The sequence below is a fragment of the Aeromonas sp. R4-1 genome, assembly GCF_040908325.1.
Taxonomy (GTDB): Bacteria; Pseudomonadota; Gammaproteobacteria; order Enterobacterales; family Aeromonadaceae; genus Aeromonas; species Aeromonas veronii.
On record NZ_JBFODM010000008.1, the window covers coordinates 1 to 56736 of the forward strand.

51 protein-coding genes and 2 pseudogenes are annotated in these 56736 nt (G+C 59.4%); 29 read left to right on the top strand and 24 right to left on the bottom strand.

What is annotated here, in order from left to right; translation table 11 throughout:
- Positions 1–338: 338 nt before the first annotated feature.
- Positions 339–1018, top strand: a pseudogene (locus tag AB5Y90_RS00680) (IS5 family transposase); the annotation flags it as partial.
- Between the two features lie 247 nt (positions 1019–1265).
- On the opposite strand, the pseudogene AB5Y90_RS00685 reads toward AB5Y90_RS00680, so the two are convergent.
- Positions 1266–2821 (bottom strand): annotated as a pseudogene (locus tag AB5Y90_RS00685) (methyl-accepting chemotaxis protein).
- Between the two features lie 203 nt (positions 2822–3024).
- Here AB5Y90_RS00685 and AB5Y90_RS00690 point away from each other — a divergent pair.
- Positions 3025–3735 carry an HAD family hydrolase gene (locus AB5Y90_RS00690; RefSeq protein ID WP_368166414.1) on the top strand — a complete coding sequence of 237 codons (711 nt, stop codon included), beginning with the start codon at positions 3025–3027 and terminating at the stop codon, positions 3733–3735.
- Between the two features lie 127 nt (positions 3736–3862).
- Here AB5Y90_RS00690 and AB5Y90_RS00695 read toward each other — a convergent pair whose 3' ends face one another.
- The gene (locus AB5Y90_RS00695; protein WP_279461985.1) at positions 3863–4933 is read right to left on the bottom strand and encodes a permease; all 1071 of its coding nucleotides are present in this window, start codon (positions 4931–4933) and stop codon (positions 3863–3865) included.
- A 106-nt stretch (positions 4934–5039) separates the two neighbouring features.
- Here AB5Y90_RS00695 and AB5Y90_RS00700 point away from each other — a divergent pair, with 106 nt between their 5' ends.
- The gene (locus tag AB5Y90_RS00700; protein ID WP_005344826.1) at positions 5040–5366 is read left to right on the top strand and encodes a helix-turn-helix transcriptional regulator; all 327 of its coding nucleotides are present in this window, start codon (positions 5040–5042) and stop codon (positions 5364–5366) included.
- A 100-nt stretch (positions 5367–5466) separates the two neighbouring features.
- On the opposite strand, the gene AB5Y90_RS00705 is transcribed toward AB5Y90_RS00700, so the two are convergent.
- Positions 5467–6849, bottom strand: a complete 1383-nt coding sequence (locus tag AB5Y90_RS00705; protein ID WP_182963649.1) for an amino acid permease — start codon at positions 6847–6849, stop codon at positions 5467–5469.
- Between the two features lie 347 nt (positions 6850–7196).
- Between AB5Y90_RS00705 and AB5Y90_RS00710 the strand changes: the two genes are divergently transcribed.
- The gene (locus tag AB5Y90_RS00710) at positions 7197–7532 is read left to right on the top strand and encodes a hypothetical protein (protein ID WP_368166420.1); all 336 of its coding nucleotides are present in this window, start codon (positions 7197–7199) and stop codon (positions 7530–7532) included.
- Between the two features lie 238 nt (positions 7533–7770).
- Here the strand turns inward: AB5Y90_RS00710 and AB5Y90_RS00715 are convergent, their stop codons facing one another.
- Entirely contained in the window at positions 7771–8583 is an 813-nt protein-coding gene (locus tag AB5Y90_RS00715) for a pyruvate, water dikinase regulatory protein (RefSeq protein ID WP_021230888.1), read from the bottom strand.
- Between the two features lie 347 nt (positions 8584–8930).
- On the opposite strand from AB5Y90_RS00715, the gene ppsA reads away from it, so the two are divergent.
- Entirely contained in the window at positions 8931–11315 is a 2385-nt protein-coding gene (gene ppsA / locus AB5Y90_RS00720) for a phosphoenolpyruvate synthase (RefSeq protein WP_368166415.1), read from the top strand.
- Between the two features lie 67 nt (positions 11316–11382).
- Here the strand turns inward: ppsA and AB5Y90_RS00725 are convergent, their stop codons facing one another.
- Positions 11383–11841 (bottom strand): hypothetical protein, encoded by a 459-nt coding sequence (locus AB5Y90_RS00725; protein ID WP_127007549.1) that lies wholly within the window; start codon positions 11839–11841, stop codon positions 11383–11385.
- 18 nt (positions 11842–11859) lie between these two features.
- The gene (locus AB5Y90_RS00730) at positions 11860–13734 is read right to left on the bottom strand and encodes a S8 family serine peptidase (protein WP_368166416.1); all 1875 of its coding nucleotides are present in this window, start codon (positions 13732–13734) and stop codon (positions 11860–11862) included.
- A gap of 603 nt (positions 13735–14337) precedes the next feature.
- On the opposite strand from AB5Y90_RS00730, the gene AB5Y90_RS00735 reads away from it, so the two are divergent.
- Positions 14338–15123: a MetQ/NlpA family ABC transporter substrate-binding protein gene (locus AB5Y90_RS00735; RefSeq protein ID WP_368166421.1), complete on the top strand. Its 786-nt coding sequence runs from the start codon at positions 14338–14340 to the stop codon at positions 15121–15123.
- Between the two features lie 85 nt (positions 15124–15208).
- Here AB5Y90_RS00735 and AB5Y90_RS00740 read toward each other — a convergent pair whose 3' ends face one another.
- Both AB5Y90_RS00740 and AB5Y90_RS00745 read right to left on the bottom strand, forming a co-directional pair.
- A complete protein-coding gene (locus tag AB5Y90_RS00740; protein WP_279461996.1) occupies positions 15209–17059 on the bottom strand; it encodes a DUF3413 domain-containing protein in 1851 nt (616 codons plus the stop codon).
- 47 nt (positions 17060–17106) lie between these two features.
- Complete coding sequence (locus AB5Y90_RS00745; RefSeq protein ID WP_005333874.1) at positions 17107–17334, bottom strand: YejL family protein; 228 nt, start codon at positions 17332–17334, stop codon at positions 17107–17109.
- A gap of 73 nt (positions 17335–17407) precedes the next feature.
- Between AB5Y90_RS00745 and yejK the strand changes: the two genes are divergently transcribed.
- From yejK to AB5Y90_RS00770, 5 genes are all read left to right on the top strand, one after another.
- The gene (yejK, locus tag AB5Y90_RS00750; RefSeq protein WP_042082346.1) at positions 17408–18457 is read left to right on the top strand and encodes a nucleoid-associated protein YejK; all 1050 of its coding nucleotides are present in this window, start codon (positions 17408–17410) and stop codon (positions 18455–18457) included.
- A gap of 408 nt (positions 18458–18865) precedes the next feature.
- Positions 18866–20047 (top strand): maltose/maltodextrin ABC transporter substrate-binding protein MalE, encoded by a 1182-nt coding sequence (malE, locus tag AB5Y90_RS00755; RefSeq protein WP_005333871.1) that lies wholly within the window; start codon positions 18866–18868, stop codon positions 20045–20047.
- Between the two features lie 75 nt (positions 20048–20122).
- Positions 20123–21775: a maltose ABC transporter permease MalF gene (malF, locus tag AB5Y90_RS00760; RefSeq protein WP_279461997.1), complete on the top strand. Its 1653-nt coding sequence runs from the start codon at positions 20123–20125 to the stop codon at positions 21773–21775.
- Between the two features lie 12 nt (positions 21776–21787).
- Complete coding sequence (gene malG, locus AB5Y90_RS00765) at positions 21788–22678, top strand: maltose ABC transporter permease MalG (RefSeq protein ID WP_005333868.1); 891 nt, start codon at positions 21788–21790, stop codon at positions 22676–22678.
- Positions 22679–22746: 68 nt separating this feature from the next.
- The gene (locus AB5Y90_RS00770) at positions 22747–23883 is read left to right on the top strand and encodes a sn-glycerol-3-phosphate ABC transporter ATP-binding protein UgpC (protein ID WP_279461998.1); all 1137 of its coding nucleotides are present in this window, start codon (positions 22747–22749) and stop codon (positions 23881–23883) included.
- 111 nt (positions 23884–23994) lie between these two features.
- Here AB5Y90_RS00770 and ppk2 read toward each other — a convergent pair whose 3' ends face one another.
- On the bottom strand, positions 23995–24810 hold the full coding sequence (gene ppk2, locus AB5Y90_RS00775; protein ID WP_279461999.1) for a polyphosphate kinase 2: 816 nt from the start codon (positions 24808–24810) through the stop codon (positions 23995–23997).
- Between the two features lie 128 nt (positions 24811–24938).
- Here ppk2 and AB5Y90_RS00780 point away from each other — a divergent pair, with 128 nt between their 5' ends.
- The gene (locus AB5Y90_RS00780) at positions 24939–25739 is read left to right on the top strand and encodes an alpha/beta fold hydrolase (RefSeq protein WP_279462000.1); all 801 of its coding nucleotides are present in this window, start codon (positions 24939–24941) and stop codon (positions 25737–25739) included.
- 114 nt (positions 25740–25853) lie between these two features.
- Here AB5Y90_RS00780 and AB5Y90_RS00785 read toward each other — a convergent pair whose 3' ends face one another.
- From AB5Y90_RS00785 to AB5Y90_RS00795, 3 genes are read right to left on the bottom strand one after another with little or no spacing between them, the layout of a single operon-like run.
- The gene (locus tag AB5Y90_RS00785; protein WP_279462001.1) at positions 25854–26660 is read right to left on the bottom strand and encodes a MipA/OmpV family protein; all 807 of its coding nucleotides are present in this window, start codon (positions 26658–26660) and stop codon (positions 25854–25856) included.
- A gap of 35 nt (positions 26661–26695) precedes the next feature.
- On the bottom strand, positions 26696–27766 hold the full coding sequence (locus AB5Y90_RS00790) for an AI-2E family transporter (RefSeq protein WP_005352935.1): 1071 nt from the start codon (positions 27764–27766) through the stop codon (positions 26696–26698).
- Positions 27767–27791: 25 nt separating this feature from the next.
- The gene (locus AB5Y90_RS00795; RefSeq protein WP_100654019.1) at positions 27792–28025 is read right to left on the bottom strand and encodes a sulfurtransferase TusA family protein; all 234 of its coding nucleotides are present in this window, start codon (positions 28023–28025) and stop codon (positions 27792–27794) included.
- A 121-nt stretch (positions 28026–28146) separates the two neighbouring features.
- Here AB5Y90_RS00795 and AB5Y90_RS00800 point away from each other — a divergent pair, with 121 nt between their 5' ends.
- On the top strand, positions 28147–29601 hold the full coding sequence (locus tag AB5Y90_RS00800; RefSeq protein WP_368166417.1) for a M48 family metalloprotease: 1455 nt from the start codon (positions 28147–28149) through the stop codon (positions 29599–29601).
- Positions 29602–29702: 101 nt separating this feature from the next.
- Here the strand turns inward: AB5Y90_RS00800 and AB5Y90_RS00805 are convergent, their stop codons facing one another.
- Positions 29703–30185, bottom strand: a complete 483-nt coding sequence (locus tag AB5Y90_RS00805) for a TlpA disulfide reductase family protein (RefSeq protein WP_279462003.1) — start codon at positions 30183–30185, stop codon at positions 29703–29705.
- A gap of 60 nt (positions 30186–30245) precedes the next feature.
- Here AB5Y90_RS00805 and arsC point away from each other — a divergent pair, with 60 nt between their 5' ends.
- Both arsC and AB5Y90_RS00815 read left to right on the top strand, forming a co-directional pair.
- Complete coding sequence (gene arsC / locus AB5Y90_RS00810; protein ID WP_279462004.1) at positions 30246–30596, top strand: arsenate reductase (glutaredoxin); 351 nt, start codon at positions 30246–30248, stop codon at positions 30594–30596.
- On the top strand, positions 30593–30976 hold the full coding sequence (locus tag AB5Y90_RS00815; RefSeq protein WP_005333836.1) for a DUF2069 domain-containing protein: 384 nt from the start codon (positions 30593–30595) through the stop codon (positions 30974–30976). Before arsC ends, AB5Y90_RS00815 begins: the two co-directional genes overlap by 4 nt.
- A 43-nt stretch (positions 30977–31019) precedes the next feature.
- On the opposite strand, the gene AB5Y90_RS00820 is transcribed toward AB5Y90_RS00815, so the two are convergent.
- A complete protein-coding gene (locus tag AB5Y90_RS00820) occupies positions 31020–31640 on the bottom strand; it encodes an ACP phosphodiesterase (protein WP_307896600.1) in 621 nt (206 codons plus the stop codon).
- Between the two features lie 389 nt (positions 31641–32029).
- Between AB5Y90_RS00820 and AB5Y90_RS00825 the strand changes: the two genes are divergently transcribed.
- Together AB5Y90_RS00825 and iadA are read left to right on the top strand one after the other, a co-directional pair.
- Entirely contained in the window at positions 32030–32809 is a 780-nt protein-coding gene (locus tag AB5Y90_RS00825; RefSeq protein WP_042053117.1) for an ABC transporter substrate-binding protein, read from the top strand.
- A gap of 66 nt (positions 32810–32875) precedes the next feature.
- Positions 32876–34006 carry a beta-aspartyl-peptidase gene (iadA, locus tag AB5Y90_RS00830; RefSeq protein ID WP_368166418.1) on the top strand — a complete coding sequence of 377 codons (1131 nt, stop codon included), beginning with the start codon at positions 32876–32878 and terminating at the stop codon, positions 34004–34006.
- Positions 34007–34109: 103 nt separating this feature from the next.
- On the opposite strand, the gene AB5Y90_RS00835 is transcribed toward iadA, so the two are convergent.
- Positions 34110–35012 carry a lysine exporter LysO family protein gene (locus AB5Y90_RS00835; protein ID WP_236381050.1) on the bottom strand — a complete coding sequence of 301 codons (903 nt, stop codon included), beginning with the start codon at positions 35010–35012 and terminating at the stop codon, positions 34110–34112.
- A 533-nt stretch (positions 35013–35545) separates the two neighbouring features.
- Here AB5Y90_RS00835 and AB5Y90_RS00840 point away from each other — a divergent pair.
- The 10 genes from AB5Y90_RS00840 (at position 35546) to maiA (ending at position 44577) form a co-directional block, all read left to right on the top strand.
- Positions 35546–36316, top strand: a complete 771-nt coding sequence (locus tag AB5Y90_RS00840) for an ABC transporter ATP-binding protein (protein WP_005337310.1) — start codon at positions 35546–35548, stop codon at positions 36314–36316.
- 49 nt (positions 36317–36365) lie between these two features.
- Entirely contained in the window at positions 36366–37139 is a 774-nt protein-coding gene (locus AB5Y90_RS00845; RefSeq protein ID WP_005337307.1) for an ABC transporter substrate-binding protein, read from the top strand.
- A gap of 185 nt (positions 37140–37324) precedes the next feature.
- Positions 37325–38065 carry an ABC transporter permease gene (locus AB5Y90_RS00850; RefSeq protein ID WP_307896601.1) on the top strand — a complete coding sequence of 247 codons (741 nt, stop codon included), beginning with the start codon at positions 37325–37327 and terminating at the stop codon, positions 38063–38065.
- A 3-nt stretch (positions 38066–38068) separates the two neighbouring features.
- Positions 38069–38761, top strand: a complete 693-nt coding sequence (locus tag AB5Y90_RS00855) for an ABC transporter permease (RefSeq protein WP_005337302.1) — start codon at positions 38069–38071, stop codon at positions 38759–38761.
- Positions 38762–38937: 176 nt separating this feature from the next.
- Positions 38938–39603: a TIGR01621 family pseudouridine synthase gene (locus AB5Y90_RS00860; RefSeq protein WP_307896602.1), complete on the top strand. Its 666-nt coding sequence runs from the start codon at positions 38938–38940 to the stop codon at positions 39601–39603.
- 4 nt (positions 39604–39607) lie between these two features.
- The gene (locus AB5Y90_RS00865; protein ID WP_307896843.1) at positions 39608–40291 is read left to right on the top strand and encodes an HAD family hydrolase; all 684 of its coding nucleotides are present in this window, start codon (positions 39608–39610) and stop codon (positions 40289–40291) included.
- Positions 40292–40515: 224 nt separating this feature from the next.
- Positions 40516–41652, top strand: a complete 1137-nt coding sequence (gene hppD, locus AB5Y90_RS00870; protein WP_005352890.1) for a 4-hydroxyphenylpyruvate dioxygenase — start codon at positions 40516–40518, stop codon at positions 41650–41652.
- Positions 41645–42796, top strand: coding sequence for a homogentisate 1,2-dioxygenase (locus AB5Y90_RS00875; protein ID WP_307896603.1), 1152 nt, complete (start codon positions 41645–41647; stop codon positions 42794–42796). The genes hppD and AB5Y90_RS00875 overlap by 8 nt, the downstream gene beginning before the upstream one ends.
- Positions 42797–42806: 10 nt before the next feature.
- Positions 42807–43802, top strand: coding sequence for a fumarylacetoacetate hydrolase family protein (locus AB5Y90_RS00880; protein ID WP_307896604.1), 996 nt, complete (start codon positions 42807–42809; stop codon positions 43800–43802).
- 139 nt (positions 43803–43941) lie between these two features.
- Positions 43942–44577, top strand: coding sequence for a maleylacetoacetate isomerase (gene maiA, locus AB5Y90_RS00885; RefSeq protein ID WP_005361400.1), 636 nt, complete (start codon positions 43942–43944; stop codon positions 44575–44577).
- Positions 44578–44702: 125 nt separating this feature from the next.
- Here maiA and AB5Y90_RS00890 read toward each other — a convergent pair whose 3' ends face one another.
- From AB5Y90_RS00890 to AB5Y90_RS00900, 3 genes are read right to left on the bottom strand one after another with little or no spacing between them, the layout of a single operon-like run.
- Positions 44703–46235: a tripartite tricarboxylate transporter permease gene (locus AB5Y90_RS00890; protein ID WP_307896605.1), complete on the bottom strand. Its 1533-nt coding sequence runs from the start codon at positions 46233–46235 to the stop codon at positions 44703–44705.
- A 9-nt stretch (positions 46236–46244) separates the two neighbouring features.
- Complete coding sequence (locus tag AB5Y90_RS00895) at positions 46245–46676, bottom strand: tripartite tricarboxylate transporter TctB family protein (RefSeq protein WP_368166419.1); 432 nt, start codon at positions 46674–46676, stop codon at positions 46245–46247.
- 11 nt (positions 46677–46687) lie between these two features.
- Positions 46688–47674: a tripartite tricarboxylate transporter substrate binding protein gene (locus AB5Y90_RS00900; protein ID WP_307896607.1), complete on the bottom strand. Its 987-nt coding sequence runs from the start codon at positions 47672–47674 to the stop codon at positions 46688–46690.
- A gap of 222 nt (positions 47675–47896) precedes the next feature.
- Between AB5Y90_RS00900 and tctD the strand changes: the two genes are divergently transcribed.
- Together tctD and AB5Y90_RS00910 are read left to right on the top strand one after the other, a co-directional pair.
- Positions 47897–48571 (top strand): transcriptional regulator TctD, encoded by a 675-nt coding sequence (gene tctD / locus AB5Y90_RS00905; RefSeq protein ID WP_307896608.1) that lies wholly within the window; start codon positions 47897–47899, stop codon positions 48569–48571.
- A 49-nt stretch (positions 48572–48620) separates the two neighbouring features.
- Complete coding sequence (locus AB5Y90_RS00910) at positions 48621–49970, top strand: sensor histidine kinase (protein WP_307896844.1); 1350 nt, start codon at positions 48621–48623, stop codon at positions 49968–49970.
- Between the two features lie 65 nt (positions 49971–50035).
- Here the strand turns inward: AB5Y90_RS00910 and AB5Y90_RS00915 are convergent, their stop codons facing one another.
- The 6 genes from AB5Y90_RS00915 to AB5Y90_RS00940 form a co-directional block, all read right to left on the bottom strand.
- Positions 50036–50284 carry a GlsB/YeaQ/YmgE family stress response membrane protein gene (locus tag AB5Y90_RS00915; RefSeq protein WP_005359720.1) on the bottom strand — a complete coding sequence of 83 codons (249 nt, stop codon included), beginning with the start codon at positions 50282–50284 and terminating at the stop codon, positions 50036–50038.
- 247 nt (positions 50285–50531) lie between these two features.
- Positions 50532–50708, bottom strand: coding sequence for a DUF3606 domain-containing protein (locus tag AB5Y90_RS00920; RefSeq protein WP_019445078.1), 177 nt, complete (start codon positions 50706–50708; stop codon positions 50532–50534).
- A 257-nt stretch (positions 50709–50965) separates the two neighbouring features.
- Positions 50966–54400, bottom strand: a complete 3435-nt coding sequence (locus AB5Y90_RS00925; RefSeq protein WP_307896609.1) for an ImpA family metalloprotease — start codon at positions 54398–54400, stop codon at positions 50966–50968.
- Between the two features lie 297 nt (positions 54401–54697).
- Positions 54698–55453, bottom strand: coding sequence for a UDP-2,3-diacylglucosamine diphosphatase (lpxH, locus tag AB5Y90_RS00930; RefSeq protein ID WP_307896610.1), 756 nt, complete (start codon positions 55451–55453; stop codon positions 54698–54700).
- Positions 55450–56247, bottom strand: a complete 798-nt coding sequence (locus tag AB5Y90_RS00935) for a DUF4269 domain-containing protein (RefSeq protein ID WP_307896611.1) — start codon at positions 56245–56247, stop codon at positions 55450–55452. The genes lpxH and AB5Y90_RS00935 overlap by 4 nt, the downstream gene beginning before the upstream one ends.
- On the bottom strand, positions 56237–56734 hold the full coding sequence (locus tag AB5Y90_RS00940; protein ID WP_005337417.1) for a peptidylprolyl isomerase: 498 nt from the start codon (positions 56732–56734) through the stop codon (positions 56237–56239). The genes AB5Y90_RS00935 and AB5Y90_RS00940 overlap by 11 nt, the downstream gene beginning before the upstream one ends.
- Positions 56735–56736: the final 2 nt, after the last annotated feature.

The window sequence follows — 56736 nt, forward strand, 5'->3', positions numbered from 1 at the left end:
GCGAAGGTGAGCTGATGACTCATGATGAACCCTTTTTCATGGCTCCAGATGACAAACATGATCTCATATCAGGGACTTGTTCGCACCTTCCCTAGGGTAAGGCTCGATGTGGAACGAATAGGCGTGCCAATGATTACGTCATATTAAGATGTGGCGGGTTTCGGTTTCCAACTTCAATGTCCTGTTTGTTTGTGGAGCGGATGGAGAATCTCTTTCAAGTTTCCAACTTAGAACCTATCCCAAAAGGAGTTGTCAGACAAAAATAGTGTTGTGTGACAATTTCTGAGGGGCGGATGGCGGGCGATAACTGGCTGATTAGTGATGAGCTCTGGGCAAAAATGGAACCATTGCTTCCAGAACACAAAACCAACCACCCGCTGGGGAGGCATCGCAAGCGGGTGGATAATCGTGCCGCGATGAACGCCATTTTCTTTGTGCTTAGGACGGGGTGCCAATGGAATGCCCTCAATGCTACCGGCATTTGCTCATCCAGTTCTGCTCACCGACGCTTTCAAGAGTGGCGTGATGCTGGGGTGTTTGAGCGGTTCTGGCAAAATGGCTTACTTGATTGCGCAAAGCAGGGCGCCATCGACTGGTCATGGCTGTCGATGGACGGTTGTATCACGAAGTCTCCCTTGGCGGGCTCAAAAAAACGGGACGCAACCCCACAGACAGAGGAAAACAAGGGGTAAAACGCAGTCTGCTCACAGATGCGAACGGGCTTCCGCTATCACTGGTTGTCACGGGGGCAAATACGCATGACATCAAGCTGGTTGCTGACACGCTTGACAGTCTTCAGACGTGCAGGCCTGGCCGGAGGCTCCATCTCTGCCTGGATAAAGGCTATGAAGCACAATGGCTGGAAGACTATCTGAAGAGCCGCTATTACGAACCTCACATTCAATCGCGTAAAGAAGAATCTGAAGCCATGAAAAACACTGATTTTAAAGCGCACCGTTGGGTGGTAGAGAGAACTCACAGTTGGATGAATCGCTTCCGTCGTGTGCTGACTCGCTGGGAGAAGAAAGTCGAGAATTATGAAGCGATGCTGCATTTCGCTTGCGGCATTATTGTGTGGAACAAAACCCTATTGGGATAGGGTCTTAATTGTCATATTGGGAATCGCTAAGATATTGAATTTTTTGACCAGAGAGTTTCCAACTTAAATGGTAGTGATCAGTTTAGGATCTACAGTTAAGCCTTATAAACAACAGGGCCACCCAGACGGGTGGCCCTTCGTTTACATGGACTTTATCTGCATGCTGCTATCCGAATGTCCGGCTTAAGTCCTTGAGCTGGCTCGCTTTGCTCTGCAAGTTGGCACTGGTTTCACTCACCTGATCGATTTTGAGACTGTTATCGTGAGAGAGCGAGGATATCTGGTTGATATTGCGACTGATCTCCTCGATGACCGCTTGTTGCTCGGTGGCAGCGGCGGTGATCTGGTTTGAAAAATCAGAGACCTTGTCTATCTCGATCACAACCTGATTCAGGTTGCCGGTACTTGCCTGGGTGGTGGCGAGGCAGGCGTTGGTTCTGGTCACATTGAGATGCATCATCTCTTTCCATCCCCCCAGGGTTTGCTGGATATGGCCAATGCTGTTCTGGATCTGCTCTGTCGCCTTGTGGGTTCTGGTCGACAGGCTGCGAACCTCGTCCGCCACCACTGCAAAGCCACGCCCCTGATCGCCTGCCCGTGCGGCTTCGATGGAGGCATTGAGCGCCAGCAGGTTGGTTTGATCCGCAATGCCGCGAATTTCGCTCATGATGGTGCCGATCCGCTCGGACTCGCTCGCCAGCTCAACGGCTGACTGAAAGGCTTGCTCCGCTTGGGTGGCCAGCGCCGACATCTCTTCTCCTGCTTCCGAAAGCTGGGTGCTGGTGGTGATGCAGTGGCTACGGGCCTCTTCAATCTGGCTGTTGCTGTCTTGAATATTGCGGTTGATCTCCTCGGCGGCCGAAGCCATCTGGGTGACGGCGGTGGCAATCTGCTGGATCTGCGTGTCTTGCGAAGAGATATCCTGGCTGGCCAGCGAGGCGGAGCCACGCAGGTCATTGGCCATGGCATTGAGCGACGCGGTGGTGTCATCTACCCTGCCGAGTACGGTACGGATCTTCGCTTGCCCGAGCTTGATATGGAAATCGGCAATGCTGTGGGGGGCATCCCCCGAGAAGATAAGGCGGCTGATGCTGTCGTAATCCTGTTCGAGCTGCTGCAAGAATCGCGGTGTGAGGAAGAGAGGGTGGCGATTGAACCAGATGGCTGCCAAGAGGGGAATGATGACCCAGAGCGCCTGCAGCGGTGAGAGCAGCCAGACCGCGCTGATCACGCTGACGAGCAGCAGGGGGATGGTCATCATGGCCGGCGTGAGTTGACGCAGGCCCATGTGAATGGCAGAGCCGGTTTCACGGGCTTTAAGGGTTTTGTACATCTGGCTGGCACGCGCTTTGTGCTCTGCGGCGGGACGGCAGCGGACGGATTGGTAACCGACCATCTTGCACCATCTTCATAGATCGGGGTGACATAGGCATCAACCCAATAATAGCGACCATCTTTGCAGCGATTTTTTACCATCCCTCGCCATGGTTTACCCGCCTGCAGGTGGGCCCAGAGATCGGCAAACGCTGCCTTGGGCATGTCGGGGTGGCGCACCAGATTGTGATGCTGCCCCAACATCTCTTCCAGGCGATAGCCTGCCACCTGACAAAACGCCGGATTGGCGTAGGTGATGTCCCCTTTGAGATCGGTCGTCGATACCAACTGGATATCGTCGGCAAATTCAACCTCGGTATCTGTGGTGTGAAGCGAGCTGGTTACCATGATCAGACTCCGGTTTCGGCGTAACGGAATACTTCGTCTGAGTATGGCAGAGGATGTTCATTTATTGTGTTGTTGCACATTAACTCTTGTGCTGCTGCGTGGGGACGGGATGGGTCTCACATTTTTACAGCGCGGTTTGGCGAGGGGAGGCAAGCCAAGTAACATGGCGTGACTTATGGCTGTGAAGCGAGACAGGTAACGCAATGAAGTTGGATGCGATTTTATGGGATTATGACGGTACTCTGGTCAATTCGGTGCCGAAGAATATCGATATCACCAAGCAGATCCTGGCTGAGGTCGCCCCCCATCTGACCGGAGAACATCTGCCGCGCTATCTGCGCAGCGAAGCGGAGTATCACCATGCCAATCACGCCGCCAAGAACTGGCAGGCGCTCTATATGGATTACTACGGTTTGTCGCGGGACGAGATGGTGCTGGCTGGCAGTCTGTGGGCCAAGCATCAGGAGATGAACCGGACCGAGGTGCGTTTTTTTGCGGGGCTGGAGGCGGTGATTGACCATTTCTCTGCCATTTCCCACGGAATTTGTTCGCAGAACTCCCAAAAAAACATTCGCCGGGTACTGGAGCTGCATGGCGTGAACAGCCTGTTCAAGGCTGTGGTCGGCTATGATGACGTGCCCGGACAGCAGCAAAAACCTCATCCTTTCGGTGGCCTCAAATGTCTGGAGTCTATCTTCGGCCCAGCCAGGTGCCAGTCGCTGATCTATATCGGTGACCATGAAGCGGATGTGCAGTTTGCCCGTCATTTGCAAGCGGCGCTTGGCGAGCAGAGCCGTGTGATATCGGTGGCTGTCGGCTATAGCCGCGCGACCCCGGAGCGCTGGGAACACCAACCCGACCATATCGCCCGTGACGTCGAGGATCTGCTCCCCATTATCGGGCAATATCTGTAACGCCGGTTGCAGATTGTCGTACGGAACATGCAAAACGCCGATCAGTTGATCGGCGTTTTGTCTATGTGAAGCCTGATGGTTTCACACTCTGCTGGCTTAACACCCTGTCTGTTTAATGATGGGCGACTTAAAACAACAGTTGCGTCAGGTAGCCCATCAGGATCGCCATGCCGAGGATCACGGTAAGGAAGGCCGCAATCATCGGGGTTCTTAACATGGATTTGAGCAGGATCACCTCGGTTAGACTGGCACCGGCACTGCCGATGATCAGCGCCATGACGGCGCCCATCCCCATCCCTTTGCCCAGCAGTACCGACGCCAGCGGGATCACGGCCTCGGCGCGGATGTAGAGCGGGATCCCGACGATGGCGCTGAATGGAATGGCCAGCGGGTTGTCGGCACCAGCATGGGCGGCGATCCACTCGGCCGGAATAAAGCCGTAGATAAATGAGCCGATAAGCACCCCCAGCAGCAGGAAGGGCAATACCGCTTTGAACTGCTGCCAGGCATCGATGCGAGCTTTGACCCAGGCGGTGGGGAGCTGTGGCGCACTGGCTAGGGTTGCAGTGCCATCGCTGCAGCAGGAGAGGGCGGCCTGCTCTGCCATCTCTGGTTGCGGAGCCGGGCAGCACGCTGCCCCGTTGAGGGGTTTGATTGCGCGAATGGCACTGCGTTGGTTGTCACTGCAATGTGCTTGAGTGGTGGCGCGGGTTGCCGGGCCACAGCCGCTACCGCAAGAGGGGGTGGCCTCTTTGGGGTCGATGACATGGCGCTCGAACCCCAATCTGTCGAGCAGCATGCTCGCCATGACGGAGACGCTGGCGGCGATCACGGCGTAGAGCAGGGTCACTTTCCAGCCAAAGGTGGCCCACATCAAGCCGACGATGATGGGGTTCAGCAGTGGCGAGATAAACAGGAAGGTGAGGGTGGGGCCAAAGCCAGCCTTGGCCGAGAGCAATCCTCTCAGCATGGGGATGGTGGAGCAGCTGCAAAAGGGGGTGACGGCACCGAGCAGGGCCGAGAGCAGATAGCCCTTGCCATGGCGCGCCCCCAGCATCCGCTGGATCTTCTCGTCGGGGATCTTCTGGCGGATCAGGCTGACCCCGGCGCTAATGACCAGAAACAGCACCGACAGCTCGACAGCCAGAAACAGGAACATCTGGGCTGCATCGGTCAGCATGGTTAACCACTCATTCATTGTCGTATCCTCACTTTGTTTCTATATTTCCAAAATAATCGAAATGAATGGCCGGTCAAGATATTTCTGGTATTATCGAAATATCAAATTCGTGGAGGGCGCAGAGATGCAACTGGAAGAGGTCGCCAAGGCATTGAAAGAGCTGGGTCATCCGACCCGGTTGTTTATCTTCAAGCATCTGGTCAAGGCGGGAGAGCAGGGGCTGCCGGTGGGTGAGCTGCAAAAGCAGCTGGCGATCCCCGCTTCCACCCTCAGCCACCATATCGCGGCGCTGGTCTCGGTGGGGCTGGTGAAGCAAAACCGGGAGAGTCGCACCCTGCTTTGCGTCTCTCAATACGCGGTGTTGGAGGAGATCATCGCTTTTTTCCGCGATGAGTGTTGCGTCAACAGCCCGGAGCATCGGCAAGATCAAAGGCAAGAGCTGCCTTCCTGAGGGCTATGGCTGCTAGTAGTGCGGTCAGTTGCGCTGCGCGCAATAAAAAAACGCCGATCATGTGATCGGCGTTTTGCATTGATGTCGCTAGATTCGGGCATTAACCCAGATTGGCTGCGACCTGGCTTTGAGCTTGTCCTTTGCGCTTGATGACAAAGCCAATGCCTAGTACCACCAGCCAGGCTGGGATCAGTTCGACCGAGATACGGAAATCCGGGGTCATATACATGATCACCAGGATGCCAGCCATGAACGCGAGGCAGAGATAGTTGCCGAAGGGGTACCAGAACGCCTTGAACTTGGGCTGGACGCCTTCTGCGACCTTGGCCTTGCGGAACTTGAGGTGCGCGAGGCTGATCATCGCCCAGTTGATCACCAGTGCGGAGACCACCAGCGCCATCAGCAGGCCGAACGCCTTGCCCGGCATCAGGTAGTTGATCAGCACGCAGAGCAGGGTGGCGATGGCCGAGACCGAGAGAGCAACCAGCGGCACGCCGCTCTTGTTGGTTTTGAGCAGGGCTTTCGGGCCGTTGCCCTGTTTGGCCAGACCGAACAGCATCCGGCTGTTGCAGTAGACGCAGCTGTTGTAGACCGACAGTGCCGCCGTCAGTACCACGATGTTGAGTACGGTGGCGACCAGATTGCTGTCCAGAGCGTGGAAAATCATCACGAATGGGCTGCCGCCTTCCACCACTTTACCCCAGGGATAGAGGGACATCAGGATAGCCAGGGCGCCGATGTAGAAGATGAGGATGCGGTAGATCACCTGATTGGTGGCCTTGGGAATGCTCTTCTCGGGGTTGTCCGCTTCGGCGGCGGTAATGCCCACCAGCTCCAGACCGCCAAAGGAGAACATGATCACCGCCATCGCCATCACCAGACCGCTGATGCCGTTGGGGAAGAAACCGCCCTGAGCCCACAGGTTGGTGACGCTTGCCTCGGGTCCGCCGGCACCGGAGAGGAGCAGATAGCCGCCAAAGCCAATCATGCCGATGATGGCGACCACCTTGATGATGGCGAACCAGAACTCCATCTCGCCAAACGCTTTGACGTTGGAGAGGTTGATGGCGTTGATCAGCACGAAAAAGAAGGCTGCCGACATCCAGGTCGGGATCTCGGGCCACCAGTACTGGACATAGATGCCCACCGCGGTCAGCTCGGCCATGCTCACCAGCACGTAGAGCACCCAGTAGTTCCAGCCGGACGCAAAACCGGCAAACTCGCCCCAGTATTTGTAGGCAAAGTGGCTGAAGGAGCCAGCTACCGGCTCTTCCACCACCATTTCACCGAGCTGGCGCATGATCAGGAAGGCGATAAAGCCGCCGATTGCATACCCCAGCAGGACTGAGGGGCCTGCCATCTTGATGGTTTGGGCAATGCCCAGAAAGAGGCCGGTGCCGATGGCGCCGCCCAAAGCAATCAACTGAATGTGGCGGTTTTTAAGGCCGCGCTTCAGCTCCTCACCGTCTTGTTTCAAATCCATGGGTCTGTCCTTACATCTCTGTTGTCTCTGGTCGGTGTTGGGCTCATCCTGAGCAGGCCGCAGTGCGTAGCCAAAACCTGACGAAAGCTGTATTTATTTCGTTACGCCATGCCGTTTTCAATTTTTAGTGTTGGCTGGCAACCGAAGCAGAATAGTGATAATCCGCCATGAATGCACCTGTTTTCCATCTCTAATGGCCGTATTTTGTACCAAAGGTAGCTTTTTAATGATTTGAAGAGGCTACTTGGTAGTTTCTGGTCGATGTTTGTGCAATCGAATTCTGTTTTGTTGACATTTTGTCTTGTTGGTGTGCTTTTGTGGTGCCAAGCCACAAATGGATGCAAATGATGCCAAACAAGCAAGAGTACAGGGAAGAGTGCAGGGAGTTGGAGTACAGAGAGCGCGAAAGCGTGCTGCAACAAAGGGTTGCCCGGGGTGTGCTGGTGGCGCTCTGGTTAGGGATTGCTGCCAGTCCGCTGTTGTTGCTGGTGGCCGCGATTATGTTGCTGGGTTGGCTGTTACTCGGTGATCACGGATTGCTGCACTACTGGCAGTCGCTGTTGCTGGTGGGTGGGGTAACGGGGGCGCTCGTTGGCGGCTGGCTGGCGGAGCGGGTTCGCCTGCGCCACGGTTTGCTGGCCTTCTATGCCAGGTTGATGAACAACCCTGAGCTCAATCGTTAGTTAACGCTGGCTGTTTGCCGAGCGCAGCAGAACGGAATCGAATAGCGGCAACTGGCAGCAGGTGACAAGGGCACAACGGCAAGGTCGACAAGAAGAGGGATAAGCATTTGTGGTGCTTATCCCTTTTTTATCCACGCTTTTCACTGTCATCTATGTGAATTGCAGTTCGCCACAGCTGACTTTCGCCGCGACACTGTAATTTTTATCTTTTGTTGATGCCGATAGCTGTCAAGCTGGCTTAACAGAGCTGGCGGCGCAGACCGGTCGCCTCGAGGACCTTGGCGCTGATCTCCTCCACCGAGTGGGAGCTGGTATCGAGGAAGCGGATCGCCTCCTGGCGAAACAGTCGCTCCACGCAGGTCAGCTCCTGCTCGCACTGTTCGATGGAGGAGTAGCGGCTGTTGGCGCGGCGCTGGTTACGGATCTCGTGCAGCCGCTGCGGCGCGATGGTGAGGCCAAACAGTTTGTGACGGTTGGCCTTGAGGGGGGCGGGCAGCTCCAGCATCCCCATGTCCTGCTCGATAAAGGGGTAGTTGGCGGCACGAATGCCGAACTGCAGCGCCAGATAGAGGCTGGTGGGGGTCTTGCCGCAGCGGGAGACCCCGATCAGGATGATATCCGCCTCATCGTACTCTTTGGTGGTGATGCCATCGTCGTTGGCCAGTGCGAAGTTGACCGCCTCGATGCGATCGTCATAGAGCTTGCGGTTCTCCATACCGTGGGTGCGGTGGAGGCGGGGCTCGGCTTTTACCCCCAGCTCCTGCTCCAGCGGGCTGACGAAGGTATTGAGAAAGTCGTGGCCGCACGCTTCCGATTTCAGTACCTCTTCCCGTACCAGCGGGTCGACGATGGTGTGAAACAGGATGGGGCGTACCCCGGTCTGGCGGAACTGCTCGTCGATCCGCATCCGTACCTGACGGGCTTTCTCCAGTGTCTCCACAAAGGGGATAGTGATCTGCTCGAAGGCCAGCGGAAACTGGCTCAATACCGCGTGACCGAACACTTCGGCGGTGATAGCGGTTCCGTCTGAAACATAAAATACGGTGTGCACGTAGGGCTCCTGTGATACCGCGGGTGGGGTCGCATGGGGTAAGGGGTGAGAAGTATCTCCCGAAACCATACCAGTTTTGTCAACCGGTCTGCTGTGCCCAAGTTGTGAAGTGGCTTGCAAACCTGAATCGTTATCTTTTTGTGTCGCCATTGTAGAATGTTCCGGTCATTCGACCATCCCCAACTCTTGCTCGGGGATTTTTTTGAAAACCAGTGGAAAACGTTTTCATGGTCGTTGGCAACAAAAGAAACAGACAATAACGCACCTGACTTACCCATAACCTCATCGATTAAATCGGGCGCACGAGGTGCTATGGCATCGGTGCCCACCAACCTGGAGACATCCAAGTGCAACAGTACGTGCTCTGGTACGAACAACTCGGAATGCAGGACGTAGAACGAGTTGGCGGCAAGAACGCATCCCTTGGCGAGATGATCAGCAACCTCTCTGGCGCCGGCGTATCCGTGCCGGGGGGCTTTGCTACCACCGCCTTTGCGTTTAACGAGTTTCTGGAGTCAAGCGGCCTCAACGGCAAGATCCACCATCTGCTCGACAATCTCGACGTGGACGATATCGCCGCCCTTAACCGGGCCGGTCAGCAGATCCGCGACTGGGTGATCGAAGCCCCGTTCCAGCCCGAGCTGGAGCAGGCGATCCGGATTGCCTATGAGAAGTTGAGTGCAGGCTTGGGTGATGGCATGAGTGCCTCGTTTGCGGTGCGCTCCTCCGCCACCGCCGAGGATATGCCGGACGCCTCCTTTGCCGGTCAGCAGGAGACCTTCCTCAACGTACGTGGCATCGATGCCGTCATGACGGCGGTCAAGCATGTGTTTGCTTCCCTGTTCAACGATCGCGCCATCTCCTATCGGGTGCATCAGGGCTACGACCACAAGGGTGTTGCCCTCTCGGCCGGGGTACAGCGGATGGTGCGCTCGGATCTCGCCGCCTCCGGCGTCATGTTTACCCTGGATACCGAGTCCGGTTTCAACGACGTGGTCTTTATCACCGGCGCCCATGGTCTTGGCGAGATGGTGGTGCAGGGCGCGGTCAACCCGGACGAGTTCTATGTGCACAAGCCGACCCTCAAGGGGGGGCGCCCGGCGGTGGTGCGCAAGACCCTCGGCTCCAAGCTTATCAAGATGACCTACTCGGACGATGCTGGTCACGGCCGTCAGGTGAAGATTGTCGACACCAATGAGGCCGAGTGCAGCCGCTTCTGCATCACCGATGAGGAGGTGATGGCGCTGGCGAAACAGGCCCTCATCATTGAGCAGCACTATGGCCGCCCGATGGACATCGAGTGGGCCAAGGATGGTCAGGATGGCCAACTCTACATAGTGCAGGCCCGCCCGGAAACCGTGCGCAGCCGTCAGGAGGCCAACACCCTCGAACGTTTTGCCCTCAAGCAAGCGGGCAAGGTGCTGATCGAGGGGCGGGCTATCGGTCACAAGATTGGCGCGGGCCCGGCGCGGGTCATCTCATCCATCAGCCAGATGGACGAAGTGCAACCCGGCGATGTGCTGGTCACCGACATGACCGACCCGGACTGGGAGCCCATCATGAAGCGGGCCTCCGCCATCGTCACCAACCGGGGTGGCCGCACCTGTCACGCCGCCATTATCGCCCGCGAGCTGGGCATTCCGGCAGTGGTAGGCTGTGGCAACGCTACCGATCATATTCAGCCGGGCCAGCGGATCACCGTCTCCTGCGCGGAAGGGGATACCGGTTTTATCTATGACGGCGAGCTGGACTTCGACGTGGCGGTGACCGAGGTGGGCAATATGCCGCGCCTGCCCATCAAGATCATGATGAACGTCGGCAACCCGGACCGCGCTTTCGACTTTGCCCAGTTGCCCAATGCCGGGGTAGGGCTGGCGCGCCTTGAATTCATCATCAACCGGATGATCGGCGTGCACCCCAAGGCCTTGCTGGAGTTTGACCAGCAAACCCCAGAGCTGCAGGCCACCATCGGCAAGATGATCGCCGGTTACGACAGCCCGCGGGAGTTCTACGTGGCCAAGCTGACCGAGGGGATCGCCACTCTGGGTGCTGCGTTCTGGCCGGAGCGGGTGATTGTGCGGATGTCGGACTTCAAGTCCAACGAGTACGCCAATCTGGTGGGCGGTCGTGGCTACGAGCCCCACGAGGAGAACCCGATGATCGGTTTTCGTGGCGCATCCCGCTACATCGCCGATAGCTTCCGCCCCTGCTTTGCCCTCGAGTGTGAGGCGATCAAGCGGGTGCGCGATGTGATGGGGTTGACCAACGTCGAGGTGATGATCCCCTTCGTGCGCACCGTGGGTGAGGCGGAGCAGGTGATCGAGATCCTGGCCGAAAACGGTCTGCGCCGTGGCGAGCGGGGGCTCAAGGTGATCATGATGTGCGAGATCCCGAGCAACGCCCTGTTGGCAGACAAGTTCCTCGAGCACGTGGACGGCTTCTCCATCGGCTCCAACGACATGACCCAGCTCACCCTTGGGCTGGACAGGGACTCTGGGCTAATCGCCCATCTGTTCGACGAGCGTAACGAGGCGGTCAAGGCGCTGCTGGCGATGGCTATTCAGGCTGCGCGCAAGGCGGGCAAGTACGTGGGGATCTGCGGTCAGGGCCCATCCGATCACCCGGACTTCGCCGCCTGGCTGGTGGAGCAGGGGATCGACTCGGTGTCGCTCAACCCGGATACCGTAGTCGATACCTGGCTCTATCTGGCGGAGCAACATGGCGCCAAGTAAGTCACTGTCAAAATGAGCAGCAGAAAGGGGGCCATGATGGCCCCCTTTGTTATCTGTGTGTCGCGACCTATTTCGGCTGCTGTTCGGCCCCCGACAGCTCGATCTGCACATTCACCCCTTCGCTCTTGAGCTTGGTGGCGATGGCATTGAGATCGGTGCCCGACTTGGCCTCAAGCAGGGCAATGCCGCCGCTGCTCTGCTTGAAGTTCAAGCCGTGGCGAGTCGCCAGCGCCTTGGCGCTGGTATCGTCAGCTTCCACCAGCAGGGTACCGCTGACGGTGAGCTCGGGGCTGGCCGCCCCTTGCATCAACACGTCGCCGCGACGCAGGCTTTGCTGCGGCACTTTGTCATCCAGACTACGGGCTACCCGCTTCTTGCTGCCGTTGTCAGGAATGAGGTAGGTCTGGCCGTTCACCTCTATGGTGCTGTACTGCTTGCCATCCATGGTGACGGACTCCTGGGCGCAGAGCTGTCCCGAGAGGGGGGCCAGCAGGGTTGCCAGAAGCAAGGTAACAGGTTTGTTCATGGTAATACTCCTAGCGTGTTAGCTGCGGTTGGCATCGTGACCCAGGACCCGCAGGGACCATGAGATCAGCTTGCCCGGTTGGCGATTGTTGCGCTCGGTCAGGGTGGTACGCTCACGGGTCTCGCGATTGAGCAGAGAGACCTGACGGGTACCGTTGGCAACGTCGGTTACTTCCAGTCGCCATGTGCCTTGCGCCGATTCGCCGTAGAACTTGTTGGATAGCATCCGCATGTCGCGCAATCCCTTGGTTCGCACAAAGCCCAGCTGCTGCTGGTCGAGAGATTGGCCGACCAGGCTGTTGAAGGGGCTCAGCAGGATGCTGCGGGTGCCAGCGGGGGAGACCAGTTCGATCAGCAGATCGGGCAGGCGCTGATGATCCAGACTCACCATCACCTGAACCGCTTCTACCGTCAATGGTGTCGCGATGCGGGTTGTCGAGCTGGTCGGGCTGTTGCCCACATCCGCAATGGCGGCGGCACTGCCGGTGACATTGATCTTCTGCCATGGCAGCTGTACCAGCGGGGGCAGGGGCTGGTGATTGGCTGCCAGCTCAAGGGCCTTGTTGACGTCGATCAGACCGAAACCGTAAGTCGGGCTGAACCACATGCCGGCGGCATTGCGCTCCCAACCTTCCAGTCCTTTCACGTCGCGCACCTTGCCGGTGCTGCTGGTGTAGCTGACCATCACGGGCTGATGTTTGGCATCGACCCGGGTTGCGCTGCGCGCCAGCAGATCCCGCAGGTCACGTACCGACAGATCCGGGTAGGCGGACATCAGCAGCGCCATGGCGCCGGAGGTGCTGGGGGTGGCGGAGGAGGTGCCGTTCATCACGCCGTTGTAGTCGCAGCTGGCATCCAGTTGCGGGTTGCCGTGCAGCCGGTTGGTGCTGGGATCGTCGGTGCGGTTGTAACCCATGTCGCAGCCGGGCAGATCCGTGGTCACCATCGCCGGAGCGTCGGTACCGTACTCGCCGCCGGTCGCGCTCAGGAAGATGTTGCTACCGACGCTGGAGTAGGAGGATCTGACGCCATCGGCGTTGAGCGCGCTCACCACCAAGTTCCAGAAGTTGCTGTTGGAGGGATCAAGGTTGCTGTTTTCAAACGGCAATTTGGGACCATTGCCGGTGCGGTTAAGCACATAGCCGCCCGCCGCTATCTTGTTGAAGCCGTTGCCGGCGGCCTTGATATAGGCCGCGCCCTGCACCTTGAGGGTCTGCTGTTCAAACAGACGATCAAGTTGGGATTGATCCAGAGAGTTGGCAGAGCGGGGATCCACCACACTCATGCCGTAGCTCTGGTTGAACACTCGGTTATCGCGGCTGGCATCGCTGTCGCCAAGGGCGTAGAGCCAATCTTTCTGCAACTGCTGGCTGTTGTCGTCCAGCAGGTTGAACCCCTGAAGCTGGGCTCGCGGGGCAATCCCCTTGGTCCCGATGGCGTTGTCTACCGCCGCAATAATGCCGGAGACCGAGGTGCCGTGGGCCGTATCCGGATCGGTCGGTGTCGGGTCATCGCTGCCGGTTACCACGTTTTTCGAACCCGGACGCACGTTCTCCGCCAGATCCGGGTGGGCGATGGCCAGACCATCATCCACCACGGCCACATTGACTCCCTGGCCCAGCACGCCGGTGCGATGAGCCCACCAGAGGTTGAGATCATTACCCGCTATGCCGTCACGGGCGCTGAATCCATCCTGGCCGCTGTTGAGCAGATACCACTGCTGATCCTGCAGGGGATTGGCACCTGGCAGGCAGCGCTCGGTGCTGCTGCGTCCGATATCCATGCCGCTCTCCTTGCCGGTGAGCGGCGCACAACCTTCATTTGCCTGAACGAGCGCACTGGGCAGGGTCGACAGCAGTGCTGTGATCGCCAGTGCTAACGATGTTTGCTTCATTATTTTTTTAACTCCATCTTGGATCGCACTCATCCTGAGTGCGACGGAAATCTATACACGGGTGACAGGGGTTCAAAAAGAGCCATTTTCAAAAAACGCAATGAGGTTCAAAGAAATCCGATTCAGTTTGTGGTAGGTATTCCAATGACACTGGTTATGTGTTCTATTGAGAATGGTTCTCACCGCTCGCTACTGATCTTTTTATCTGTAATTCACACCTCTCGCGACTCTCCTTCGCCGCAGCCATCTCGATTCGGGGCAATCCCGAGGGGAGCTCGTGCGCTCTTGAACGTGAGTGGCATTGTTGTGTGTGCCAATGTGATACAGCTATGCATTCGGGGGTGACAGCAAGGGGGATGAGGTGGGACCAGCGGTTTATTGCTTGGCGGCGGTGGATGGCTCTGTTATGGTAACGAAAATAGCCGTTTGGATGGCTAGATTGCCGCGGTGTGAGGGGTGTAATCTCTGAGAGCCACCCCGCCGCAGTCCCATAGTTTGATGCGTACCTGACAGGGAGTCCCTATGCTGTTTCGTTCCTTCTTATCTTCTCCTTTGACTGCTTCCTTGCGCGCCACTGCTGGCGCCAGCACCTTTATTGCCGCGATGGCGGTCGGGAGCCTCTCTTTTTCCGCGGTTGCCGCCGATGCGTCCTTGCCGACCAAACAGGAGATCGTGATTGGTACCACTGTGGGGGATTTTGCCGACATGGTGACCGACTCCATCAAGCCGCAGCTGGAGGCCAAGGGGTACAAGGTCAAGCTGGTGGAGTTCACCGACTATGTGACCCCCAATATTGCTCTGGCTGACGGATCACTGGATGTGAACTGCTTCCAGCACAAACCTTATCTGGAGAGTTTTGCCAAAGATCGCGGCTTGTCGCTGGCACCCATGACCCAGGTGCCAACCGGTCCGATGGGGCTCTACTCCGGCAAGCTGGCGGCACTCGACAAGGTGAAAGAGGGGAGCACGGTGGCCATTCCCAACGATCCCACCAATCAGGCGCGGGCGCTGCTGATGCTGCAGGATCTTGGTTGGCTCACTCTCAAGGAGGGGATAAACCCGCTCAAGGCGAGCGAGTTTGATGTGGTGAACAATCCGCACAATCTCAAGCTGGTGTTGCTGGAGGCGGCGCAACTGCCCCGCTCGCGGGAGGATGTGGACTTCTCGGTGATCAACGGTAATTTTGCAGCCTCCAGCGGTATCCCGTTCAGTGAAGGACTGTTTCTGGAGCGCAGCTACGATTTTATCAACTGGGTGGTGGTGAAAAGCGCAGATGCGGAGCAGCCGTTTGCCAAAGATGTGGCGGCAGCCTACAACTCGGCGGCTTTCAAAGCCTATGCAGCCAAGCGTTTCATTGGCTACAAGTACCCGCAAGGGTGGGGTGGCTAACAGTCGTGAACGTGGCCCGGCTATACAACGAAAAACGCCCCGAATTCGGGGCGTTTTTTATGGTATCAAGTCATCATCGCGGGCTTCACTGGTTGCGATAGAAGCGGTTCAGCTCGTTCATCACCTGGATCATGGCGCCCATATCCGGGGTGCCGTGCTTGATCGGGCGATAGCTGTTGCGCTCCAGCAGTTCGAAGTCACCCTGCTTGTTGAAGTGGGTGATGGTGTCCCCTTCATAGATGGCGAAGTCGTTCTGATCCCCGGCCAGCAGCCAGTTGCGCGGGCTGGTATCAAACAGCGAGCGGCCAACGCTGTAATCGCGCGCCGGATTGCGCACGCCCAGCATCCCCTGCATCAGGGTCGGCGCCAGATCGAAATGGCTGCTCGGTTGTTCCCGAACGTCACTGCCGCGCCCCGGCCAGGCCAGTACCAGCGGTACCTGCACCTGATAGGGTGAGTAGTTGCTGCCTGCGCCCCAGCTGTTGCTGCGGGTGTCGTTGAACTCCTGGCCGTGGTTGGAGGTGATGACAACGATGGTGTTGCTGTCCATCCCCTGCGACTGCAATTTGGTCAGCATCTGCTCAAGCAACTGGTCGGTATAGAAGACCGAGTTCTTGTAGCGGTTCTCCAGTTTTTGCAGGTTCTCCGCCCGATAGGCGGTCGCCGGATTGAAGTTGGCGAGCTCCGGTTGGAACGGCCCCTTCATGGTGGCGGGTAATTGGTAGTCGCCGGGGCTCGAGAGATAGACCAGCGAGAACCAGGGGCGCTCGGGAGAGCGCTTCTCCAGCCACAGCTGCCAGTCGGTCAGCAGCTTGCCATCGTCACTCTGCTCGGAGACAAACACCTGTTTGCGCAGACCGGCGAGGATGCTCTTGCGATACTTCTGGGCATCTTCCATCGCGCCGAATAGCCCGAACTGGTAATCCTGACGCAGCATCTCGTCGAACAGCACCGGCGGACGCTTGTCGCTGCTGATGTCCTTGTAGTAGTGACCGGGCAACCCGTAGAAGAGGCTGAACATGCCCATCAGGTCGTCGTTGCCACCACTCAGGTGATTGCGGAACGTCAGATGCTGATCCGCATAGCGCTGCAGATTGGGCATGTTGATGTTGTTGAGCATGTCAAAACGCAATGAGTCGACCACCACAATCAGCAGATTGTTGTGAGTCAGGGGGGCGTTGACGTTGAGCGGGCGCAGCGGATAGTGCATCCGGCTGTCGCTGTTATCCCCCTGGGAAGCAGCCTGCTTCTCGTATTGATCCAGATCCAGCCAGCCATGTTTGGCCAGGAAGGAGCGGGCCGTCATGGGGTAGGAGAGGGGGAAGTTGGCTCTCTGCATGGTGATGGGCTGATAGAGGGTCGCATCCGCCCAGCTGTTGACCACGTGGGTCAGAATAAAGCAGATCAGCAGAGCCAGCCCCACCTGATTGCCGTACTGGCGGCGCTTGCGCTTGTTGATCTTGCGCCAGACATAGGCCGACAGCAGCAGTTGCAGCAGGAAGATGGTGGGCACGGCAACGAAGATGATGCTCCAGATTGAGCCCTCTTCGGTTTGCGCCTGATCCAGCAGCAACTGCCATACCTGACTGTTGAGGTGGAACTTGAACAGCCGGAATACCTGGGTGTCGATCAGCAGCAGCACCAGCGCCAGTGTAGCGATGATGGCCGAGATGAACCGCAACGACTTCTCCTTGGGCAGCACGAAGCTGAGCGGGAAGATCGTCAACAGGTAGGTGACAAAACTCAGAAACGAGAAGTGGCCAATCCAGCTTACAACGAGATAGATCACGCCAAGCGTGGTCGATGGCCAGCTGATGGCACCCAGATAACGGGTGGCGATGAGCATGGCCAGAATAATGTTGAAGAAGGAGAACCAATGCCCCCAGGTGATCAGGCGAGAGACATTATCACGATAGGGGTTACCGGTTTCGACCATAGTGATCCATCTGCGTTGAGAAACGTCAAATCAACAGAGTCGGGGACTCAGTGTGCGTCGTGGCGATTATCGACCGATGCGGTCAGGGCCTGGACAAACTTTTCAGTGATGGCCTGGCGCTGGGCCGGTGCCATACCGTTGATGATATTGGTGGTCAGATTGCCAAGCACCATAAGGCTGAGATCTACCGGCGCTTTATGCTTTTCCAGCGCGGTGATCAGGTCGTTCATCAGGGCGTCAAATTGCTCGTTATTGTACTTTGATACGATAGGCATAATCTTCAGTTCATCTCGGTTCAAAGCGCCTTATAATACTTCACCCTTTCGGCTAACACTATGGCTTTGTGACATGAGTCTCGATATCGACAAGATCATTCTTCACTCCTTGCGCCAGGGCGGCGATGGTCAACCCCACGCCGATACCCGCAGCCAGACCCTGCCCCCTGATGAGGCGGTACAGGGACTGATGGCGGAACTGCATCGGATCTACAACGGCAAGGGCGGCAAGGGCTTTGGCTTCTTTGCCGACCCCGAGGCCGCCGTCGCCGAGCTGGCCGACGGTGAAGAGGCTCCCAAGCAGCCTTCACCCGCGTTTCGTATCGCCCTCGAACAGCTGCTCGACGAGCAGACCGAATTCGTTCCCTTCTCGGTCACCGTGACCCAGATGCTGGTCAAGCAGCTGGTGGAGCACGCCCTCGATGAGCAAGGGGTGCTGCTGTTTGCCAAATATAACTACGTCGGGGTCGATTATCTGCTGATTGCCCTGCTGGAGGGCAAGGAGAGCGTCACCGTCAGCGAAGCGCTGGAATTGCGCCATATCCAGTATCTGGATATCGGCAAACTCAATCTGGTGGCCCGCATTGATTTGACCGAATGGAAAACCCAACCTGATTCGCGCCGCTATATCACCTTCAGCAAGGGGCGCATTGGTCGCAAACTGGGCGACTTCTTTATGGATCTGCTGGGTGCCCGCGAGGGCATGGATGCCAAGGTACAAAATAAAGGCTTGCTGCAGGCGGTCGAAGATTATTGCGATACTCGTCAGCTCGAACCGACCGAGCGCAATGACTATAAAAAGCAGGTCTTCAAATATTGCACCGAACAGGCGAGTGCCGGTGAAGAGATCGAAATCAAGGAGCTGTCTGCAGAATTGCCCGGCGACGGTGACCTCGATTTTTACAGCTTTATCGGTCAGGAGTATGAGCTGGAAGAGCGTTTCCCGGCGGATCGCTCTACCCTGCGTGGTTTGACCAAGTTTGTTGGCTCCGGCGGCGGTCTGACTCTGAGCTTTGAGCAGAAGCTGTTGAACAGCCGGATCTTTTACGATCCCCAGACCGACACCCTGACCATCAAGGGTGTGCCGCCCAATCTTAAGGATCAGCTGCTGCGCCAGTCGTAGTCATGCTCCCGAGTGTGATCAACTCGTCATTTCTGGCAAAAAGAGACTCCGCCCCGGCGGGGTCTCTTTTTTTATTGCGCCCGGGCAGACCTCGAAACTGGCGCGGTACTTTGTTAACAAATCAAACAAAATAAACCATCTGAAAGGGTTTTCATTGAGGTGAAAACCCTTTCACTCATGAAATTTTATTTCATTTTGGTAATTATTATTCTGTGGTTGTCTGGAATTAAGCCGATAAATGGCCGTAATTCCCTGAAATAAGAAAATGTTTTCAAAACTTTCTGGAAGGAAATACGTAATTGCATTTCAAAAATGCGAGTTGCGTCATGTGAGCCGTTTGCCGCTTGGGATAATATTCATCTCGCACACAATGCTCTTACAGCGCGGAACTAATACAAGGAAAGGCTCATGAAAAAGAAATTGCTGTCATCCCTGATCGGTCTGGCCACTCTTGGCGTCGCTTGCTCTGCTACTGCTGCCATCGATGAAGGCCAGCTGACCATCTGGATCAACGGTGACAAGGGATACAACGGTCTGGCTGAAGTGGGTAAGAAGTTTGAAGCAGAAACCGGCATCAAGGTTACTGTGGCTCACCCAGATCAGGTTGAAGTGAAATTCCAGCAAGCCGCCGCCACTGGCAACGGCCCGGACATCTTCTTCTGGGCTCACGACCGTTACGGTGAGTGGGTCAAAGCCGGTTTGCTGGTTCCGGTAACGCCGAACGCTGCCACCAAAGGCAAATTTGAACAGCTGGCATGGGATGCCATGACTGTTGATGGCAAAACCTATGGCTACCCGGTTGCCATGGAAGCTGTCAGCCTGATCTATAACAAAGACCTGCTGCCCGAGCCGCCGAAAACCTTCGAAGAGATCGCCAAGATTGACGAGACTCTGAAGAAAAACGGCAAGCGCGCCATCATGTGGGCTTATGACACCCCGTACTTCAGCTATCCGCTGGTGGCTGCCAACGGTGGTTACGCCTTCAAGAAAACCGCTACCGGTTATGACGTCAAAGATACTGGCGTGAACAACGCAGGTGCCAAGATGGGCGTGGGCTACATCTCCGAGATGATCAAGTCCGGTCACCTGGAAAAAGGCATCGACTACGGTGTGATGGACGCCAAGTTCAACAAGGGCGAAGTGGCCATGATGATCAACGGTCCCTGGGCCTGGAGCAACCTGGACAAGAGCGGCATCAAGTACGGCGTAGCGCCGCTGCCGACCCTGAACGGCAAGCCGGCCAAAGCCTTCGTTGGCGTACTGGGTGCCACCATCAACGCCGCCAGCCCGAACAAGGATCTGGCTATCGAGTTCCTGGAAAACTACCTGCTGACCGATGCCGGTCTGGCGCCGGTTAACGCCGACAAGCCGCTGGGTGCCGTTGCGCTGAAATCCTTCCAGAAGACCCTGGAATCCGATCCGCACATCAAGGCCACCATGCTGAACGCCCAGGCTGGCGAGCCGATGCCATCCGTTCCCGAGATGAGCCGTTTCTGGTCTTCCTTCGAAACTGCCCTCAAGAACGTGACCTCCGGTCGTCAGGGTGTTGACGAAGCACTGGATACCGCTGCCAAGCGTATCGTTCAGTAAGCACGCACTACCCGGGAGGCCGTCATGGCCTCCCACTCTCTCAAATCTCTCTTGGCGTTATAAAGGTTAATTGGCATGGAAGTAGTACCTTCTGTTGAGTCCTATGCCGGTCCGAAGGATAAGCACACCTGGCTTAAGTGGACCATAGCGGCCCTGGTTGCCATCCTCAACGGCTACGCAGCCGTGATGATGTACGCCAGTGGCGAGTGGGTATTCGCGCTGCTGGATCTGGTGGTGGTTTCCGTCGGTCTGTATGTCTTCATGAACAAGAAGACCTATGCCCATCGCTACATCTTTCCGGGTGTTGCGGGCATGGTTGTGTTTATCATCTTCCCTCTTGCCTACACCATTGGCATTGCCTTCACCAACTATTCGGGGTCCAACTTGCTCTCCGTGGAGCAGGCGCGGGACTACCACCTGAAGAAAACCTACAAGGTGGCGGGCGGTGAATTCGATTTTACCCTGCTGGGTGGCGACAACGGCCAGTTCCAGCTGCTGCTGACACAGGATGATCAATCCTTTATCAGCCAACCTGTTTCCCTGATGACCAACAAGGCCCGTGAGCTGGCGTCCCGCGAGGGCCGTGTGCAGAACACCCAGCAAGTGGTCGAGCTGCAGCCCTTCACTGGCGAAGCGGCCAGCAAGGCCACACCGATCCGCGCCATTGTTGAGCATCGTACTCATCTGAGTGACCTTGATCTGGTACTGCCGGATGGCGGTACCCACCTGACCCTGAGCAGTCTGCGCAAGTTTGCCGCCCAGAAGCAGCACTACACCCGTCTGATGGATGGTGCCGTGCTCAAGTCCGGCGTGGTGATCAAAGACAGCAACCTGCTGCGTGATACCCAGAATGGCGAGCTGATGCTGCCCAATGGCGAGACCGGCTTCTATCAGTACATCGACGAACAGGGTCAGTTTGTCGGCAAGGGTATTGCTCCGGGCTTTGTGGTGAGCGTCGGTTGGAAGAACTTCGCGCGCATCGTCACCGATCCGGGCATCCAGTCACCCTTCCTGCAGATCTTCATCTGGACCGTGATCTTCTCAACCTGCTCCGTCGCTTTCACCCTGGCTATCGGCATGGTGCTGGCCTGTCTGGTGCAGTGGGAAGAGCTCAAGGGGCGCGGTTTCTATCGGGTCATGTTGATCCTGCCCTATGCGATCCCGGCGTTTATCTCCATCCTGGTGTTCAAGGGGTTGTTCAACCAGAACTTCGGTGAGATCAACATGTTCCTGGAAGCGGCGTTTGGCATCAAGCCGGACTGGTATACCAACCCCTTCCTGGCCAAGGTGATGATCCTGATTGTCAACACCTGGCTCGGCTACCCCTACATGATGATCCTCTGCATGGGCCTGCTCAAAGCCATTCCGGAAGATCTCTATGAAGCGTCCGCCATGGACGGTGCCGGCCCGGTACAGAACTTCTTCAAGATCACCGTGCCGCTGCTGATGAAGCCGCTGACACCGCTGTTGATTGCCTCGTTCGCCTTCAACTTCAACAACTTCGTGCTTATCCAGTTGTTGACCAACGGTGCGCCCGACATCATCGGCGCCAGCACCCCGGCCGGTACCACCGACTTGCTGGTGAGTTATACCTACCGGATTGCGTTCCAGGGATCGGGTGGTCAGGACTACGGTCTGGCCAGTGCCATCGCCACAGCTATCTTCCTCATCGTAGGTGCGCTGGCGCTGCTCAACCTGAAATTGTCCAAAGCCGACAAGCAGCTGTAAGGAGGCTTCAACATGGCAATCGTACAACCCAAATCAGTCAAATACCGGGTGTGGGCAACCCACCTGGTCATGTGGGGCTTCCTGGCGTTGATCATCTTCCCGTTGATCATGGTTATCGCCATCTCGTTCCGTAACGGTAACTTCGCGGTAGGGGAGATCATCCCCTCCAATCCGACGCTGGATCACTGGAAGCTGGCGCTGGGCATGTCCATCACCAACGCCGACGGCAGCATCACGCCGCCGCCGTTCCCGGTGCTGACCTGGTTGTGGAACTCCATCAAGATCGCCGGCATCACTGCCCTGATGATCGTGACGCTCTCCACCACCTGTGCTTACGCCTTTGCCCGCCTGCGTTTTCGTGGCAAGTCCACCATCCTGCAGGGCATGCTGATTTTCCAGATGTTCCCGGCGGTGCTGGCACTGGTAGCCATCTACGCGCTCTTTAACAAGATTGGTGACTACATTCCCTGGCTGGGTCTCAACACCCACGGTGGCCTGATCCTGGCGTACATGGGGGGGATTGCCCTCCACGTCTGGACCATCAAGGGCTACTTCGAGACCATCGACTCCTCCCTGGAGGAGGCGGCGGCCATCGACGGTGCGACCCCGTGGCAGGCATTCCGTCTGATCCTGTTGCCTCTGTCGGTGCCCATCCTGGCGGTGGTGTTTATTCTGGCCTTTATCGGTTCCATTACCGAGGTGCCCATGGCCTCCATCCTGCTGCAGGATGTGAACAATCTGACCCTGGCGGTCGGGGCCCAGCAGTACCTCTATCCGCAGAACTATCTGTGGGGTGATTTCGCGGCGGCCGCAGTGCTCTCCGGTTTCCCCATCACAGTGGTCTTCCTGTTGGCACAGCGCTGGTTGGTTGGCGGTCTGACTGCTGGTGGTGTGAAAGGTTAAGTTTATGGCCGGGGGAGCTGACTCCCCCCGCTATCACGATTTGCAAAGATTCAAGAGCGGAGCTCGTCATGGCTGAAGTAGTACTCAACAACGTTCGCAAAAATTACGATCCGGCTGTTCACAAGGACACCCTGCGCAATATCAACCTCTCCATCAAGGAGGGCGAGTTCATCGTCTTCGTCGGCCCGTCCGGCTGTGGTAAATCCACCCTGCTGCGGATGATCGCGGGTCTGGAAGACATCACCAGCGGTGAGCTGACCATCGGTGGTCGCTACATGAACGACGTGCCGCCGGTAGAGCGCAACGTCGGCATGGTGTTCCAGTCCTACGCCCTTTATCCGCACATGAACATCTACGAGAACATGGCCTTTGGTCTGAAGCTCAAGAAAATGGACAAGGAGAACATCCACAAGCGGGTGATGCGCGCTGCCGAGATCCTGGGTCTCGAGCCGCTGCTGGACAGAAAGCCCAAGGCGCTCTCCGGTGGTCAGCGTCAGCGGGTCGCCATCGGTCGCTCCATCGTGCAGCAGCCGCAGGTGTTCCTGTTTGACGAACCGCTCTCCAACCTGGATGCCGCGCTGCGGGTCAAGATGCGGATCGAGATCGCCAAGCTGCACAAAGAGCTCAACTCCACCATCATCTACGTGACCCACGATCAGGTGGAAGCGATGACCCTGGCCGACAAGATTGTTGTGCTGAGCCCGCTCAAGGCCGAAGCTGCCACCAACCTGGAACAGTTCGGTTCACCGCTGGATCTCTACCACAACCCGGACAACAAGTTCGTGGCGGGCTTTATCGGCTCTCCCAAGATGAACTTCCTGGCGGGTGAGTTGCTGGAGATTGGCGAGCAGGAGTGCCTGGTCAAGCTGACCTCTGGCGATACCGTGCGTGCCCGTGTTGATGCCCGCAGTGGCGTTGTGGGTGACAAGGTGGAGCTGGGCATTCGCCCCGAGCATCTGATGCCGCTGGATCACCCCCATGCACACAGCAAGGTGAGCGGGATCGTGCAGGTGGCCGAGCACCTGGGCGCCGAGTCATTCGTTTATATGGATGTGGATGGTCACGATTTTACCGTCAAGGCCACCTCGGATGTGGATGTGGCGACCGGTCAGACCTACAGCGTGGGTATCCCGGCCGAAGCCTGCTATCTGTTCGATGCCAAGGAGCAGGCGTTCCCCCGTACCGCCAAATATATCCGTACCTGATTTTTGTTGTGCTGGTTTTCCTTTCTTAATAATCAATGCCTTTTTGCCGGTCGTCAGACCGGCTTTTTATTGCCTGCGATTTGAACATGCAGATAGGCAAGGTAACCCGGTTCAAGCCTCGAGTTCGGCGGTAATATCGGGCACAAAGGTCTGGCTGGCCAGCGGCGGGCGTTCATACCCTTCGGTCTTGATGGGGGGGAGTTTGATGGGCTCGTAGTGGATCGCCTCGTAGGGCACCTTGCTCAGCAGATGGGCGATGCAGTTGAGGCGGGCACGGCGTTTATCATCTGCCTCCACCACGAACCAGGGGCAATCCTCGGTGTCGGTGTAGGTGAACATGTCATCCTTGGCGCGGGAGTACTCCACCCAGCGCGAGCGGGACTGCAAATCCATCGGGCTGAATTTCCAGCGCTTGATGGGGGTGTTGATCCGCTCCTTGAAGCGCTTCTCCTGCTCCTCGTCGCTGACCGAGAACCAGTATTTGATCAAGGTGATGCCGGAGCGGATCAGCATCCGCTCAAACTCGGGGCAGGCGCGCAGAAACTCGCGATACTCGGCGTCGCTGCAAAATCCCATTACCCGCTCGACTCCGGCCCGGTTGTACCAGGAGCGGTCAAACAGCACCATTTCGCCAGCGGCGGGCAGGTGGGCCACATAACGCTGAAAGTACCACTGGGAGCGCTCCCGATCGGAGGGGGCGGGCAGCGCCGTGACCCGGCAGACCCGGGGGTTGAGCGGCTCGGTGATCGCCTTGATGACGCCCCCTTTACCGGCGGCGTCCCGTCCTTCGAACAGTACCACTACCTTTAACCCCTCCTGCTTGACCCACTCCTGCAGCTTGACTAGCTCCTCCTGCAGATGGGCAATGTGGTGCTCGTAGCACTTCTTGTCCAGACGTGGCCGCTTCTTGCTCTTCTCCTTCGCCATGGGCTTCTCCTTTTGGCATCCTTTCATGGGTGACTTCTTTGAGTCACTGCCAGCTTGCACCAGGGAGGCGTCACCTGCCAAGGGGGACGTGATACACTGCCCGCCCATCGCTGGCAACAGGAGATAACATGAAGCATTTTATGGAGATAGCGGGCCGCCGGATGGCCTATCTGGACGAAGGGCAAGGGCCGGTACTGCTGTTTGGTCACAGCTATCTGTGGGACAGCGCCATGTGGGCGCCGCAAATCGAGGCGCTCAAGGGCAGCTATCGCTGCATCGTTCCCGAGCTGTGGGGCCACGGCGATTCCGACCTGCTCCCCGAAGGTGGCTGCACCCTGGCGACGCTGGCGCGGGATCACCTGGCGCTGCTCGATGCCCTCGGCATTGAGGAGTTCGTGTTGGTGGGCCTCTCCATCGGCGGCATGTGGGGTGTTGAGCTGGCGCGCATGGTGCCAAACCGCCTTAAGGGTCTGGTGCTGATGGACAGTTTTGTCGGCCTGGAACCGCAGATCACCTGCGAGCGCTACCTCGGCATGCTGGCGATGATCGAGCAGCTCGGCACCGTGCCGGCGCCCATCATCGAACAGGTGGCGCCTATCTTCTTTGCCAACCAGCCCGATGCCGACTTGCTGGCCGATTTCAAGGCGCGTCTGGCCGCTTGGCCAAACGAGAAGATTGCCGCCATGGTGGCGGTGGGCCGCAGCTTTGTGACCCGCGAAGATCGTATCGAGTGGCTGGAGGAGATCACCACTCCCGCACTGGTGATGACCGGCTGCGAGGACAAGGCCCGTCCGGTGCTGGAGGGCTATCTGATGGCTGAGGTGCTGGGTTGCCCGTTCAGGGAGATCCCGATGGCTGGCCACATCTCGTCGCTGGAAAATCCGGCCTTCGTCAATCAGCAACTGGCCGATTTTCTGGCGACGCTGTAAGCCTGAATGGGCAGCTTGAGCAGGCTGTACGACCAGCCTGATGATGGCCGTGAAAAAGGGAGCCGAGGGCTCCCTTTTGTTTGGTCGTGTCTCACGGTTCAAGACTCATAACCGTTACCAGATATAGCCCAGCGCAAAACCCGCATAGAGCTCGCCATCGTGCTGGACGATGGGACTGTTTTTGATGTCCCGATCATACCATTCGTAGTTCATGGCAAACATGCCAATCCAGTTGGGGCTGAAGCGGTAACTGGTGATGAGGGCCGCCATCGGGGAGAGGGTGGTAGCGGTATCCCAGGCAGGCCGCTGGGCGGTTGCCTCGCTCTCGGAGATACCGCCGAAGTAGTAGTTGGCCATCTTGTTGCTGCGCAGCATCAGTCCCATGCCGGGCATGATCAGCAGGTTGTCGCGCAGGATGGGGAAGTCGGCCCACAGCAGCAGCTCCTGTCCCTTGCTGCGGCCGGTGACATCGCTGTTGGCACGCACGGTCAGCAGGGCATAGGGGGTGATGATGTTGCCACCGATCCCGCCTTCCAGCTGCCATTTTCGCTGCTCCATACCACTGAAAGCAGGCGAGTCCTCGGGATCCAGATTGCCAAAACGGACCCGGCCATAGCCGTAGAGGGCCACGTTCTCATCCTTGTGGAAATAGTAGCGGGCCCGATCTCCCAGAAACATAAAGTCGTCGCCGAAGTAGATAAAGCCCGGAATGGCGTAGAGGGCGTTGTCCTGTGCTTCATAACGGGCCTGTCCCCCGATGAGCGCCGCTCCGGCGACAAAGCCCTGTGGCACCGGGCTGGTAGGGCTGTCGCTGGTGAGCAGATCCATGGCGCCAAGATCGATATCGGCACGCGCTGGCAGGGCGGCAGCGAGGAGCAGGGCCGTCAGCCCTGCCGCTCTGATTTGACGAAAAAAGGTCATGGACACTCCGTTGTCACGATTGAAGGGGAAGCAGGTTATTTTGCGGCACTGGGCATCTCTTCGCGTTTTGGCCAGGCATTGATCACCGCCTTGACCAGGGTGGCGAGGGGAATGGCGAAGAAGACTCCCCAGAATCCCCACAAGCCGCCGAAGACCAGCACGGCGATGATGATGGCCACCGGATGGAGGTTGACCGCTTCCGAGAAGAGCACCGGTACCAGCAGGTTGCCATCGAGGGCCTGAATGACCAGATAAGCTACCATCAGCCAGGCGAACTCGGGGGTGAGCCCCCACTGGAACAGGGCGACCATGGCTACCGGTACGGTCACCACGGCAGCGCCGATATAGGGGATCAGCACCGAGAAGCCGACCGCGACAGCCAGCAGCACCGAGTAGCGCAGTCCCATCAGGGCGAAGGGAACATAGGTGGCGATGCCGACGATAAGGATCTCGATCACCTTGCCGCGGATGTAGTTGATGATCTGGTTGTTCATCTCGACCCACACCCGGTTGACCAGGGTGCGGTTGCGCGGCAGGAAGCGGCGCAGGCTGCCCATCAGTACCCGCTTGTCTTTGAGCATAAAGAAGACCATCAGCGGCACCAGAATGAGGTAGATCATGATGGCGACCACGTTGACCAGCGAACTGAGGGAGGCGCTCACCAGATGCTCGCCGCCACTGAGGATGCGCTGGCGAATATTGTCGATGACGGTCTCCACCAGACTGACGTCGATGAGCTCGGGGTATTTGTCCGGCAGGGTGCGCACATAATCCTGAGCGTGGGTCAGCATGGCCGGCGCCTCTTTGGCCAGATTGATCCCCTGACTGACCAGCGTCGGGATAAGACCCAGCAAGGAGGCCACTGCTACCGCAATAAAGAGGATCAGAATGACGCTGGTGGCCAGGGTGCGCGACAGCCCCGCTTTTTGCAGCCGGGCGACCGGCCACTCCAGCAGATAGGCCATTACCAGCGCCACCAGCAGGGGGGCCAGCAGATCGCCAAACAGCCAGATGATGGTGAAGCAGAACACCAGCAACAGAAAAAGGGTAACGGCATCGGGATCGGAAAAACGGGTCTGATACCAGCGCTTCAATACTTCTAACATGACGGCATCCTTACATCACTGGGGCTCAAGATGGTTGTTTCGCCCCGACAACCAACTGCAAAGAGAGGGTTTTGTCCGCTTCTTGCTGCACCTCGACATGGTGGCCCTGACGGTGCAGATAGGCCGGAATATCCTGCCGGGAGCCCGCATCGGCCAGCCGGATGGTGACGGTTTGACCGCTTTTGGCCCCCCTTAACCAGAGCTTGAGCCGGATCAGCGGCTCGGGGCAACGCCAGGGGGTCAGGTCGAGAATTTCCATGGGGGCTCCATCAGGCAGGTGGCCGCTATTATGGCCGTGATAAGAGCATGAAACAACGCTTGTAGCCCTTGATGGGCAAGGGTATTCTGCCGAGGCCCTTTCTGATGGAGATAGAGATAACGTGGCACGTTTTTCCCCCCTGATGGCATCGCTTCCCCTGCTGGCTTCCCTGATGGGCGCCACGTTTCATGCCGAGGCCAACAATCAGCTTCCCGACATCGGCACGGCCGGGGTTGCTGCCCTGCCCATCGAGCAGGAAGTGCGTTACGGCAACGCTTTTATGCGCTTTGCCCGTGCGGGTCTGCCGATCATCGATGATCCGGTGCTGAGCCAGTACATTGACGATCTGGGTCAGCGACTGCTGACCAACGCCGATGGGGTGCGTTTCCCGTTTACCTTCTTCCTCATCAATGATCCCAGCATCAACGCGGCCGCCTTCCTCGGCGGGCGAGTCAAGGTGCACACCGGCCTCTTCCTCTACGCCGACAGCGAGAGCGAGCTGGCCTCGGTACTGGCCCACGAAATCACCCACGTGACCCAGCGCCACATCGCCCGTTATATGGAGGCGCAGGCGAGCAGCTCGGCGGTGACCCTGGCCGGTCTGGTGGGCTCCATTGCGCTGGCGGTGATCAACCCGACCGCCGGGATCGCTGCGTTGCAGACCACGCTCGGTCTCTCCATGCAGTCTGCCATCAACTACACCCGCGACAACGAATACGAAGCGGACCGGATCGGCATGAAGACGCTTTATGATGCCGGTTTCGATCCCATGGGGATGGCCAACTTCTTCCAGAAACTGGCTGCCGAGTATCGCTATGCCAGCAAGCCGCCGGAAATGCTGCTCACTCACCCGCTGCCGGAGACCCGGATCAGTGAGGCACGCGCTCGGGCGGGCAGCTATGGTCGCCGCGACTTGCCGCCCAGCCTCGACTTCTGGCTGGCCAAGGTGCGGATTCAGGTGCGTTTTGGTACCGATACGCCTCAAGGGCTGCTGAGCTACTTCGATAGCCGGATCCAGAAGGGGGATTACCCGCTCAAGGATGCCGCCATCTATGGCAAGGCGCTGGCGCTGATCCAGCTCAAGCGCACCGACGAGGCGGATACCTTGATGCAGGAGCTGGCGGCCCGTCATCCGGAAGATCTCTTTATCGTCGATGCCCAGACCGACATCGATCTGGCCAAGGGGCGCAGTGCCCAGGCCATCGCGCGCCTCGAGAAGTTCCGCAGCCGGATGCCGGATAACGAAGTGGTGGTGGTCAACCTCGGCAACGCCTACCTCGAGAGCGGCAACTACAAGAAGTCCATCGCCATCCTCGACCCTTATGCCCGCTCCCATGAGGAGAACAATCTGGCCTGGAACCTGCTGGCCGATGCCTATCGCAAGGCGGGCAGAATGACCGAGCTGCATATGGCGCGGGCCGAGATGCTCGCACTGCGCGGGGATTATCAGGCGGCCATCGACGAGCTGATCGTGGCACGCGGTACCACCAGCGATCGGATGACCCTGGCTCGTCTGGAGGCGCGCATCACCGAGCTGGAGAGGGCCAAGAAGGATCTCGATAGCCTCAAGGGCTAACGAAACCTGGCATTGACCTATCAAACAAGGGCGCACCACGGTGCGCCCTTGTTGTTTATGGCGGTGGCGTTGATGTGGGGGACGGTGATAGCAGCGATGGGCTAGTGACTCATGCTGCTGGCGGTCGCTTTGAGCATCTCGATCTGCTGCTGGTCGAGCTCGCCGACCAGCGTCTGCTTGAGCTTGCCCTCGCTATCGAGCAGATAGCTGGTGGGCAGGCCGCTTGGGCGAGGGAAGGGGAGCCTGGCATCTTCATTGGCAATAAGGAGCGGTACCTTGATGTGATACTGCGCAGCCAGCTTGTCCAGCTCTGCTGGCGTGGTCGGGTCGTAGTTGATGGCCACCACGGCGATCTCGCCTTCGGCAGCCAGCGCGTTGAGGCGCGGCATCTCGCGCAGGCAGGGGGCGCACCAAGGGGCGAAGTAGTTGACCAGGAGCGGCTTGCCGGCAAAGTGGCGCAGGCTGACCGACTGCCCTGTGGCATCGGTAAATTCGGGGGCGGGTGTGCAGGCGCCCAGCAGGCCCGCCACAATCAGCCAACAAATTCGTTTCAATTCCTTTCCACTGCCGCTTACCCTGACCATCACTTTCCCCTACAATAGCGCCGTTTCTAGTCCCATCTTGCGATTAATCAGGGAGTTACCATGAGCGAGACCCAAATCTACCACAATCCGCGCTGCTCCAAGAGTCGCGAAACCCTGGCCCTGCTGGAACAGCACGGGATCGCCCCTGATGTGGTGCTCTATCTGGAGCAGGCCCCGAGCGAAGATGAGATCCGCAACCTGCTTGCTCTGCTCGGCTTTAGCGATCCCCGCCAGCTGATGCGCACCAAGGAGGATCTCTATAAGGAGCTGGGATTGGCCGATGTCAGCGGTGATGTCCTCATTCGCGCCATGCACCAGCATCCCAAGCTGATCGAGCGTCCCATCGTCATCAAGAATGGTCAGGCCCGCATTGGTCGCCCGCCTGAGCAGGTGCTGGAGATCCTCAAGTGAGCACCCGCTTCGCACGTTGGCTGACCCTGGTCGGCTTCTTCGGTCTGCTGGGCTGGGTCATCCTCTGGCATCTGTGGCTGTCACCCCATCCGGACCTCAACCCCTGGCTGCTGCCGGTGATCTGGACGGTGCCGCTGCTGTTTCCGCTCAAGGGGATAGTGCAGGGCAACCCCTACACCCACGCCTGGGGCAACTTCGTGTTGATGCCCTATTTCCTCCATGCCCTCACCCTGATCACCACGGATGAGGGGGAGCGGTGGCTGGCTGTGGTGGAGCTGGTCTTCACCACTCTCGCCTTTGTCGGCACCATCTATTACGCCCGACTGCGTGGTCGGGAGCTGGGCTTAAGCATTCGCAAAAAGAAAGACGAAGCCAACTGATGACAAACGCCCCGCAAGGGGCGTTTTTTATGGGGAAGCAGCTCTATCCAGAGGGATCACTGTGCCCTTGGGCTGCCCGATATTGGGCCAGCTGCTGCTGGCTAAAGTCCATCAGCTGGGGATAGAAGCGCAGAAATCCCGCCTCGCATGTTTGCCACTGCGATTCATCGAGGGCCAGCAGCGCCTCTCCCAGTTGTACCGGGCGGCGCAGTCGGCGGCCGATGCCGTTAAGGGCTTGCCCCAGCCCCTCCCTGTGGCGGTAGGAGGCGATCCAGTTCTGCTCGGCCATCCGTTTGAGGGGGAGTGGCAGTCCATCCGGCAGGCGTGGGTGATCCGCCAATAGCTGGTCATAACTGCGTTGCAGGAAGCGGGGAAGGGGCTCGGTACTGAACAGCCCCCAGTGCTGGCTCAGCCAGTGGTCGTAGATCATATCCACCACTATGCCGCCAAAGCGGCGCCAGGGGGCCTCGAAACAGGCGACGGCCGCCTTGTGCTCGGGGTGGCCGTCGGTGAAGGCGTCAATTTTGCGGTGCAGCCAGATCCCCTCATCGAAGTGGGCGGCAAGCCCCGTGGGCAGCGTGCCTTTGACGAAATCGCCGAGCAGATTGCCGGTGAGGGAGCTTCGGGTGTGGGCAGCCAGATGGAGATGGGCCAGAAAATTCATCGGTCGCTGTGGGTCTGTTATGGGATGGCAAGGTGCTTCGAGCCTAACGGATCCCGCCTGCCTTGACCATGATCGGGATTTTGCTACTGCCAGGTGGCTGCCTCTTGCCGGGCAAAATTCGGGCGTGCTAAGGTGATGCCATCTTTGTCACAGGACGCGACAAACCACCATGATGCGCAAAGCCAGAGGCTTTTTTCTGGCCTTCTACTTCAAGCCTTTCTATCTCTCCGAGTGGTTCGACGAATAGATCGAACCTCTGGAGCAGTTCACTGACGCCCGCTCGGGCGTGATCTCGCTCATCCAGATTTTGCCGCTTTTGGTCATCGCATGCATTTGCCTGCGGTGCCTTGTCCGCGCTTGTGCGCTTTTTATGTAATGGAGTACACATGATGAAGATCAGACTGACCCTCTCAGCCCTGTTTGTTGCCAGCCTGCTGGCCACCCCCGCCATGGCCAAGGAGTGGAAAACCGTGCGCTTCGGGGTGGAGGGGGCCTACCCGCCCTTCTCCTGGACCGATGCGTCGGGCGAGATCAAGGGGTTTGATATTGATCTCGCCAACGCCCTTTGTAAGCAGATGGCGGTCAAGTGCGAGTTGGTGGCGCAGGATTGGGACGGCATGATCCCGGCCCTGCTGTCGCGCAAATACGACGCCATCATCGCCGCCATGTCGATCACCGACGAGCGGCGCCAGAAGGTCGATTTCACCGAGAAATATGCCCATATTCCCAATCGCTTTGTGGCGGCCAAGGGGACCGAGCTGACGCTGACCCCGGAAGGCATGGCGGGCAAGCGCATCGGGGTGCAGCGGGCCACCACCCACGATAAGTACCTGACCGACAATTTTGGCTCGAATGTCACCATCGTCCGTTACGGCAATGCCGATGAGGCCTATCTCGATCTGAAGGCGGGTCGGGTGCTGGCCCTGCTGGCCGATGCCTCTGCCATTGAGCAGGGGCTCCTTGGCAAAGAGGGGGGCGACAAGTTCGACTATGTGGGGCCTGCCCTGACCGATCGCCAGTGGTTTGGTGATGGGATGGGGATCGCCGTGCGCAAGAGCGATAAGGAGCTCAAGGGCAAGCTGGACGAGGCGATCAAGGCCCTGCGTGCCAATGGTACCTATCAGCAGATCAACCAGAAGTACTTCAAGTACGATATATATGGTGGTTGACGGGGGGAGGGAGCTTGCTCCCTCTCTTTTCATTGGGCAAGCGACAATCGTGCAAGGAGGATCGCCATGTTGACCCTGATCGAGGGGGCCGAGATCTTCAGCCCTACCCACCTTGGCCAGCAGGATCTGCTGGTGGCTGATGGCCGTATCGCCTGGATGGGCAAGGGGTTGACGGTGCCCACAAACTGGCCGCTGCATCGGGTCGATGGTCGTGGCCGCTATCTGGTACCCGGGCTGGTGGATCCGCTGGCCCATATTACTGGCGGTGGTGGTGAGGGGGGCTTTGCCTTTCGCACCCCGGAGCTGGCGGCGAGCGAGGCGCTCAAGGCAGGTGTAACTACCCTGGTGGCAGCGCTTGGCACCGACAGCCTGACCCGCACTCCTGCGCAGGTGCTCGGCAAGGTGCGAGAGTTTCGCGCCGCCGGGGTGAGCGCCTTTATGTATACCGGCTCTTACCATCTGCCGGTCAAGACCCTGACCGGCACGGTGGAGTCGGACATCATCCTGATCCCCGAGGTATTGGGGGTGGGGGAGGTGGCCATCAGTGACCACAGATCCAGTGCGCCGACCCACGACGAGCTGGCCAGGCTTGCCAGCGAGGCGCGGGTGGCCGGGCTGCTTGCGGGCAAGAGCGGGGTCAGCTTCTTCCATGTCGGGGATGGCAAGGGGGCATTGGCGCCCCTGCGGGCCCTGCGCGATAAGACCGACATTCCGCTGCGCCAGCTCTATCCCACTCACTGCAACCGCAACCCCTGGCTCTTTGCCGAGGCCATCGAGTGGGGCAAGGCGGGAGGCTGGGTAGATCTCACCACCTCGAGCTTTCCCGATCTGCTGGAGGATGGCGAGCGGCTTGCCGCCGATGCACTCGTCGAGCTGCTGGCCGCCAATGTGCCTGCCGAGCGCATCACCTTCAGCTCGGATGCCAACGCCAGCCTGCCGCGCTTTGATGGCGAGGGGCGGCTAATCGAGATGCGCTGTGGTCAGATTGTCAGCCTGTGGCTGCAGTGCGTGCGCGCGACCCGGCTCGGTGTCTCGCTGGAGAGGGCGTTGGCCGCGGTGACGAGCAATCCGGCACAGGCGCTGGGGCTTGGCAGCAAGGGCCGTATCGGGGTCGGGCAGGATGCGGATCTGCTGCTGGTGCACGACCGGACGTTTGCTATCGAAAGGGTGATGAGCGGCGGCCTGTGGCGCGAATAAGGCTGCGGGCAATATCGCAGCCAGTGCGAGTGCGTGGTGGCTCCAAACAGCAAAAGCCCGACAACAAGGTCGGGCTTTTTTATCTGCAATGTGGGAATCAGGCTTAGAGCGCCAGAAACCCGAGGATCAGGATGGGGCCGAGCAGGCTCAGGATAAAGCCGGAGACAATGGCCACCGGCACCACCTGAATGCCCCCTGATTTCTGGATGACCGGCAGGGTGAAGTCCAGCGCCGTGGCGCCGCCATAACCGATGGCTGCCGAGGGGTGGCGTCGCATCAGGACCGGGATGATCAGAATGGCGATAAGCTCACGCCCAAGATCGTTGATAAAGGCAGCAGAACCGAGCACCGGCCCCAGTTTGTCGGCCACCAGAATGCCGGAGAGCGAATACCAGCCGAAGCTCGAGCTCATCGCCAGACCATGGGCAAAGGGCATGCCCAGCAATTGGGCCGCCAGCAGGCTGCCCAGCCAGCTGCTGAGGATGACGGTGGCGGCTATCTTCATCCCCCAGGGGTTGAGCAGGATCTGGCGCAGCCGCATGCCGGAGTTGCGCATCTGCACCCCGATGAGAAACAGCAGCAGCATCAGGGCCCACTCGCTCCACTTGTCGATGGGCAGTGCGCGCAGATCCACCAGTAGACCCAGCAGCACACCGCCGAGCACCACAAAGCAGAGCTGCAGGGATTCCCACAACAGGTGCAACTTGCCCGGCATCTTGGCATCGCTCGCCTCATGGGTCGGCGGCGTGCGTTTGTCGAGCCACCAGAGGGCCAGCAGGTTGCAGAGCGTGATCGCGGTCAGCATCACCCCGGCGACCTTGAAGATCACCGCCAGATTACTGCCCAGGTTCTCCACATAGGCAAGCCCGAGCCCCATCAGAAACAGAATGAGGTAGACCATCTTGCCCAGACTCTGGTTGACCAGCTTGATCAGTCGGGCAGAGGAGAGGGGAACCAGATAGCCGATTGCCAGTGGCAACAGGATCAGCAACACATTGAGCAGCATCGAGGCCTCGATCACAAAAACTGATAAAAACACCACCTTATCATTACTTATTGGCTCTGTGTCACATATCTATCGCTTTCATGGCCGAAAACAGCCCTTTTGAGGGCAGATTGTTACTTTTTTGCCACAACCTCTCTGTTTGATAAGGTTCTGTGCGAGCCCGAGTGCACCAATGAAATCAAGTTAATCCAATCGGGGTGCCGATATTTCGCTCGGCAAGGGGGTGCATAAAGCCATTTTGGTGCCGGTTTGGGACACATCACGCTTTTCTCTTGCCACTGATATGATTGGGGTATAAAAAGGCGGTATCGGAATAGCCATTGAAACGGCTGTTTATGCAAACAAAGTGCTGAAAAATACGCAAAGAGCGAATAAAAATAGAGCTAATCCCCTGAAGACCCTCGTTCTGTATTGTTTTTTCACTATCCGGGTGATATTTTCGCTGAAGGTTGCCATCGGTTAACTTTTTGTTAAATGGACGATGGTTGAGTCACGCCCCCTGCGGCGTCTAGGGACAGACAAGGTTGTAATGGATGAGCGACGTTGCCGCACTGGAAGTACGTGATCTGCACAAATATTTTGGCACCCACGAAGTGCTCAAGGGCATCGACATGACCGCCCACAAGGGGGATGTGATCTCCCTTATCGGCTCCTCCGGCTCGGGGAAGTCGACCTTTCTTCGCTGTATCAATCTGCTCGAAACCCCCTCATCCGGCACCGTCTCGCTCCATGGCGAGCTGATCCGGATGAAAACCAGCCGCGCTGGCGAGCGGTTGCCCGAGGATATGCGTCAGGTGGAGCGGATCCGCAGCCGGCTGGCCATGGTGTTTCAAAGTTTCAATCTCTGGTCACACATGACCATCATGCAGAACATCATCGAAGTGCCGATCCAGGTGCTCAAGGTGCCTCGCGCCGAAGCACTGGCCAAGGCAGAGCAACTGCTCAACCGGGTTGGACTCTGGGAGCGGCGTGACTACTATCCCGGCCACCTCTCCGGTGGTCAGCAGCAGCGGGCCGCCATTGCCCGTGCGCTGGCGGTAGAGCCCGAGGTGATGCTGTTCGATGAACCCACCTCGGCGCTGGATCCCGAGCTGGTGGGGGAGGTGCTTGGCCTGATGCGCGAGCTGGCTGAAGAGGGGCGCACCATGCTGGTGGTGACCCACGAGATGTCGTTTGCCCGGGATGTATCGAACAAGGTGATGTTTCTGCATCAGGGGCGGGTGGAAGAGGAGGGCAACCCCAAGGAGATTTTCGCCCATCCCAAATCCGAGCGGTTCAAGCAATTCATCTCCTCCATCTACTGATGGCGGGATGCCTGGTTACCCAATCAACTGTTTTATCAAGGAGAGATACATGAACAAGCTGATGCTGGCGACAGCCGTAGTTACTGCCCTCGCTTCCGGTAGCCTGATGGCCAAGGAGTGGAAAGAGGTCCGGATCGGGGTTGAGGGTGCCTATCCCCCCTTCTCCTGGACCGAGCCCAGTGGCGAGGTGAAAGGTTTTGATATCGACATCGCCAACGCCCTGTGCGAAGAGATGAAAGTGAAGTGTACCCTGGTCAAGCAGGACTGGGACGGCATTATTCCGGCGCTGCTGTCGCGCAAGTTTGACGCCATCATCGCTACCATGGACATCACCGAAGAGCGCAAGAAGAAGGTGGACTTCACCCAGAAGTACCAGCACATTCCGGCTCGCTTCGCCGCCAAGAAGGGCACTGATGTGCAGCTCGACAAAGCCTTTATGGAAGGCAAGTCCGTCGCGGTGCAGCGTGCGACCTCCATGGATACCTTTATTACCGACAACTTCCCCAATGCCACCATCAAGCGTTACGGCACGGCCGATGAAGCCTATCTCGATCTGAAATCCGGTCGTGTGGACTATGTGCTGGCCGACTCTGCCGCCATCACCGACGGTCTGTTGAAGAAAGAGGGCGGTGATGCCTTCGAATTCGTCGGCCCGAAACTGACCGATCCCAAGTGGTTTGGCGAGGGTGCCGGTATTGCGGTGCGCAAGGCTGACAAGGATCTGAAAGAGAAATTCAACGCCGCCATTCTGGCGCTGCGTGCCAACGGCAAGTACAAGGAAATCAACGACAAGTACTTCGAGTTCGACGTATACGGCGAGTAAGTCCAAAGACGTCTACGACAAGTAACGACAGGTTGATCCCGTCAGTAGTCATCGGGCCCGTCACCTCCCTGAGGGAGTTTACGGGCCCGCATTGATTGCAATGGAGCTGCACATATTTCATTCGAACTGCTATGGAGCCTTCTGGCTAGCAGGTGCGTGAAGATTCAGTGGCGATGGAGCTGCATATGTTTGATTTGAAAGGATACGAAGGCTCGCTGCTGGAGGGCGCCTGGGTCACCCTGGAAGTGGCGCTGGCCTCCCTGCTGCTGGCGTTGCTGCTGGGGATGCTGGGGGCGCTGGCCAAACTCTCTCCCTACAAGTGGGCCCGGGCCATCGCCACCGGCTACACCACCATCATTCGCGGCATCCCCGATCTGGTGCTGATGATGCTGCTCTTCTTTGGCGGCCAGGTGCTGATCAACGGCATCTGCACCTGGGTCAATGAGACTTACAACAGCTGGTTACTGGAGAGCAATCCCAATCAGGAGTGGGTCTCCCTGCTGCCGGACTATATCGACATCAGCCCCTTTGTGGCCGGTGTCGCGACCATCGGTTTTATCTTCGGCGCCTACATGACCGAGACCTTTCGCGGCGCCATTCTTGCGGTGGACAAAGGTGAGCTGGAGGCCGCACGAGCTTTTGGCATGCGGGCAACCCAGGTGTTTGTGCGGATCCTCTTCCCCCAGATGATGCGCCACGCTCTGCCCGGGTTTGGCAACAACTGGCTGGTGCTGCTGAAAACCACCGCGCTGGTCTCCATCATCGGCCTTGATGACATGGTGCGCAAAGCCTCGCTGGCGGCGGGCTCAACCCAGCAACCCTTCACCTTCTACATGGCGGTGGCGCTGATCTTCCTGATCTTCACCGCAGTCTCCACCTCGGCGCTCAAGTGGGCCGAGCGTCACTATGCCATCAAGACGAGGTAAGCCATGGATTTCTCAATCATTCTCAAAGAGTGGCCCACCTATTGGGAGGGGCTCTATACCACCGTCTGGCTGGTGGCCCTCTCTCTGATCCTTGGGTTGATGCTGGCGGTGCCCATGGGCATCCTGCGCAACAGCCGCAACTGGCTGATCAAGGGGCCAATCTGGGCCTATATCTACTTCTTTCGCGGCACCCCGCTGCTGGTGCAGCTCTTTATCATCTACTACGGCGCCGCCCAGTGGGAGTGGCTGAAGAACAGTGCCGCCTGGTCGCTCTTCTCCGAAGCCTGGTTCTGTGCGCTGCTGGCTTTCACCCTCAATACCGCCGCTTATACCGCCGAGATCGTGCGCGGGGCGGTACACAATATGCCGCGCGGCCAGATTGAGGCTGCCAACGCCTTTGGCATGACCCGCTGGCAGACCCTGACCCGGATCATTTTGCCCAACTCGTTTCGTCGGGCACTGCCGGCTTACAGCAACGAGGTGATCTTCATGCTGCAAGGCTCGGCGGTGGCGGGCATCATCACCATCGTCGATCTGACCGGCGCGGCGCGGATCATCAACTCTCGCTACTACAGTCCGTTCGAGGCGTTTTTGACAGCAGGGCTGCTCTATATGCTGCTCACCTTTGTCATCGTCTGGCTGTTCAAGAAGTGGGAAGCGCGCTGGCACGCTCACCTGCGTCCGCGCAATGTGTAAGGGTTGAGCTGCCAAGATGAGCGAAAATGGCTCCGCCTGTTGCAGGCGGAGCCATTTTTTATCTTTATCCGCTGCCCGCCCGGTTTGCCAAATGGCGGACGAGCAGGGAGAATGCAGCACTCCCGAGCGCCGCCAGCCGCTGGCTGCGTGCCTTATCCCCCAGTTCCCGAGGTTTTATGTACCGGATATTGTTTGAGCATCCCGCTTTTCTGGTTATCGACAAGCAGCCCGGCATCGGCATGCATGACGAGAAGGGCGACGGGGAGTCGGTCAATCCGGGACTGGTCAATCGTGTGAAGGCCGATACCGGGCTCACCCTCTATCCGGTGCACCGGCTCGACAAGATGACCTCCGGGCTGGTGCTGCTGGCCCGCACCACGGAGGCGAATCGCGAGCTGAGCATGGCTTTTGCGGCCCGTGAGGTGAGCAAGCAGTATCTGGCGCTCTCCGATCGTAAACCGAAGAAGAAGCAGGGCTGGGTGAAGGGGGATATGCAAAAGGGGCGCGGTGGCAGCTGGATGCTGGCGCGCACGCTGGATAATCCCGCCATCAGCTGGTTTGATTCGGTGTCGGTGCGCGAGGGGCTGCGGCTCTATCGCATCAAGCCCCAGACCGGCAAGACCCACCAGATCCGGGTTGCCCTCAAAAGCATCGGCGCCCCCATTCTCGGGGATGAGCGCTATGGCGGTACGCCAGCCGATCGCGGCTATCTGCACGCCTGGCGACTGAGTTTTACGCTGACGGGGGAACCGTTCGATTTTGTCTGTCCCCCCACGCAGGGGCGCGAGTTTGTCACTCCTGAGCTGACAGCTGCGATCGCCACCCTTGTGCCCAGCGCCTGACGCCATTATCCATTCAGCGAAAGAGCGTGATCCTGACGGACGTGCGCCGCGCTGGATCCTGGCCGACTTTGACGACACCCTGGCCCCCGGCGACAGCCACGCCGGTCTGCTGCGCTATATCCTGCGCCGCCGGATCTGGCCGCTGCTGCTGTTGCCAGTGATTGCGCTGGGTGGGTTGGTCTATTTGTTGCCAAGTCAGCTGCTACCCAGCCAGCGGCGGCGCGGTATCTCCCTTATCTGGTGGGCCATCACGTTGGGGCTTTCCCCTTTGGGCTGGCGCAAGCTGGTGCGTGCCTATTGCCGCACCAGGCCGGGGCTGTATCGTCAGGCTCGCGAATTGCTGCAAAACGAGGGGGCGCGCTGCTGGGTGATCTCCGCCAGCCCCTGCGCGCTGGTGCGAGCCCAGCTCTATCATCAACTGCCCGGCCAGTTGCCCCACCGGATTATTGGCTCGCAGATGCACTACCGGTTAGGCGGCCTGATGCCGCGCTTCTATTGCCACGGCCAGCACAAGCTGCTGCCGGAGATCTGCACCCTTGATACCGAGCTGACCTTGAGCGACAGCCTGTACGATCTGCCGCTGCTGGGGTTGGGGAAAGAGGCGTGGTTGATCAATCCGACGCCCACGCGACTGCAAAAAGCCCGGGCCCGCTTGCCCCATCTGCTGGTCAAAAACTGGCAACTGTAAGCCAAAGCTGACAGTCCTGCGGGTCGTCAGCGTTTGATCCGCAAGGTTGTGGCTTCATTGTCACAATCTATTTACATCTTTTGCTGCCAGCTGCGAAAAACTATCTGCAACCCGCCTCTTCTCTTCCTGCTATGCCCTGCTTCTAATGAAACAAGTTGTTAACACTTGCCGCGCCGCTGGGTGCTGCAATCCGTTTTAACCGAATCAAGAGCAAGGAGCGCCCGATGAATGCCACCTCTTCCGCCACCCATACCATCAATCCGTTAGGCACTGACGGTTTCGAGTTTGTCGAGTACACGGCCCCCGATGCCAAAGGGATTGCCGCCCTCAAGAGCTTGTTCGTTTCGCTCGGGTTTGCCGAGGTCGCCAAGCACAAACACAAGCAGTGCTGGCTCTACCGGCAGGGGGATATCAATTTTGTGGTCAATGCCGAGCCTCACTCCCAGGCGGAGCAGTTTGCCAGCCTGCACGGGCCGAGCGTTTGCGGCATGGCATTTCGGGTGAGCGATGCGGGCAAAGCCCAGCAGTACGCCATCGCCAAGGGGGCCAAGCCCTTTGTCGGCAAGATTGGCCCGATGGAGCTCAATATTCCCGCCATCTACGGTATCGGCGAGAGTACGCTCTCCTTTGTCGACCGTTATGGCGACAAGGGCTCCATCTATGACGTGGATTTTGTTTTCTACCCTGACTGGCAGGCCCGGATGGCAGAGGTGGATGCCGGTCTTATGGAGATCGATCACCTGACCCACAACGTCCATCGCGGCAATATGGATGTCTGGTCCAATTTCTACGAGCGGATCGGCAACTTCCGTGAAATTCGCTACTTCGATATCGAGGGCAAGCTGACCGGGCTGCATTCACGCGCCATGACTGCCCCCTGCGGCAAGATCCGCATCCCCATCAACGAGTCGGCGGATGACAAGTCCCAGATCGAGGAGTACCTGCGTCAGTACAAAGGGGAGGGGATCCAGCACATCGCCATGGCCTCCAGCGATATCTACCACACCATCCGCACCCTGCGCAGCCGCGGTACCGGCTTTATGCCGACGCCCGATACCTATTACGAGAAGGTGAATAGCCGGGTCGAGGGACATCAGGAGGATCTGGCGGCCCTGAAAGAGCTGCGTATCCTCATCGACGGCTCCCCCACCAAGGATGGCATCCTGTTGCAGATCTTCACCGATACCGTGATAGGCCCGGTCTTCTTCGAGATCATCCAGCGCAAGGGTAACGAAGGGTTTGGCGAGGGCAATTTCAAGGCGCTGTTTGAATCGATCGAGCTGGACCAGATCCGCCGCGGCGTGCTGGATGGCGGCGAGGATGAGAAGGGTGCCCGCAAAGAGGGAGCGAGCGATGCGTAACTGGATTAACTTCCCCCATCGGGAGGGGACCCACTCCCGACAGGCCCATGCCGATCTGCCGGAACAGGCCATCTATGAGCGCGAGCTGGGGCGCAGCGGCTTTTTCGGCCCCGCCACCCACATGCACCACAAGCATGCCCCCACCGACTGGAGCAGTTGGGAGGGGCCGCTGCGGCCACGGCTGTTTGACCTCAATGCCCTGCAGGATGAGGTGAGTTCCCTCTCCCCTTGGGTGGCTCCCGACATTCTCAGCAACCCCCACTGCCGCTATCGCATCTGGCGGCTCTCCGAGGCGATGCCGTTTCTGGTGCGCAACGCCGACGGCGACGAGCTGCTCTTTATCCACGAGGGGGGCGGTGAGTTCTTCTGCGACTACGGCCACCTGAGCCTGCGGGACGGCGACTATGTGGTGATCCCCCGTGGCACCATGTGGCGCATCGAGCCGACTGCGCCCATGTTCATCCTGATGATCGAGGCGACCAACGACAGCTATCAGCTACCGGACAAGGGGCTGGTGGGCAATCACGCCATCTTCGACCCGGCGGCGCTGGATGTGCCCGCCATCAACGAGCGCTTTTTGGCCCAGCAGGATGAGAATCCCTGGTCGCTGCAGGTGAAGCGCCACGATCAGGTGTCGGTCATCACCTGGCCCTTCAACCCGCTGGATGCACAAGGGTGGCACGGCGACTTGTGCGTGGTGCGCCTCAACTGGCGGGATATCCGCCCGCTGATGAGCCACCGCTACCATCTGCCGCCATCGGCTCATTCGACCTTTGTGGCGAGCCGCTTTGTTATCTGTACCTTCGTACCGCGCCCCATCGAGAGCGATCCCGGCGCCCTCAAGGTGCCCTTCTATCACAGCAATGACGATTACGACGAAGTGCTCTTCTACCATGCAGGGGACTTCTTCAGCCGAGACAATATCGAGCGGGGCATGGTCACCTTCCATCCCGCCGGTTTCACCCACGGCCCCCATCCCAAGGCGTTTACGGCAGGGCAGGCCTATGCCAAGAAGTTCACCGACGAGGTGGCGGTGATGCTCGATACCCGCGATGCGCTGAACGTCGGCAGTCTGTGCGAAGGGATCGAGAACACCCGGTATGTCTCCAGCTGGCAGCGACCGGACGCTGCTGCCGGCAAATAAGGAATCGCTTATGAAATTGGCAACATTGAACAATGGCAAGCGCGATGGCGCTTTGGTGGTTGTGAGCAGGGATCTGGCCCGAGCGGTGCGGGTGAGAGAGATTGCCCCGACTTTGCAGGCCGCCCTCGATGAGTGGGCCGAGGTTGCCCCCAGGCTGGAGGTTGTCTATCAGCAGCTTAACGAGGGCCGTGTGGCCGAGGCGTTCCCCTTTGATGAAGCGTCTTGCCTCTCTCCGCTGCCGCGTGCCTATCAGTGGGCCGATGGCAGCGCCTACGTCAACCATGTGGAGCTGGTGCGCAAGGCCCGCGGTGCCGATATGCCCGAAAGCTTTTGGCACGATCCGTTGATGTATCAGGGGGGCTCCGACAGCTTTTTGGCTCCCCGCGGGCCGATTGTGATGGGCTCCGAGGAGTGGGGGATCGATTTCGAGTCGGAAGTCGCCATCATCACCGACGACGTGCCGATGGGGGTGAGCGCGCAGGGGGCCGCCAGTCACGTCAAGCTGCTGATGCTGGTCAACGACGTGAGCCTGCGTAACCTCATTCCGAGCGAGCTGGCCAAGGGCTTTGGTTTCTTCCAGTCCAAACCGTCGAGCGCCTTCTCGCCGGTGGCCATCACCCCGGACGAGCTGGGCGATGACTGGCGTGATGGCAAAGTGCATCTGCCGCTTCTGACCCACCTCAACGGTGCCCTGTTTGGTGCGCCCGAAGCCGGGGTGGACATGACCTTCAACTTCTTCGAGCTGATTGCCCACGCCGCCAAGACCAGACCGCTCGGGGCGGGCTGCATCATTGGCTCGGGCACCGTCTCCAACTACGATCGCAGCGCCGGTTCATCCTGCATCGCCGAGCGCCGCATGCTGGAAATTCTTGATTGTGATCAAGCTATAACCCCCTATTTGCAGTTTGGTGATAGAGTGTCGATCGCGATGGAAGATCGCTCTGGCCAAAACCTGTTTGGCACCATCTCTCAACAGGTGGTGCCAGCGAGCGGTCAGGGAGGTTGATGGCCAGCGCCGGTTGGCGGCAAGGATATTCGGGATATGTCCGGATCACGACGAGCCCTCAACCGGTGCCGGATACACAAGGAGGCAGGTGGTGAGCACCTGCCGGGCTTCGGGCCCAGATAAGATGCAGGGACAGATTATGTTGCAGTTGTTTGGCTATTGGCGTTCGTCGGCAAGTTTTCGGGTACGGATCGTGTTGCAGCTCAAGGGGCTCGCCTACGAGCAGCATCCCATCAATTTGCGGCAAGGCGAGCAGAGCGAGAAGGCCTATCGCCGGATCAATCCGCAAGGGCTGGTGCCGTTTCTGGTGGATGGCGATGTGCAGATCGGTCAGTCGGTCGCCATCATGGAGTACCTTGACGAGACCTATCCAGCCTACTCCCTGATGCCCTCTTCCCCCGACGCGCGGGCCCGGGTGCGCCAGATCGTCAACATGATCGCCTGTGATATTCACCCGCTCAACAATCTGCGGGTGCTCAACTATCTGGAAGAGCACTTCAGGGCCAACAACGAGCAGGAGGCTCGCTGGTATCGCCACTGGATTGACGAGACCTTCACCGCCCTCGAACAGCTGTTGATGACCACCGCCGGTGTCTACTGTGTTGGCAACGAAGTGACCCTGGCCGACTGCATGCTGGTGCCCCAGGTCTACAACGCCCGCCGCTACGACATGACCCTGGACGATTACCCCACTATCCGCCGCATCGTCGCCAACTGCGAACAGTTGCAAGCCTTTATCAAGGCCGCCCCTGCCAACCAGCCGGATGCGCAGTGACCTACTGACTTGAATCGCGGGATGGCATCAACACGCCATTCATAAACAAGGGCCCCACTGTGTGGGGCCCTTGTTCGTTAACGGCACTCCAGTTTGCTGGCGTGCCTCTTTCTGTTCAGAGGGGATCAGGCTCCCTGCTCCGGGCGGGCGTCCGGGATCAGCGGATCGGCTTTGCGGCGGCGCTGCAGGCGTACCAGCGGGGGCAGGGTGATCACTGCAATGGCCAGTACCAGCAGGGTCTGGCTGATGCCGCTGCTCCACAGGATGGCGGTGTCGCCATTGCTGATGGAGAGGGCGCGGCGCAGGTTCTGCTCCAGCATTTCTCCCAGCACGAAGCCCAGAATGAGCGGTGACATGGGGAAGTGCATCTTGCGCAGCAGGTAGCCAAAGACCCCGAGGGCCACCATCAGCAACAGGTCGAAGGTGGTGCTGTGCACCGCATAGACTCCCACCGCCGAGACGCTGGCGATGGCGGGCACCAAAAACCAGAGCGGGATGGAGAGCATGCGGGTAAAGAGCCCCACCATGGGGATGTTCATCACCAGCAGCATGACGTTGGCCAGCAAGAGGGCGGCGATCAGTCCCCACACCACATCGGGCTGTTCGGTGAACATAGTGGGGCCGGGGGTGATGTTATAGAGGGTCAGCGCCCCCATCATCACCGCTGTGGTACCCGACCCCGGCACTCCCAGTGTCAGCATGGGAATAAAGGAGCCGCAGGCCGACGCGTTGTTGGCCGCCTCCGGTGCGGCCACGCCGCGAATGTCCCCCTCGCCGAATTTGGCATTCGGCCCCGCCAGCCGCTTCTCGGTCATGTAGGTGATGGCACTGGCGATGGTGGCACCGGCGCCGGGCAGAATGCCGACGAAGAAGCCGATGGTGGAGGAGCGCAACATGGTGCCGGTGCAATGGACCAGTTCCTTGAAGTTGAACAGCATCCGTCCGGTGGTGCGCACCAGCTTGCCGCCGCCACTGGTGTGCTCCAGCATCAGCAGGATCTCGCTCACCGAGAAGAGGCCAATCACCACCACGATAAACTGCACCCCGTCCGAGAGGTGAACGCTGTCGAAGGTGAAGCGATAGACGCCGGTGTTGGCATCCACCCCGACGGTGGCGAGCCCGAGCCCAATCAGCGCCGCCATAAAGGATTTGAGCGGGTTCTGGCTCATCATGCTGCCAAGGCAGGCGATGGCGAACACCATCAGGGCGAAATACTCCGCCGGGCCGAAGGCGAGGGACCAGCGCGCCAGCGCCGGGGCGAACAGAATGATCCCGCCGATGGCGAGCATGGAGCCGACAAAGGAGCTGACCGCCGAAATGGAGAGGGCCACTCCCGCCTTGCCCTGCTGGGCCATGGGGTAGCCATCCAGCGCGGTCATGATGGCGGCGGCATCCCCCGGCACGTTGAGCAGGATCGAGGAGATCCGCCCGCCATACTCGCAACCTATGTAGACGGTGGCGAGCAGAATGAGCGCCGATTCGGGGGGCAGTTTCAGGGCAAAAGCCAGCGGCAACAGGATGGCGACCCCGTTGATGGGGCCAAGGCCCGGCAGCAGACCGACTACGGTGCCGACAAAGCAGCCGATCAGGGCAATCACCAGATTCTCCGGGGTGAGTGCCACCGCAAAGCCCTGGGATAGGTACATCCAGGTATCCATATTGACTCCTTAAGAGAACCAGACGCCGAGGGGCAGGGTGACATCCAGCAGCCGGTCAAAGGCGAGATAGAGCACCAGACCGCCGACAACGCCGGAGAGCAGGGCGGCTTTGGCAGAGGCGCCAAACAGGCGCCCCAGAACAAAGGTGAGCAGGGTGGTGGCCAGCGGAAAGCCCAGCCACTCGAAGCTGGCACCGTACCCGGCCAGCGCCACCACCATGATGGCGAGGTGGCGCAGGGTACGCAGCGGCGGCCAGCTGACGGTGTCCGGCTGGCGGCGCAGCAGCAACAGGGCGCAGAGCGCCATCAGGTCGATGATGCCGAGGGGGAAGGGGCGCGGCCCCAGCGGCTCATAGCTGTATTCGCTCTGGATCTGCCAGGCGATGGCGGCGCCTGCCAGACAGAGCAGCAGCCAGATGGCGGCGAAGATGCGATCGCTCATGGCTGCGGCTCCTATTTGGCCAGACCGAAGGCTTTGGCCTGCTCGCGATATTGCGCCACCTGCTCCTTGACGTAGCTGTCGAGCGCCTCGCCGGTGAGGTCAAACTCGAACAGGCCGCGCAGATCCCGCTGCGCCTTGAAGGTGTCGGTCTTCACCAACTGATCGAAGGTCTGCTTCCACCACTGGTATTCGCTGTCGCTCACCTTGGGGCCGACATAGAAGCCGCGGATCACCGGCCACACCAGGTCATAACCCTGCTCCTTGGCGGTGGGGATGGTGGCCAGCTTGCCGGGCAGCCGTTCGGCAGAGAACACCGCCAGCACCCGCAGTTTGTCGCCACCGATATAGGGCCCCATCTCGCTCAAATCACCGGAGACCGCCTGCACATGGTTGCCAAGCAGCGCGGTGACCGGCTCGCCACCCCCTTCAAAGGCGACGTAGCGCATCTTGTGGGGGTCAACCCCGGCCTGTTTGGCCAGCAGCGCCGTCTTCATCCAGTCCTGACTGCCGATGGAGGCACCCGCGCCGATCACCACGCTGTTGGGATCGCGCTCCATGGCGCTCACCAGCTCCTTGAGGTTCTGATAGGGGGCATCGTGGCGCACCGCAATCATGCCGTAATCGGTGCCCACCGCCGCCAGCCAGCGCACATCGTCCACCCCGTAACGGCCAAATTTCCCCTGGGAGAGGTTGAGCAGGGAGCCACCGGAGAAGGCGACCACGGTCCCCGCCTCGGCAGGGCGCTGGGCCACGATGGCGTTGTAGGCCACGGCGCCGACCCCGCCCGGCATGTAGGTGACCCGCATCGGCTTGTCGATGGTGCCGGTCTCCTGCAGGCTCACCTGCAGCAACTTGCAGGTGAGATCGAAGCCACCGCCCGGTTTGGCTGGTGCGATGCATTCGGTACGGCTCGGGGTCGTGGCACTTTCGGCCGCCTGCAGTGGCAGGGCGCCGAGCAGGGTCAGCAGGGCGAGGGCATGACGTGTGCGTTGCTTCATGGTTGTGTGCTCCATCTTGTCGTTGTTTTTCCTGGGTGTGACTCCGTCGATAGACGAAGTGATGCGAAATTGTTAAAGCAACAACCTTTCATTCACCTTTCAATCGCTGACCAAGAGCCGGGAGTGTGACCTTGATCTCACCTTCTCCTGTACTGGCAGTGACGAAGGGATGCAGTTGAAGCAGTGCGGCTGAATGCCGTGGTTAGGAACAAGGGGAGAGGGATGCGCTTGCTGTTGGCAGAAGATAATCACGAACTGGCCCACTGGCTGTCGCGGGCACTCACCAGCGCCGGTTTCGCGGTGGATTGGGTGGCTGACGGGGCTCAGGCTGACCACCTGCTGCGCCACGAACAGTACGCGCTGGCGGTGCTCGATATCGAGATGCCCAAGCTCGACGGGCTGGCGGTACTCGGCCGGTTGCGTAGTCGGGGGCAGGGGGGGCCGGTACTGCTGCTCACCGCCCGCGGCGCGGTGGAGGAGCGGATCTGCGGTCTCAATGCGGGAGCCGATGACTATCTGGCCAAGCCGTTCGATCTGGGGGAGCTGGATGCCCGGCTGAGAGCCCTGCTGCGGCGCAGCGAAAGCGGTGGTGCCGAGCTGCGGCTGGGTCGTCTGACCCTGCACCCCGACGGCTATTTTCTGCTGGCCGATGCCCGCCTTGCCCTGACTCCGCGTGAGCAGGCGCTGCTGACCGCGCTGATGTACCGCCACGGGCGGCCGGTCGCCAAGGGGCAGCTGTTCGAGCAGGTGTTCAACCTCGATGACGAGGTAGGGCTCGACAGCATCGATCTCTATATCCACCGGCTGCGCAAAAAGCTGGTGGGCAGCGGGGTGGTGATCACCACCCTGCGCGGTCTCGGCTATCTGCTGGAAGCGGCGCCGGAGGCCTCCCATTAGTCGCTCCCTGCTCCATCAACTGCTGCTGTTTCTGGGTGGCCCACTGCTGATCCTTTGGGCTGCCTCGGCCTGGTACAGCTACTACGGCGCGTTGGCGGCGGCTACCTCGGCCTATGATCGCACCCTGCTCGCCTCGGCCCGCACCGTTGCCGAGCGGCTGACGGCAGCCGAAGGCAGCCTCAGGGTGGATGTGCCCTACGTGGTGCTCGACAGCTTCGAGCGCAACATGCGCGATCGCCTCTTCTATCAGGTGCGCGGCATCGACGATAGGGTCATCTCCGGCTTTGACGACCTGCCCCCCATGCCGGACGGCACGCCGCTGACCGACCGCTATCCGGCGCTTGCCTACTTCTATGACGGGCTCTATCAGGAGGCGCCGATCCGCGCCGTGATGCTGCTGCAACCGGTGGGCGAGGGGGGCGTCAACGGCATGGCCCGCATCACGGTGGCGGAAACCCTGCTCGGTCGCCAGCAGCTGGCGGAGCAACTGCTCTGGTCGGCCCTGCTGACCCAGGGGGCGCTGGTGGTGCTCACCCTGCTGCTCGCCTATCTGTTGCTCAAACGGCTGCTCACCCCGATGCTGCGTCTGTCGCGGGAGATCCTGCGCCGCGATGCCGCCAATCTCGCCCCCTTGCCGGATTTGCTCCCCTGGCAGGAGACCCGGCCGCTGGTGCAGGCGTTCAACCGCCAGCTGGCCCGATTGCGCCAGCTGGTGGCCCGGCAGGAGCGCTTTAGCGCCGATGCCGCCCATCAACTGCGCACCCCGCTCACCATTTTGAAAACCCAAGTTGAGGTGGCGCGCGGCAGTGGCGATCCGGCCCTGATGAGCGAAAGCCTCGATGCCATGGCCGTGCGGCTCGATCACACCATCGCCCTGACCGAGCGGTTACTGCTGCTGGCCCGGCTCAAATCGGACGAGTGCTCCGGGCTGCGCCAGCGTGAGCCCATGGAGTTGACGGCGCTGGTGCAGCAGGCCTGTTTGTCACGGCTGGCGCAGGCCCGCAGCAAGGGGATCGATCTCGGGTACGAGGGGGAGGAGTCCGCCATCATGGTGGCGGGGGAGCCGCTGCTGCTCGGGGAACTGTGCGCCAACCTGCTCGACAACGCCATCAAATACACCCCACCCCACGGCACCGTGACGGCGCGGGTGGTGCGCAGCCACGGGCAGATCTGGCTGGAGGTAGAGGATAGTGGTCCCGGCATCGCCCCCGAGCTGGCGGAGCGAGTCTGGCAGCCGTTCCAGCGCCTCGAGCAGGGGAGCGAACAGCCGGGAGCGGGGCTTGGTCTGGCGCTGGTGCGCGATATCGCCCACTACCACCACGGCGAAGTGGTGTTGCTGCCGGCCACCCAGCTGGGGGGCTTGCTGGTGAGGTTGATCTTGCCGCTGGCAACATCGTGAGGGCGATAAAAAAGAGAGGGCACCTCGCGGTGCCCTGTTTATCTACACATAGATGGCGGTGGGGGTCAGCTGCGGATCTTGTTGAAGACAAACAGGACGATAAGGGCGCCCACGGTCGCCAGCGCGATGCTCGGGATATTGAAACCGGTCACCGAGCCCAGCCCCAGCAGGGTACCCACATAGCCGCCAACCATGGCACCGACAATCCCCAGCAGGGCGGTCATGAAGAAACCACCGCCATCGCGGCCCGGCATGATCCACTTCGCCAGAATACCCACCAACAATCCCAATACGATCCAGGTGATAAAGCCCATGGATTAATCCTCTCTGTGTATTTGAGCCCGCATTATAGGCAGGGATGCCGGGATGCGAAGGGCCGGATGGCGCTGGCTGGTCACAAGCTGTCGGACGGCGGCCAGTGCTGGTCGGGCAGCACAGTCCGGTTATGAGCGGCTGAATGGCGGTATGTGCGCCGCCAACCAGAGGCGGGGATGGCCCACGTAAAGGCGAAGATGAGAAAAGCCCCGCAAGCGGGGCCGGATTTGTGGCGGGGTGGTGCCCTCACTTCTTGAGGTGTTTTCTGATCGCCTTGCCTGAGGTGCCGACTGCCTTGACCGCCCGTTTCAGCTGGACTTCGGTGCACTCGAACATTTTGATCCACTGCTTCATCTCATAGGGATCGTTGACATTGATCTTCTTGGCATCGAACGGGTGAGCGACCGCATTGCTGTCAGGCATACAAACCTCAACTTGTTGAAATAGCTGGCGAGAAAGATGTTTCTGCCTGAGCGCCATCATCCTCTCAATTGGCAAGGGGCAAGGTGACGGGGTTCACACAACCCGGGGACTGAAGGAGGAGTGCAGGTTTGCTTTGCTGATCTGTGAGCGATCACCACTTATTCCACCCTCTTCACATCATCAACAACGGGGCCAGAGGCTGGATAAACAACAAGCGCCCTGCCGGGCGCTTGTTGTGGTTATCGCGATGATCTTATTCAGGGTGTTGGGCAGGCGCTTGGCGAGCCACTGTTGCGGGGCCAGAGGGTGGATCCGTCGCTTTCGGAGAGCGGCAGGAATGTGACGCCTTCGCTCATGTTGGCTGGGGGCAGGTCATCCTCCAGCACATACATCCCCATCGGCAGGCTGCCATAACGCTGGTTGGCCTGCACCTGAGCGACCGCGAGGCTGGAGTAACGCAGGCCAAGCAGATCGAAGTGATTGCGCCAGTCCCAACCGGTGAGCCGACTGAGTGCAACCAGCATAAAGTCATTGCCCGGTATGTCGCGCACCCGTTTGCCGCCATAGACTGCATGCCCCGAGTAGGGGAACAGGCTAAAGCCGAGCCTATCCTTGTTGGCATTCCACTGCGCTTCACTGTCGGCTGCCGCGCCGAAGATCCGTGAATGCTGATAGAGCAGGGTGAAGATAGTGAAGCCATCGTTCAGCCGGGTGCCATCAGTCAGGAGCATACGGTGGGCACGTAATGCCATCTGGATATAAAACGCCATGCGATAGCCGTTGTGGACGGCGTAGGCATTGCTCTTCCAGGGGGCTTCGTAGCGACTCTCGCCGGTATCGAGCACCTGGCAGTTGGCCCCGAGCACGACGCGGTTGCCACTCCTGTCCCGTACCTGCGCCGCATCAGACATGAACACATAGAAGAGATCCTTGTGATTCATGTGTCCATCCTTGATGGGCGCCGTGTTGCCATCTCTCAGATAATGGGCGCGCCACTTCACCACATAAGGGAAGATGTTGTTGGAGTTTTCCCCCGCCCGGCTGCCGTAGCCACTCCAGTTGTCGGCATCGCCTGCCGCAGCGTACTGCACGTTCAACCGGTTGGTCTGCAGGTTGTGGCCCAGCTCGTGATTGTCGAGCCAGCCGGTCGGACTGATGCTGCCGGAAGAGTCCCACGGGTTGCCACTGCAACCGCTGCCGCAATGGGCATTCTGGTCATAGTTGGCATGCTGGATGATGGTGCGGGTATGGAGCGATTCATCGAGACAACCCTCCCCCAACAGTGCCACGCAGGCGTTTTTAACATCTGCCGGCAGCGACTCATCGAGCCCCTTGCCCTGAATTTTCAGGCCCGCCAGGGTGTAGACGCCATTGATGTGATCCCGGGCGATGCTGTCGAGCAGGGCATTGGTGTCGGGGATGACGCCACCCACCGCCTTGGTGAAGCGATCCCGGCGCAGATGCTGTTCGGCGCCATCGGCCCGCAGATCGATATGGGGCAGCTCGGTTTGTTCCAGCCGCTCGTTGAACTCGCGTATCTGCTGCTCATCACTGAAATCCATGATGGCCGGATGACGGGTGACACCCGTGGCGCTCACCTGGACGGCCAGCGATGCTGCCCCCCCTTCCAGATAGAGGTAGATAGGGCCGCCATAAGGAGAGGTGAAGGTGACACTGCCCCCCTTGGCCAAGATCAGTCGCCCGGTGGTCAGCTCCAGCGGGGCTCGATAGATCTTCTGCTCATAGGCGCGATTGGTGTTGGGCCTGTGGTAGTTGAGTCGGACGGTAGCAGACACATCGGCGTTATCGGTGCGTCTCAGGGTGATGGTTTGTCCCGGCAGGGCATACCAGCCGGTGGTGGTCCATTGCCCGCTGTAGGGAACTGCAATCCGCCGACTGTCGGTGAGCGTCGCGGGATAGGCGTAGTGAGCTGCTTGTCCCTTCACCACCTTGTTGCGATCGGTGACGTACTCCCCCAGATCGGGCTGGGCCGGGGTACGGGTGCGGGCATAGCTCACCAGCCAGTCGGCAAACATCGCCTGCTGCCAGGATTGATGTTCATCCCAGGCAATCGGGTAGTCGATGGCGGCCCTGTATTTGTCGGCCAGCAGCAGGGTGGCGGGCAACAGTGTCACGCCGTCACGAGCAAAGGGACTGATCCCGGCCTTGTCGAGGGTGATGGCCGCATTTCTCAGCCAGTCGGCACCCAGCTTGAACTGCTGGTTGAAGCTCTCCGAGCCACCGCAATTGATAAAGTTGCCGCCGCAGCTATCGAGCCACTGGGTTGTGAAGTTGCGATCCTGAAGGTTGCCAAGCAGGGTATCGACCGCCATCAGCTGGGCGTCGGGTGCCATGATGGTGTTCACTGCCAGATCGCTGGCTCTGAGTTTTGACCAGTAGTTGCCCCAGGTGACCAGCCCCATATCGAGATAGAGGGGGCTTAGCAGCGGGCTGGCATCGCGCCGATAGTTGGAGAGCAGCAGCGGGATCCCGGCCGCTTTGGCCTTGGCGATCCCCTGTGCGATCCCCTGATACCCCAGCCCCTGGCGGTCGATATCGCTGATCACGATAAGCTCCGGCGCCATGGTGTCGATACAGTCGCTCAGCGCCTGATAATCGCAGGTATTGGCCGGGTTGATGTTGTGCTTGTCGGGATAGATCGCCTTGAGCCAGTCACGCACGCCTTCGTTATGGGGAAAATAGACGCTATCGGCGCGACTAGGCATCTGGGTGGTGAGGATGCGCAGGCCATCGCTATCCTTGCCCCGGGTCAGCCAGCCAATCAGCCCCTTGAGCAGCGCCTCGCTCTGCGCTGTGCGGTCAACGGAAAACAGGTTCGCCCCCATGGCGGCCTGACGGTAATCGGCTTGCTCGGAGACCATCACCAGACCCCGGATCTCGCTCTCCCCCTTGCCATTGATGTTGGAGGGGAGCAGGGTCACCGTGCTCTCCGGCTGGAAGCTGGAAAAGGTGATGGAGTCGTGGCTCGGGTTCCAGCTGATCTGTGCCATTCCCTGATAGAGGCTGCGAACCAGTTCGGTGCGGTGCGCCTCACTGTCGGCAATCGTCGCACGGGCATGGGCGATCAGGGATTGCTCGCTGGCAAGGGTATGATCTTCCCGGGCAATCGCATTGGCGGCATCGCTGATAAAGCGGGCCGAGATCTGACAATCGGCGCGCATGGGTGCTGTGGTGTAGGTATTACCCGTCAGGGTGCCCTCACATCCTGCGATCTGTGTCAGTACGAAGCCACTCTCGGGCTGCACGGTGAAACGGCCCTGTTCACCGGCGTTCAGACGCAGAGCGTCGGGGCTGAGTGCGCCCCCCTGAGAAGCTTGGGTGGTGGCGTTGAAATAGACGGCGGCACTCTCCTGCGTGAAGCTGGCCGAGATCTGGCAATCGCTGCTCATGGGGCCAGTGGTATAGGTGAGGCCGTCCAGGGTGCCATCACATCCGCTTATCTCGGTCAGGAGGTAACCGCTGTCAGCCTGTACCGAGAAGCGCCCCTGCTCTCCCGCCGCCAACCGCAGGCTGGTGGGGTTCAACTGTCCGCCCGCGTTGCTCTGGCTGGATGCCTCGAAATAGTTGGGGGTGACAGGGGGGCGGATAGGGGTCTCTTCCTGTTCGCCATCACCGCCGCCACAGCCTGTGATCAACAGCGCCAGTAAGGGGGTGAGAACCGTCTTTTTCATTGTTTGATACGTTCCTTGTGTTACGACGGGTAGGGGAGTCGGTAGTCTAATGAGCTGCCTTGCTTATTTCAACGCTGATTGAATGGTCATTTTGCTTTATTTTCAGCATCTTGGATGTTTTTTTGGCCGGCTTTTATCGTATTTGGTGTTGCTGGCGCAGCAGAACCGATAGGGATGGGGCGAGCACCCCATCGGCACAGGCCATACCAGCCTGAGCTCACCGTAATGAGTCGGTTCACCGGGTTAACAGGGGATGCTGGGCCGCAGGTTTTGCCTGCAACCCGCACAGGGGGGATGTCAGCCGGATGGCTGAGCGGCGGGGTCGATCGTTGCCAGCGCCCGCATTTCCAGCTGCTGCTCGCCGGGGCGGCAGACCAGCACCGAGCCTTGCTCGAACCAGTCTCCCAGCACGATGCGGCGGGCGGGCTGGCCATCGAGGGTGAAGTCGTGGATGGCGGGTCTGTGGGTGTGGCCGTGGATCATCATCCGGCAGTCGTGGGCGCGCAGGGTGTCGTCCACCGCCGCGGGCGTCACATCCATGATGATCTGGCTCTTGTGGGCGTTCTCCATCTGGCTTTGGCCGCGCATCTTGCAGGCGATGGCCTGACGGCGGGCGAGCGGCAGTCGCAAAAAGAGCCAGCGCAGCCACTTGAGTTGGGTGATGCGGCGAAACTTCTGATACCCCTCATCCAGGGTGCAGAGCAGATCGCCGTGGCTCAGCACTACCCGCTCCCCATAGAGTTCGATGACGCAGGGGTCCCCCAGCAATGTCATCCCCGCGCGCTTGGCGAACTGCTGCCCCAGCAGAAAGTCACGGTTGCCGTGGATAAAGTAGATGGGCACGTTCTGCTGGCTCAGGGCCAAAAAGGCGTCGGCCATCTGTTGATGGAGCGGATTGGGGTCATCGTCGCCAATCCAGAATTCGAAGAGATCCCCCAGCACATAGAGGGCATCGGCGCCGGGGGCGTCGTGCTCGAGAAAGCGCACCAGTGCCGCGGTCATATCGGGCCGCTGGGCAGAGAGGTGAATGTCACTGATAAAGAGGGTGCTCATGATGTGGGGGTCGGGCTCTCGGTCGAAACAGGGCAAACGGGGGTGGCAGAGGTAGTAGAAACAACAGCGGACGAACAGTACGCTGCGGGCGCCATCGCGCCAGTTAAGGTATGGATATCGTCGCGGGAGGGCGGCTGCCATGACAGCTCGGCCAGATTGCGTCCCTCCAGCGTCAGCAGGGCGGCGTAAGGATCGCCCGCCAGACCCAGCAACCGGCACATGGCCGCTTCCCCTTTCAATCCCTCTTCAAGGCGCAGACGCAGCACTTCGCGGTAAAAAGCATCGCCAAAGCGCTCTAGCAAAGCCGCCATCAGGGTGAGGTGGCGCCAGCCGTTCAGCATCTCGATGGGAGCTGGGGTCACGTAAAGCTCCAGCGGCCAGCGGGCATCGCTTTGATCGCAACCGCTAACAGCGCAGCTCTGGTCGAGGCAGGCAAAGGTGCGCTCCAGCAGCCAGATATTGTCGCCCTTGGCGCTCGCCTGCCAGCCTTGCTCTGCAAAAGTAGCGGCAAACGCCGCAGGATCGGGATGCTGGCAGAGAATATCGAGATCGCTGCCCGGCCGATCGAGGCCGATGGCGAGCGTGCTCACCAGTGCCATATCGGCGCACTGCGCTGCAAGCTCATCCCACACACCGGCGGTGAGCAGGGCATGGGCCGAGCGCTGGCGCGGGTTGCCGTGGGCCAGATAGTCGAGGCGGCGCCAGTTCGGACTGGCAGTGGGGGAGGCAGATGGAAAAACTGCGGCCGGGGCCGCAGTTTTGTCTGTGCCGAGTCGGCAGAGATCAGTCAGCAAGGGTCACCTTGGTGATCACTACGTCTTCTACCGGCACGTCCTGGTGGATGCGGCCGTAGTTACCGGTCTTGACGCCCTTGATCTTGTTGACCACGTCCATACCGGCGGTCACTTCACCGAATACGCAGTAGCCGAAGCCCTGAGTGGTGGCGGATTTGAAGTCGAGGAAGTCGTTGTTGTTCACGTTGATGAAGAACTGGGCGCTGGCAGAGTGCGGCTCCATGGTACGGGCCATGGCGATGGTGCCGATCTTGTTGGACAGGCCGTTGGCCGCTTCGTTCTTGATGGGGGCGCGGGTGTCTTTCTCTTCAAAGCCCGGGGCATAGCCGCCGCCCTGGATCATGAAGCCGTCGATGACGCGGTGGAAAATGGTGTTGTCGTAGTGACCGTCACGGCAGTATTGCAGGAAGTTGGCCACGGTTTCCGGGGCTTTTTCAGCGTTCAGGGTGAGGGTGATGTCGCCGTGATTGGTGTGCAGAGTGACCATGA

Excerpts from the sequence above, each read along its gene's own strand:
- ppk2 (WP_279461999.1), bottom strand. The coding sequence starts at position 24,810 with ATGGCGAAGGAGAAGAGCAAGAAGCGGCCACGTCTGGACAAGAAGTGC.
- malF (WP_279461997.1), top strand. The coding sequence starts at position 20,123 with ATGGAAGTAGTACCTTCTGTTGAGTCCTATGCCGGTCCGAAGGATAAG.
- AB5Y90_RS00735 (WP_368166421.1), top strand. The coding sequence starts at position 14,338 with ATGGCGGTCGGGAGCCTCTCTTTTTCCGCGGTTGCCGCCGATGCGTCC.
- AB5Y90_RS00725 (WP_127007549.1), bottom strand. The coding sequence starts at position 11,841 with ATGAACAAACCTGTTACCTTGCTTCTGGCAACCCTGCTGGCCCCCCTC.
- AB5Y90_RS00745 (WP_005333874.1), bottom strand. The coding sequence starts at position 17,334 with ATGCCTATCGTATCAAAGTACAATAACGAGCAATTTGACGCCCTGATG.
- AB5Y90_RS00860 (WP_307896602.1), top strand. The coding sequence starts at position 38,938 with ATGTACCGGATATTGTTTGAGCATCCCGCTTTTCTGGTTATCGACAAG.
- AB5Y90_RS00875 (WP_307896603.1), top strand. The coding sequence starts at position 41,645 with ATGCGTAACTGGATTAACTTCCCCCATCGGGAGGGGACCCACTCCCGA.
- AB5Y90_RS00740 (WP_279461996.1), bottom strand. The coding sequence starts at position 17,059 with ATGGTCGAAACCGGTAACCCCTATCGTGATAATGTCTCTCGCCTGATC.
- AB5Y90_RS00845 (WP_005337307.1), top strand. The coding sequence starts at position 36,366 with ATGAACAAGCTGATGCTGGCGACAGCCGTAGTTACTGCCCTCGCTTCC.
- maiA (WP_005361400.1), top strand. The coding sequence starts at position 43,942 with ATGTTGCAGTTGTTTGGCTATTGGCGTTCGTCGGCAAGTTTTCGGGTA.
- AB5Y90_RS00835 (WP_236381050.1), bottom strand. The coding sequence starts at position 35,012 with ATGCTGCTCAATGTGTTGCTGATCCTGTTGCCACTGGCAATCGGCTAT.
- AB5Y90_RS00770 (WP_279461998.1), top strand. The coding sequence starts at position 22,747 with ATGGCTGAAGTAGTACTCAACAACGTTCGCAAAAATTACGATCCGGCT.
- AB5Y90_RS00730 (WP_368166416.1), bottom strand. The coding sequence starts at position 13,734 with ATGAAGCAAACATCGTTAGCACTGGCGATCACAGCACTGCTGTCGACC.
- AB5Y90_RS00915 (WP_005359720.1), bottom strand. The coding sequence starts at position 50,284 with ATGGGCTTTATCACCTGGATCGTATTGGGATTGTTGGTGGGTATTCTG.
- arsC (WP_279462004.1), top strand. The coding sequence starts at position 30,246 with ATGAGCGAGACCCAAATCTACCACAATCCGCGCTGCTCCAAGAGTCGC.
- AB5Y90_RS00825 (WP_042053117.1), top strand. The coding sequence starts at position 32,030 with ATGAAGATCAGACTGACCCTCTCAGCCCTGTTTGTTGCCAGCCTGCTG.
- AB5Y90_RS00855 (WP_005337302.1), top strand. The coding sequence starts at position 38,069 with ATGGATTTCTCAATCATTCTCAAAGAGTGGCCCACCTATTGGGAGGGG.
- AB5Y90_RS00925 (WP_307896609.1), bottom strand. The coding sequence starts at position 54,400 with ATGAAAAAGACGGTTCTCACCCCCTTACTGGCGCTGTTGATCACAGGC.
- AB5Y90_RS00710 (WP_368166420.1), top strand. The coding sequence starts at position 7,197 with ATGCCAAACAAGCAAGAGTACAGGGAAGAGTGCAGGGAGTTGGAGTAC.
- AB5Y90_RS00805 (WP_279462003.1), bottom strand. The coding sequence starts at position 30,185 with ATGGTCAGGGTAAGCGGCAGTGGAAAGGAATTGAAACGAATTTGTTGG.
- AB5Y90_RS00785 (WP_279462001.1), bottom strand. The coding sequence starts at position 26,660 with ATGACCTTTTTTCGTCAAATCAGAGCGGCAGGGCTGACGGCCCTGCTC.
- hppD (WP_005352890.1), top strand. The coding sequence starts at position 40,516 with ATGAATGCCACCTCTTCCGCCACCCATACCATCAATCCGTTAGGCACT.
- AB5Y90_RS00705 (WP_182963649.1), bottom strand. The coding sequence starts at position 6,849 with ATGGATTTGAAACAAGACGGTGAGGAGCTGAAGCGCGGCCTTAAAAAC.
- AB5Y90_RS00890 (WP_307896605.1), bottom strand. The coding sequence starts at position 46,235 with ATGGATACCTGGATGTACCTATCCCAGGGCTTTGCGGTGGCACTCACC.
- tctD (WP_307896608.1), top strand. The coding sequence starts at position 47,897 with ATGCGCTTGCTGTTGGCAGAAGATAATCACGAACTGGCCCACTGGCTG.
- AB5Y90_RS00780 (WP_279462000.1), top strand. The coding sequence starts at position 24,939 with ATGAAGCATTTTATGGAGATAGCGGGCCGCCGGATGGCCTATCTGGAC.
- AB5Y90_RS00900 (WP_307896607.1), bottom strand. The coding sequence starts at position 47,674 with ATGAAGCAACGCACACGTCATGCCCTCGCCCTGCTGACCCTGCTCGGC.
- AB5Y90_RS00700 (WP_005344826.1), top strand. The coding sequence starts at position 5,040 with ATGCAACTGGAAGAGGTCGCCAAGGCATTGAAAGAGCTGGGTCATCCG.
- AB5Y90_RS00880 (WP_307896604.1), top strand. The coding sequence starts at position 42,807 with ATGAAATTGGCAACATTGAACAATGGCAAGCGCGATGGCGCTTTGGTG.
- AB5Y90_RS00690 (WP_368166414.1), top strand. The coding sequence starts at position 3,025 with ATGAAGTTGGATGCGATTTTATGGGATTATGACGGTACTCTGGTCAAT.
- AB5Y90_RS00820 (WP_307896600.1), bottom strand. The coding sequence starts at position 31,640 with ATGAATTTTCTGGCCCATCTCCATCTGGCTGCCCACACCCGAAGCTCC.
- AB5Y90_RS00940 (WP_005337417.1), bottom strand. The coding sequence starts at position 56,734 with ATGGTCACTCTGCACACCAATCACGGCGACATCACCCTCACCCTGAAC.
- AB5Y90_RS00895 (WP_368166419.1), bottom strand. The coding sequence starts at position 46,676 with ATGAGCGATCGCATCTTCGCCGCCATCTGGCTGCTGCTCTGTCTGGCA.
- malE (WP_005333871.1), top strand. The coding sequence starts at position 18,866 with ATGAAAAAGAAATTGCTGTCATCCCTGATCGGTCTGGCCACTCTTGGC.
- malG (WP_005333868.1), top strand. The coding sequence starts at position 21,788 with ATGGCAATCGTACAACCCAAATCAGTCAAATACCGGGTGTGGGCAACC.
- iadA (WP_368166418.1), top strand. The coding sequence starts at position 32,876 with ATGTTGACCCTGATCGAGGGGGCCGAGATCTTCAGCCCTACCCACCTT.
- AB5Y90_RS00920 (WP_019445078.1), bottom strand. The coding sequence starts at position 50,708 with ATGCCTGACAGCAATGCGGTCGCTCACCCGTTCGATGCCAAGAAGATC.
- lpxH (WP_307896610.1), bottom strand. The coding sequence starts at position 55,453 with ATGAGCACCCTCTTTATCAGTGACATTCACCTCTCTGCCCAGCGGCCC.
- yejK (WP_042082346.1), top strand. The coding sequence starts at position 17,408 with ATGAGTCTCGATATCGACAAGATCATTCTTCACTCCTTGCGCCAGGGC.
- AB5Y90_RS00790 (WP_005352935.1), bottom strand. The coding sequence starts at position 27,766 with ATGTTAGAAGTATTGAAGCGCTGGTATCAGACCCGTTTTTCCGATCCC.
- AB5Y90_RS00850 (WP_307896601.1), top strand. The coding sequence starts at position 37,325 with ATGTTTGATTTGAAAGGATACGAAGGCTCGCTGCTGGAGGGCGCCTGG.
- AB5Y90_RS00840 (WP_005337310.1), top strand. The coding sequence starts at position 35,546 with ATGAGCGACGTTGCCGCACTGGAAGTACGTGATCTGCACAAATATTTT.
- AB5Y90_RS00695 (WP_279461985.1), bottom strand. The coding sequence starts at position 4,933 with ATGAATGAGTGGTTAACCATGCTGACCGATGCAGCCCAGATGTTCCTG.
- AB5Y90_RS00795 (WP_100654019.1), bottom strand. The coding sequence starts at position 28,025 with ATGGAAATTCTCGACCTGACCCCCTGGCGTTGCCCCGAGCCGCTGATC.